This is a genomic window from Nocardia iowensis, assembly GCF_019222765.1.
Taxonomy (GTDB): Bacteria; Actinomycetota; Actinomycetes; order Mycobacteriales; family Mycobacteriaceae; genus Nocardia; species Nocardia iowensis.
This window is the reverse complement of record NZ_CP078145.1, coordinates 7512219-7568977: the sequence shown is the minus strand read 5'-3', so window position 1 is coordinate 7568977 and position 56759 is coordinate 7512219. Positions and strand designations below refer to the sequence as shown.

Here is a 56759-nt window from a genome sequence, read left to right as displayed (position 1 = left end):
CATTCACCTGTGATCGGTCGAGGCGCCCGGGGCGGGGCGAAGTAGTTTGGGCGCATGTCGTTCGGTCCGCCGCTGCTGCTCAGTTCCCTGAACCCGCTCGCCGTCGCAGGCGGCGCGGATATTCCGAATGCCGTCACCATCGACGGGGTGACGCTCTCGCGCAGTGATCTGCTCGGTGCCGCGACATCGGTGGCCGAACGCGTTGCCCGCGCCGATCGGGTCGCGGTGCTGGCCGAGCCGACCGTCACCACGGTGCTCGCGATCGTCGGCTGCCTGATCGCGGGCGTGACCGTCGTTCCGGTGCCGCCGGATTCGGGCACCGCGGAACTCGCGCACATCCTGGCCGATTCCGGGGCGCAAGCGTGGCTCGGGAAAGCGCAGGAGGGGAGCGAGCTGCCCGTGATTCCGGTGCGGGTGCACGCCAGGTCGTGGCACACCTACCCTGAACCCGACTCCGCCACAACAGCTTTCGTGCTGTACACCTCCGGGACGACCGGATTGCCGAAAGGCGTTGTGCTCAGCCGCGGTGCGATCGCGGCCGGATTGGACGCACTGGCCGATGCGTGGGCGTGGACCGCGAACGACGTGCTGGTACACGGACTTCCGTTGTTCCACGTGCACGGCCTGATCCTCGGCGTGCTCGGCCCGCTGCGGGTCGGCAGCCCGCTGGTGCATACCGGCAAGCCGACCCCCCAGGCGTATGCCGCCGCGTCGGGCACGCTGTACTTCGGGGTGCCGACCGTGTGGTCGCGCATCGTCGAAGATCCAGCTGCCGCAAAGCGATTGGCGGACGCTCGACTGCTCGTGTCCGGTAGTGCACCGCTGCCCGTTCCGGTCTTCGAGCGGTTGCGTGAACTCACCGGCCACGCGCCCATCGAGCGCTACGGCATGAGCGAAACCATGATCACCTTGTCCACCCGCGCCGACGGTGAGCGCCGCCCCGGGTGGGTCGGCACCCCGGTGCGAGGCGTGCGGACCCGGTTGCGCGACGAATCCGGCGCCGATGTCGCGCATGACGGTGAAAGCATCGGCGGCCTCCAGGTTTCCGGCCCGATGCTCTTCGACGGCTACCTCAACCGACCCGAAGCCACTGCCGAAAGCTGGACCGACGACGGCTGGTTCAAGACCGGCGACGTCGCCGCCATCGACGCCGACGGCTTCCACCGCATCGTCGGTCGCGAATCGGTGGACCTCATCAAATCCGGTGGCTACCGCATCGGCGCAGGCGAAGTCGAAACCGTCCTCCTCGGTCACCCGGACGTCGCCGAGGCCGCCGTCGTCGGCCTCCCCGACCCCGACCTCGGCCAGCGCATAGTCGCCTTCGTCGTCCTACGCCCCACCGCGCCTGCGTCGATCGAACAAGACCTGATCACCTATGTGGCCGAACAACTCTCCGTCCACAAACGCCCCCGCGAAATCCGCGTAGTCGATTCCTTGCCCCGCAACGCCATGGGCAAAGTCCAAAAGAAGCGCCTCACCTGAGCTCGCCGACCGCGACGGAACTCGCCGCGCGTGAGTTCGTCTGCCGCGCCGGAATACGCCAGCGATTTCGTGCGCGGCAGGTCAATGAGCGCGCTGCTCGTGGCTTGCCACGGGGCGTCGAGTCAGTCGTTGGCGTGCAGGGCGGCGTTGAGTTCGATGCCGGTTCCCTTGCGGGGGACCACTTCTACCGCGCCGGTGACGGAGTTGCGGCGGAAGAGGAGGTTGTTCTGGCCGCTGAATTCGGCGGCCTTGGTGACGGTGCCGTCGGGGGCGGTGACCTTGGTGCCCGCGGTCAGGTAGAGGCCCGCTTCCAGGACGCAGTCGTCGCCGAGCGGGATGCCGAGGCCGGAGTTGGCGCCGAGCAGGGAACGTTCGCCGATGGAGATGATGGTGGTGCCGCCGCCGGAGAGGGTGCCCATGGTGGACGCGCCGCCGCCGATATCGGAGCCGTCGCCGACCACCACACCCGCGGAAATGCGCCCCTCGACCATGGAGTTGCCGAGGGTGCCCGCGTTGAAGTTCACGAAGCCCTCGTGCATGACGGTGGTGCCGGAGGCGAGGTGCGCGCCGAGCCGGACCCGGTCCGCGTCGCCGATGCGCACGCCGGACGGAACGACGTAGTCGACCATGCGCGGGAACTTGTCGACGCTGTACACGGTCACCGGGCCGCGGGCGCGCAGCTTGGCGCGGGTGGTCTCGAAGCCGTCGACCGCCGCCGGACCGTGGTTGGTCCACACCACATTGCTCAGCAGCCCGAACTGGCCGTCGAGGCTCACCCCGTGCGGCCGGACCAGCCGGTGCGAGAGCAGGTGCAGGCGCAGGTAGACGTCGTGCGCGTCGACGGGGGCGACGGACAGATCGGCGATCGTCGTGCGCACCGCGACCACATCGACACCGCGCGCCTCGTCGAAGCCGAGCAGCGCCGCGTACTCGGCGGGCGCGTCGTCCAGCCGCTTGGTCCCGGTCTCGGCGAACTCGCCGAGTTCCGGGCTCGGGTACCAGGTGTCGAGGACGGTCCCGTCCGCGGTCACATTGGCGATACCGACTGCTGCTGCTCCCTGAGTACTCACGTCCACAGAGGTTACCGACCCGCCGTCACCCGTGGTGAGCCTGCTCCGCGCCGGTGCCGTTCGACACGGTCGTAGGGTGGGTACGTGACCATCGACCTGCGTGCCGACCCGATTACGCTGACCGCCGCTCTTGTCGACATTCCGAGCGTTTCTCGGGACGAACTGGCGATCACCGATCTCGTCGAACAGGCGCTGCGGGAGCAGACCAGCGGATTCGAGGTGCTACGGCACGGGAATGTGGTGCTGGCGCGGACGAATCGCGGGCTGCCGACCCGGGTGGTGCTGGCCGGTCACTTGGATACCGTGCCGATCGCCGACAACGTGCCGGGCCACTTCGCGGTGAACGCGGCGGGTGAGCGGGTGCTGTACGGCTGCGGATCGGTCGATATGAAGTCCGGCGACGCGGTGTTCCTGCATCTGGCCGCGACGGTCGCCGAGCCGGTGCACGATCTGACGCTGATCTTCTACGACTGCGAGGAAATCGCTTCGGAATTCAATGGACTCGGGCACATCGAACGCGACCTGCCGGAGTGGCTTGCCGGTGACCTGGCGGTGCTCGGCGAACCGTCCGGCGGCTGGATCGAGGCGGGTTGCCAAGGGACGCTGCGGGTTCGGCTGTCCACCGCCGGGGTGCGCGCGCATTCGGCACGAGCCTGGTTGGGCGACAACGCGATTCACCGCCTGGCACCGATCCTGCAACGGCTGGCCGACTACCGCGCCCGCGAGGTCGACATCGACGGGTGCGTCTACCGCGAAGGGCTGTCCGCGGTACGGGTTTTCGGCGGAGTGGCGGGCAATGTGGTCCCCGACGCGGCCGAGGTGGACGTGAACTTCCGCTTCGCGCCCGACCGCACCGTGACCCAAGCCGTCGAGCATGTCCGCGAGGTGTTCGACGGCCTCGAGCTGACCTTCGAGGTGACCGATTCCGCCCCGGGCGCGCTGCCAGGGCTGACCGCCCCCGCCGCCAAGGACCTGGTCGCCTCGGTGAACAGCCACGGTGGCGGCGGAGTGCGCGCCAAGTACGGCTGGACCGACGTCTCCCGGTTCGCCGCCCGCGGCATCCCCGCCGTCAACTTCGGCCCCGGCGACCCCAACCTCGCCCACAAGCGCGACGAGCACGTCCCGGTCGACCAGATCACCGCCGTCACCGCCATGCTGCGCACCTACCTGACCGGCTCGACGGACTGACCACGAAACCCGAGGAACATCCGTGACCGACACCGCTCCCACCTTCGCCCTGGTCCCCGATCACGTGTCCGACGCCGGTCGCTACGTGCAGCTGACCGCCCAAAACCTCATCAACGGCCTGCGCTCGGGATCGGCCGATGTCGAAGGGCTCATGTCGAGCTGGCGCGGCACCGCGGCTACCGCCTACGCCCAGGCCTGGGACGAAACCCACACTGCCGCCATGGCCGTTTTCGAAGCGCTGGCCGACATGGCCGATCTACTCGGCGTAGTGGTCGATCGCACGGCCGCGACCGACTCCAGCACCGCGAGCGCCGTCAGCTCGCTGGACTTGCCCTAGCTCCACCTCGAGCGAAACATCCGATCCGCGGCCTGTGGGGGACAACGACATTGACCGAGCAGTATCGCGTAGACCTCGCACAGCTGGAAGCGGTGACAGCCAAGGTGGCCAGCTTGGCGGGGTTCGTGAACGAGTCCTTGCGTGAGGTGGACGAGCGCATGGCCGCTGTGCAGGCAACCTGGACCGGTGCCGCGGCAGACGCGCACGCTACCGCGCATACCGAATGGACCACCGCCGCCGCGAAGATCGCTGACGGCCTGGCGAAGATGCAGGCTGCCGCAACAGCGGCCCGCCGGTCCTACGAGCAAGGCTCGGCAGCGAATATCGCGATGCTCGGGCGCGGTGGTGGATCCGCGCGGTGACCGGCACTGTTCTCGACGTCGACGTCACCACCTACTACGACACCGCCGCGAAGGTGGCCGCGGGCGCGTCGGCCTGGTGGGCTGCCGTCGACGCCCAATGGCCCGAACTCGCCAAGGCGACCGATATGGCGGGCAGCTACAGCGACGCCAAGGAGTGGGCGCGGACCTACGACGCTCGCGCGACCGAGATCCTGCGCATGGTCACCCGAGTCGCCACCGCCGCCCACAGCTACGCCATCATCCTCAACGAGCTCGGCTACCAGCGCGCCCTCGATGAGCACGGGGCCACGATGAACGCCGGACCCGCACCGGTAAAACCACCGGCACCGATGTACCCGGCACTCAATTGCCGGGTGCCGCTACCGAGTGCGGGCGGCCCCGGCAGCGGGCTGAAGGATGAAGGGCTCGGACTCGTCGAGAAGATCGGCATCACCGTGCCCGACGGCAACGCCGCCACCATCTCGAACGCCGCCGACACGTGGGACCGTGCCCGCACCGCCGAAGGGGCCGCCGCGTTCCCGGCCGTCCTCGAAGCCGCCGCCGTCGCGTTCGATGCCGTCATCGCACCGGAAATCGCGTTCATCGATGAAGACCTGCGCGCGCTGAAGTCGGCCGCCGAAGCGGTGCTCGCCGCCATGGGCGAACTGGCCGAGTCCTGTCGCGCGCACCGGCAAGCACTGGATGAACTGCGCGACACCCTGCGCCAACAGCTCGAGATGGTGCGCGATGCGCTGATCCAGGAACTGGCCATCAACGCCGCCATCGCGATCGCGTCGTCCTGGATCACCTTCGGCGCCGGTGCCGCGGTCGGCCTGGCCGGAGCCGCCGCCATCTGCGCCCGCTACGCCCGCCCAATGCGGACCCTGATCGAGCAATGGCAGAACAACCGCCGGATCCGCGCCGGAGTGAAGCTCGACCAGGACCTTGCCCGGCATGTGCGGGAAATGGAACGTCTCGAGGACCTGGCACCTGGTGGTCGGCTCAAGCCCAAGGCAGATCCACCGCCGAAAAACGAACCGATCGAGGTGCCGACGACCAAGCATCCGCCGGGTACGGCCAAAGTCGATTTGACTCCGGAAGAACAGGCGGCGATCAATCGTTACGTCAGTGACGGATCGGTGCTCAACAAAGCTGTCCGTGAAGGGCGAGAACTCACCCCCGATGAAAAGGCATGGCTCGACCAGGTCAATAAGGCACTGGACAAGATGCCGCCGCATGAGGGCATGGTTACCCGCCGAGTCGAGCTGACTCCAGACGAGATCGCGAAGTACAAACCGGGGCATGAGATCACAGAGCAGCCGCTCACGTCGTCCTCCGCCACACCAGAGGCTGCGAAAGACCGCAACGTAGAATTCCAAATCGTTTCGAAGAACGGAAAATACCTCGGCCACAACGGAGGTATTCCCGAAGAAATGGAAGTGCTGTTCAGATCGCCCACCACGTTCGAAGTGGTCTCGAAAACTGAGGTCAACGGACGCACTATAATTCTCATGGGCGAGAAATAGGCAAAGGGAGTTAGTGATGCCAGAAGAAATCGACGGCAAGATCTTCAGGGAATCTCACGAGGTGGAGAACCCGCTGAGCGAAGAAGAAAAGGCGAGGATCATCGAAATGGCCGCCGAATTCAACCGCATTCGCGATGCCATACCCCCCGATCAGCTGAGACACCTCCCCGACAAGTACGGAGACGAAGACAGACTCGGCACCCCGAAGGAAGCCGAGTACCTGGCCGAGGTCGAGGAACGGAAGAAGCGCGGCGAGTACTGGGGCTGAACGTAGGACGACTTCTCCTGTCCGACCCGTTGCCCTGGTCCACCGCCCGGTAGCGTGGATCGCATGTCCACCGACGCCGCTGACCGTGAGGTTGCCAACAAGCCGAAGTCGACAGCCAAGTTCCGCGGGCCGGTCATGTTCCGCCGCGACCGCAAGGACGGGATCGGCACTGCCGACCGGAATTTGCTGGACCGGCGCGGCGACACCGATTGGGTGCATACCGACCCGTGGCGCGTGCTGCGCATCCAAGCCGAGTTCGTCGAGGGTTTCGGCGCGCTCGCCGAGGTGCCGCGTGCGGTGACCGTTTTCGGATCGGCGCGCACCGGGCCGGATCATCCGGAGTACGAGGCGGGCCGGGCCATCGGCGCGGCACTGGCCAAGGCCGGTTTCGCGGTGATCACCGGCGGCGGGCCCGGCGCGATGGAGGCGGCGAACCGGGGCGCGTGTGAGGCGGGCGGTTATTCGATCGGCCTCGGCATCGAGCTGCCGTTCGAGCAGAGCCTCAACGACTGGGTCGATCTGGGCATCAACTTCCGCTACTTCTTCGTCCGCAAGACGATGTTCGTGAAGTACTCGGAGGCCTTTATCTGCCTGCCCGGCGGCTTCGGCACCCTGGACGAACTGTTCGAGGCGCTCACCCTGGTGCAGACCCGCAAGATCACCCGCTTCCCGATCATCCTGTTCGGCACCAGGTACTGGTCCGGACTGGTCGATTGGCTCCGTGACTCACTCGGCGGCTCCGGCAAGATCTCGCCCGGTGATCTCGGGCTGATCCATGTGACCGACAGCGTGGAGGAGGTTGTGCAGATCATCCTCGCCAACGCCGAGGCGAATGGCGCGCAGGACGCGATCGGTACGGAGGACCAGTGGTGAACGAGCAGCCCTACGCCATCTGTGTCTACTGCTCCGCCAGCACCATCGATCCCGCCTATCTTTCCCTGGCGGCCCAGGTTGGCGCCGAGATCGCCCGGCGCGGTTGGCAATTGGTGTCCGGTGGCGGCAATGTCTCGATGATGGGCGAGGTGGCGAACGCGGCGCGGGCGGGCGGCGCGAACACCATCGGGGTGATCCCGAAACATCTGGTGCACCGCGAAGTCGCCGACGTCGACGCCGACGAGCTGGTCGTCACCGACACCATGCGGCAGCGCAAGCAGATCATGGAGGACCGCGCCGACGCCTTCCTCACCCTGCCCGGCGGCATCGGCACGCTGGAGGAGTTCTTCGAAACCTGGACCGGAGGCTATCTGGGACAGCACAATAAGCCCGTGGTGCTGTTGGATTCGGATGGCTTCTACCGAGGTCTTTTCCGATGGCTCGACGAACTCTACGACCGTAAGTTCGTGCCGCAACGCGCCATGGACCGCGTCACCGTGGTCACCGATCTTTCGTCTGCCTTCGCGGCACTGGAGGCGGCCGCGGCGCCCTGATGAGGAGAACTGAAAAGTGAGTTCAGACGGTCGCTCCACGGTGAGCCTGTTAGACCTGGCCAGAAGCCTCCCGGCGATGGCGCTCGACGCGCCGGGCATGCTGCGCAACGCGGTCGGCATGCTGGTCAAGCCGGACGACAAATCTTCTGTCGGGCTGTACTTTCAGCGCACCGCCCATCGTCATCCGGACCGCCTGTTCCTGCGTTTCGAGGGTGCCGCCTACAGCTATGGCGAGGCCAATGCCGAGGTGAACCGCTACGCGTCGGTGCTCGCCGAGCGTGGTGTGCGGCGCGGCGACGTGGTCGGTGTCCTGATGACCAACCGGCCCGAAACCCTTTTCGTGGTCCTGGCTTCGGCGAAACTCGGCGTCACGGTCGGCCTGCTCAACCACCATCAGCGCGACCAGGTGCTCGCGCACAGTTTCGGCCTGCTGAACAGCGTGCTCAATGTGGTCGGCGAGGAATGCAAGGAGGCATTGGACTCGCTGTCCGAGCCGCCCGCGAATGTGTTGTCCGCCAAGGATCTACACGCCGCCGCCCAGGGTGAGGCCGCCACCGATCCGCCGGTCTGCGCCGAGATCACCGCCAAGGAGCGCGCCTTCCTGATCTTCACCTCCGGCACCACCGGTCTGCCGAAGGCCAGCGTGATGACGCACCTGCGCTGGACCAAAAGCATGGTCGGCCTCGGGGGCCTCGGTATTCGCTTGCGCGGCAACGACACTCTGTACTGCTGCCTGCCGCTGTACCACAACAACGCGCTGACCGTCGCGCTGTCGACCGTGCTGTGCTCCGGTGCCACCTTGGCGCTGGGACGGCATTTCTCGGTGTCCCGCTTCTGGGGCGAGGTGATCCGCGAGCAGGCAACGGCTTTCATCTATATCGGTGAACTGTGCCGTTACCTGCTCAACCAGCCCGAGAAGCCCACCGACCGGCAGCACAGGGTTCGCCTGGCGGTCGGCAACGGGCTGCGCCCGGAACTGTGGGACGAGTTCAAGCAGCGTTTCGGCATCAACCGGATCGTTGAGTTCTACGCTGCCAGCGAGGCCAATATCGCCTTCGTCAACGCGTTCAGCGTCGACCGCACCGCGGGGTTCGGGCCGCTGCCGTACGCGGTGGTGGAATATGACGACGAAACCGGAAAAGCCAAGCGGGACAACAACGGCCGGTTGCGCCGGGTCGGTACCGGCGGTGTCGGACTGCTGCTGGCCAAGGTGACCAGCCGCTCGCCGTTCGACGGCTACACCGACAAAGAGGCCTCCGAGGCGAAGCTGGTGCGCGACGGTTTCAAGAAGGGCGACGTCTGGTTCGACACCGGCGACCTGGTCCGCAACCAGGGCTGGCATCACATCGCGTTCGTGGACCGGCTCGGCGACACCTTCCGCTGGAAGGGCGAGAACGTGGCGACCACCGAGGTCGAAGGCGCGCTCACCCAGTCCGATGCCATTTCCCACGCGGTCGTCTACGGCGTAGCCATTCCCGGCACCGACGGCAAAGCGGGCATGGCCGCCGTGACGCTGAGTCCCGACGCCGAGTTCGACGGCAAGGCCGTCGCCGAGCTGACCTACGACCGGCTACCCGGCTACGCCGTCCCATTGTTCATCCGGGTCGTCGAGGAACTGGAGCAGACCTCCACCTTCAAGAGCCGCAAGGTCGAGCTGCGCAAGCAGGGCTACGCCCCGGACGGCGACGGCACCCTGTACGTTCTCGCGGGCCGTTCCGACGGCTACGTCCCGGCCTACGACGACTACCCCTCCGACGTGGCCGCGGGCCGGGCGCCGAAGAACTGACACCGAACGCACCCCGCACGGCATCGTCACTCCTTCACCAGGAGCCAAAAGGGGTGCACACCCCCAGGACGGATGCGGCTCTCGAGATCGGGTGCGCGGGTCCCGCACCTGGGGGTGGAGATACATGAGTCGGTACAGTCGGGGAGTGCCCAGCCCGACCGTAACGCCCCTGCCAAGCCTGTGTGGCAAGTCGGTGGCGACGGATCGGGCGCTGGTCATGGCGATCGTCAATCGGACTCCCGATTCGTTCTACGACAAGGGTGCGACCTTCACCGACGCCGCCGCCATGGACGCGGTCGCGCGTGCGGTGGACGAGGGAGCCGATCTCGTCGATATCGGCGGGGTCAAGGCGGGCCCGGGCTCGGTGGTCGACGCGGCCGAGGAATCACGACGGGTAATCCCGTTCGTCGCGGCAATTCGCGAAAAGTACCCGGAGCTATTGATCAGCATCGACACCTGGCGGGCCGATGTGGCGCTGGCCGCCGTGCGGGCGGGTGCGGATCTGATCAACGACACCTGGTCGGGCGCCGACCCCGATCTGGTGCGGGTGGCCGCCGAACACGGCGTCGGAATCGTGTGCAGTCACACCGGCGGAGCGGTGCCGCGCACCCGTCCACATCGGGTCCGCTACGCCGACGTGCTGGCCGAAGTGACCGATACCGTGGTGCGCGCGGCCGAGAACGCGGTCGCGGCGGGGGTGCGCAAGGATTCGATTTTGATCGATCCGACCCATGATTTCGGCAAGAACACTTATCACGGGCTGGAGTTGTTGCGCGGAGTGGACGTTCTTGTAAATACCGGGTGGCCAGTCCTGATGGCACTCAGCAACAAGGATTTCATCGGGGAGACTCTAGGTGTCGATCTTTCCGAGCGGTTGGAGGGCACATTGGCAGCAACAGCATGGTCGGCCGCCGCCGGCGCCCGCGTCTTCCGCGTCCACGAAGTCGCCGCGACCCGGCGGGTGGTGGACATGATCGCCGCGATCCAAGGCATCCGGCCCCCAGCACGCACCCTGCGAGGTTTGGTATGAAATTCCACCACCCCCACAGCCGCGAATACAGCCCCGCGTGGGCGACGACAAACACCTGGGACACCCCCGACTGGTCCGTCGACGAACTCGTCGCCGCCAAAGCGGGCCGCACCGTTTCGGTGGTGCTGCCCGCGCTCAACGAGGAAAACACCGTCGCCGACGTGGTCGCCAGCATCCGCCCACTGCTCGGCACCCTGGTCGACGAACTGCTCGTGCTCGATTCCGGCTCGACCGACGCCACCGCCGAGCGGGCCCGTGCCGCGGGCGCCGAGGTGATCAGCCGGGAACAGGCGGTGCCGGAGTTGGACCCGGTGCCGGGCAAGGGTGAGGTGCTGTGGCGCTCGCTGGCCGTCACCAGCGGTGATCTGATCGCCTTCGTCGACTCCGATCTCATCGATCCCGATCCCGCCTTCGTCCCGAAGCTGCTCGGCCCGCTGCTCACCGTCGATGACATGCACCTGGTCAAGGCCTACTACCGCAGGCCGCTGCGGCAGGGCGGTGCGGTGGACGCGCACGGCGGCGGGCGGGTCACCGAGCTCGTCGCCCGGCCGCTGCTCGCCGCGCTGCGCCCCGACCTCTCGGACGTGCTGCAGCCGCTGGGCGGCGAATACGCCGGCACCCGCGAGTTGCTCACTTCGGTACCGTTCGCGCCCGGCTACGGGGTGGAGATCGGGTTGCTGCTCGATACCTACGACCAGCTCGGCCTGTCCGCGATCGGCCAGGTGAACCTGGGGGTGCGCACCCACCGGAACCGCCCGCTGGCGGATCTGGGGGTGATGAGCAGGCAGATTCTCGGCACCGTGCTCGGTCGCAGCGGCGTGCAGGATTCCGGGGCAGCGCTCACCCAGTTCCCGCTGATCGGGGACGCCTTCACCGCGCAGAGCACCGAGGTGTCGCTGGCCGACCGGCCGCCGATGAATACGCTGCGCCCGGCATGGGCGGCTGCCTGATCACAGTCTGACGTGCGAACCCGGGTGCCGCTGGTGCCCGGGTTCGTTGCTGTTCGTCGAAAGCCATGGGCCGACAACGGATGCGATTCGCATATTCGCCAGATAGTGAGCGAGTTTGCTGTCTGGACGCTAGGGTGGAGCTCGGGTCTTACGTTCGCATTCTGTATTCCGAGACGTGCAGCCATTGCGCACTCATGAGCAGGAGATACGTCTATGACTATTGGTGAGCTACCCAAGCAGGACACTCGGCAGCCGGAGTTTGCCGGTCCCGATTACACGCTGGCGACATTGCGCGTCAACGGCCACGTTTTCCCGGTGGCCCTGGAACCACGGGTCAGCCTGCTCGATGCCCTTCGCGAATACCTGCGTCTCACCGGCACCAAGAAGGGGTGTGACCAGGGCGCGTGCGGTGCGTGCACGGTGTGGGTCGACGGCAAGCGCGAATTGTCCTGCCTCACCTTGGCATTGAGCGTGGAGGGACGCGAGGTCACCACCATCGAAGGGGTCGCGGCCGGGGAGGAACTGCACCCGGTGCAGCGCGCCTTCATCAGTTGCGACGGCTTCCAGTGTGGGTATTGCACACCGGGCCAGATCATGTCGGCGATCAAATGCATCGAAGAGGGTCACACCGGCAGCGATGCGGAGATCGCCGAATGGATGAGCGGCAATATCTGCCGCTGCGCCGCCTATCAGAACATCAGGGACGCGATAAAGACCGCGCGCGACGAGATGGGTGAGACCCGATGAAGCCCATCGCCTTTGCCCGCGCCGAGACGGTGGACCAGGCACTAGCCGCGGTGACCGCCCGACCGAATACCGTATTCCTGGCCGGTGGCACCACTTTGGTGGACATGCTGCGGATCGGCGCGATGGAGCCGGACAATGTCGTCGACATCAACCGGCTGCCGCTCACCGACCTGGAGCATCGCCCGGACGGCGGCCTGCGTATCGGCGCGATGGCTCGGATGGGCGACGTGGCCGCCGATCCCGGTGTCGTCGAACGCTTTCCGTTTCTGTCCATCGCCCTGTGGAAGGGCGCGTCCGCGCAGATCCGCAACATGGCCTCGATGGGCGGCAACCTGATGCAGCGGGTGCGGTGTCCACAGTTCCGCGATATCGCGTTCGCCTGCAACAAGCGCGAGCCGGGGAGTGGCTGCGGCGCGCACGAGGGACTGCATCGCGGCAATGCCGTATTGGGTACCAGCGAGCACTGTTTCGCCATGCATCCGTCCGATATGGCGATCCCACTGACCGCACTCGACGCCGTGGTGCACGTGCAGGGCCCGCGCGGTAGCAGGGCCATCGCCTTCGACGACTTCTTCCTCTTGCCCGGTGACACACCGCATCTCGAACATCCGATCACCGCCGACGAACTCATTGTCGGAATCGACGTGCCGCCGTTGCCGTTCGCGGTGAACTCGCACTACCTGAAGGTGCGCGACCGCGAATCCTATGAATTCGCCGCAGCTTCCGCGGCAGTGGCGCTCGATCTGATGGACGGGCAGGTGCGTGATGTCCGCATCGGTCTCGGCGGCGTGGCGACCAAACCGTGGCGCGCCAGAATGGCCGAGGCGTTGCTGATCGGCAAGCCCGCGACGAAGGAGAATTTCGCGGCCGCCGCCGCCACCGAACTCGCGGGCGCCGACGGCAGCCATGCCATGAATCGGTTCAAAATCGAACTGGCGCAACGGACCATGGTGCGCACGCTGGAAATAGTCGCCGACGGGATCGCGCAGCGAGGAGGTCGGAAATGAGCGCTCCAGCCGCTGCCAAGCTCGTCGGTCAGGGACTCGACCGCATCGACGGGCACGCCAAGGTCACCGGTGCCGCCAGGTACACCGCCGAGATCCCGATGCCGAACGCCGCCTACGGCGTCATCGTCGGAGCCGAGATCGGCAACGGCACAGTGACATCCATCGACACCAGTCGCGCATTGCGTGCCGGTGCGGTCGCTGTGCTCACCCACGAAAACTTGCCGCGGGTCCCGTCGGTGCCGCTGATGCCATCCCTGTTCGGCCAACCAGCACCGGGCCAGACCTTCTTTCCCATGCAGGACAACACGATCCACTACTTCGGCCAGCCGATCGCCGTGGTCGTCGCGGACACCTTCGAGGTTGCCCAGCACGCCGCCCGGCTGGTCGAGGCCACCTACGACGCACAGCCCGCGCTGGTGCGGCTGGACGACGGACGCGACGAGCAGTACCTGCCGGACAACATTTTCGCGGGCCAGATCCCCGCGTCCCAATCGCGTGGCGACTTCGCGTCCGCCGCGGCATCAGCCGCGCACACCGTCGATGCGACGTTCCGCTTCGCCGCCAATCACCACAATCCGATCGAATGCTCGGTCACCGCCGCCATGTGGAACGGGGATTCGGTCACCGTCTACGACGCCACCCAGGGCATCGTGGCGAGTCAGCTGACCATCGCGGCGCACCTGGGCATCTCGCCGAGCAAGGTGCGGGTGGTCACCGACTACGTCGGCGGCGGTTTCGGCGCCAAAGCCATGATGTGGCCGCACGTTACGCTCGCCCCGCTGATCGCGCGGGAGCTGGGCAGGCCGGTTCGGGTGATCTTGAATCGCGAGCAGATGTTCTACGGCACCGGATTACGGGAAGAGCAGGAGCAGCGCGTCACCCTGGTCAGTGACGCGGACGGCCGGTTCACCGGCTTGCGGCACCACAAGCTCTCCGTCACTTCGCATTTCGACGACTGGGCGGAACCGTCACTGGAGGTGGCGAGCAAGGCGTACGGAATCCCGCACTGGGACGGGCAGTATCGGCTGATCAAGGGCAACACCATGACGCCGACGTTCATGCGCGGGCCTGGTGAGGCTTCCGGCATGATCGCGCTGGAGTGCGCCATAGACGAACTCGCCGAACAACTCGGCGCGGACCCGGTGGAACTGCGGCTGCGCAATCACTCCGCCGTCGACCCGGAGAGCGGAAACCCGTGGAGCTCCGACGGTTATCTCGAATGCCTCCGGCTGTCCGCGCAGCGTTTCGGCTGGGACCGCCGTAACCAGACCCCCGGATCGCACACCGACGGGAACTGGCTCATCGGCTGGGGCGTCGGCACCGCGGGCTACCCGGTGTACGAACCCGGCCAACCGCAACGGGCACACGCTCGGTTGCGTGCGGACGGCTCACTCGTTGTCCAGACGGGTACCCAGGAATTCGGCACCGGGGTGGCCACGGCTATGTCGCAGGTCGCCTGCGATGCCATGGGCATGCCGTTCGACCGCATCCGGTTCGAGATCGGCAACACCGACTACCCGAACATCGCCGCCACCGTCGGATCGATCGGCGCGAGTGCGGTCAGCTCCGCCGTGCACACCACCTGCACCCAGTTGCTCGCCCAGCTCATCGAGATCGCGGTCGCCGACATCGACTCACCGCTGCGCGGCCGCACGCCCGATGAGATCGAGGGAGTGGACGGCCGACTCCGGCTGATCGAGGACCCTTCGGTCAGCGAGGCCTACGCGGAGGTGCTGGAGCGGAATCATCTCTCGGATATCGAGACGACCGGCAGTTGGCGGCCCGCCACGACGGCGGCGCCGTACGCGAAGATGAGCTTCGGCGCGCAGTTCGCCGAAGTCGCCGTGGACCCGGAGTTGGGCATCATCCGTGTTCGCCGCATGGTCGGCGCCTTCGCACCCGGCCGGGTGCTCAATGCGAAGTTGGCGCGCAGCCAAGTGCTCGGCGGCATGAATTGGGGCCTGTCCCAAGCACTCATGGAGGCCACCCTGCCCGATATCCGCGATGGCCGCTGGGCCAACGCGTCGCTGCTGGAATACCTGTTGCCGGTGAACGCGGACGCTCCCGAGGTCGACATCTCGTTCGTGGAAGTCGATGACACGGTTGTGAACCCGTTGGGCGTCAAGGGCATCGGCGAACTCGGCATGATCGGTGCCGCCGCCGCCATTGTGAACGCCGTCCACCACGCCACCGGCCGCCGCTGCCGCGACATTCCGCTACGGCTCGAACATCTGCTCTGATTCGCCGCGGCGGGCTCAGCGGTGGATGGGCCCGTCGAGCCGATCGAGCGGTCGCGCCGATGCCGAGCCGCGCTCGGCGAGGATCTGCGCGGCGATGGAGATCGCGGTCTCGTCGGGTGTGCGTGCGTTGAGGTCCAGGCCCAGTGGGCTTTTCAGGCGCGCCAGCCGACTCTCGGTGACGCCAGCGGCGCGCAGGCGGTCGGTGCGTTCGGCGTGGGTGCGGCGGGAACCAAGGGCGCCGACGAAGGCGATATCGTCGATGCGCAAGGCCGCCGCGATCGTCGGCACGTCGAACTTGGGGTCGTGGGTGAGCACGCAGACCACGGTGCGGCCGTCGATCCGGCCCGCCTCGTGTTCGGTGCGCAGGTACCGGTGCGGCCAGTCGACCACGACCTCGTGCGCGGACGGGAATCGGGCTGCTGTGGCGAAGGTTTCGCGGGCATCGACGACGGTGACCCGGTAGCCGAGCTGGCGGCCGGTGCGGCTCAGCGCCCGCACGAAATCGTTCGCACCCGCCAGGATCATCCGCGCGGGAGCCGCGAAGACCTGCACGAAAACGCGGGGGCGCGGGGAGGCGTCGGCCTCGCACTCGTCGGCGCCGACCACTCCGCTGTGTCCCGTGGCGAGCAGTGCGCGCGCGTCGCGGTCGACGCCGTGCCACGCGTCGGTATCGCCGTCGCGCACCAGTTTCCATTCCGCGGTCGTGTCCAGTCTGGTGGCCAGCGCGACCGGGGTGCCTGCCTCGATCCGCCGACGCAAGTCCGAAAGGATCGCGAGGTGCTCCGGCCCCACCCGTTCGACGAAGACCTCGATCTCGCCGCCACAGGTCAGCCCGACCGCGATACCGTCGCCGTCGGCGTAGCCGAACCGGTCGGTCACCGCGTGCCCGGTGCTCAGCACCTGCCGCGCCGATTCGACGACCGCGGCCTCCACACAACCGCCCGACAGCGACCCGACGACCTCGCCCGATTCGGTGACGAGCATGGCCGCACCCGGCTCACGCGGTCCGGGGCCGGTGGTATCCACAACTCGCGCCAAGGCCACGGGGCCCTGGTTCGCCAGCGTTGTCAATTGCTCGAGCATGGCGCGCATCAGCACGGTTCCTCTCTCGAGCGGGCTCACCGGGGTACACCGGCTCATATCCAGCCTACCGGGCAACAGTCCGGCAAAGCCCGTAGGCGGACCGGGCCGGAGCGAACGGCTATTCGGCCTGCCTGTCGGTCAGGACTCCTTGGGTGGCTGGGCCGACGCGTGTTCCATTACCGGGTCTATCAGGCGTTCCTCCGATTCGGGGGCCACCGGGGTGTTCTCCTCGGCGAGTCGTGCCTGTAGCGCGGCGACGGTCAGGTGCCGGTGCGAAGCAGTGGGTCTGCGCAGCACGGTGACGATCAGAACCACCAGGCCGACCGCCAATACGGCGCCGCCGACGATGACGAGCGGGTTCATCACTGCCTCCTCGGGAAACGCATCAGTCGATCGTTTCGCGGAGCTCGAAGCCGGGTGGGACCGTGCCGGTGTGGAAGTAGGCGGCGAAGATCTCGGCCGCGGTTTCGGCGGTGAATACCTCGTTCGGATAGATCCAGGGCGTCGGCATGTTCTCCGGAACCTGGACGCAGATGGCGGGCTCGCCGTCCCAGCTGCCCGCACGACCGACGGTGTGCAGGCGGGTGCTGCCGTCGACGGTGGTGCGGAGTTCGAGGACCAACGCGTCCGCCGATCCGGTGCACCGCAGATAGTTCTGTCCGGGGGCGGAACTGACCGCGGGGGTGATGTCGGCGGGGCGCATGGGCGCGGGCAGCCGGGTCAGTTGGATCGAGTAGCGGTGGTGGCCGTCCAGCCTGCGTAGCGGTCGCAGGAAGTTATCGATGGTCTCGCCTGCGCCGATGAACAGCTTCAGCCGGTCGCTGTAGGTGACCCGATGGGTCGTGATGATCGGATCGGCCGCGTCGATCACGGCGGCCTGTCCTGGCTCGAGCGGCTTCGGCCGCACCGTACGGACCGTGGGCGCGGAACTCGCCGCCATCGAACGTGGAACACTCATCTGAGCTCACCTATCAACGCTTAGTTATCTTCTAGCTATCCAAGCATCGCATCGGGATTTCCCGAAGGGAAGGGCAGAGTGACCTGCGCCACATTACTCGTGTGGCGATCATTGTCGGCACCAGGTCGCGCGGTGGCTGCCAGCGGAATTCAGCGACGCGAACCCGGTGCGGGCACCCGCATTTCGGGGTCGTGCCGATAGACCGGCGTGAGCAACTCGGCTTCCAGCGGCTCACCGGTCGCGCGGTCGAATCGGCAGGCGACCAGCACCGAGAACAGGTGCGTGCCCGCCCGTTCGTGCAGGGTGGCCAGCCGGGTGGCGAGCAACCGGATAGCACCGAGCGAGCCGGGCGGGTGCATGCCGTCGATCATCAGCACCGTGCCGCGCCCGTCCGGACGCGGTAGTCGCGCCAGATAGGCGATGTCGTGCGGATCGGGTCCGCCCGGGCGATAGACCCGGCGCGCGGCCCGATCCTCGATGCCACGCCTGGCGTCACCCGCCCTGGCCACCGCGCGCCGCAGCCGCGGATCGGCGGCGAGCAGCTGACGCAGGCTCGGCGAGAGTTCCGGGCCGCCGAGCACGATCACGCCGTCCCGGTTCAGGTCGACCGGCCGTCCCGGCAGGAAGTGCTCGATCGAGGCGGTGAAGCCGAGTTCGCGCAGCAACTCGACGAGGCGATGCGGCGCCGCCGGATCCGGCGCGCCGATCACCCGGCCCGCCCGCACCTCCGGCACCAGCACGGTGAGCGTCCCGTGCCCGAAGAACAAGCCCTCCGGTGCGGGGCCCTGGGTGCTCACCTGATGGATCCGAGCGCGGGAAAGCCCGGCTGCCGCACCGATTCTGGCGAAGGTCCAGCCTTCGGCGTGTAGCTCGCGGATCACCGCGCGACGGATCCTGGTGAGTTCGTTGATGGTCTGCTGGGCCGCCGCCACCCCATCGGTGGCCGCCTTCAGTCGCTCGACCTTGTCTTCGATCGCGAAAACTCGCGCCACGTCATCGGCCGACATGTGCGAAGTCTAGACAGCTGGACAGGCCATGGTGTCTAGTTCGCTTGACACCGAGCCCTTCTCGTGACTCGTTCGCGCCAGCTCACGTAGCGTCGGTGTCGATCGGTGGACGTTCGTTGCGCTCCAGCGGTTTTTCCAATTTGGGCATCGGATAGTCCGGCATTCCGCTGTTCGTGCCGTAGAGATCCTTCTTGTCCGGCAGCGCGTCCTCCATGTTGCGGAAGATCGAATCGTCGCCGTTGAGAAGGTGTTTGGTCACCATCGAGCGCGGGGTCATGCCGCGCAGCTCGTTCAGGTCGGCCAGCGGCTTGCGGAAATCCTCGAACTCCGGGCCGAGCTCGTCCTTCAGCTGTGCGGTCGCGCCGCTGGCGTAGTCGCGCACCTGACGCAGGCTGCGCGTGGTCCAGCGAACCGCGCCGGGCAGTCGCTCCGGTCCGAGGATCACGAGGGCGGCGACGAGCAAGATCATCATCTCGCTCCAGCCGATGTTGCTGAACACGGATCCAGGCTACCCGGCCATTCGACCAGCGGCTCAGTCGGATTCCAGCGTGACGGACACGTCCACCTGCCTGCCGTCGCGGATCAATACCACGTTCACCGTCTCGCCGATCCGGCGTGACTGCACCGCGACCACGAGTTCGTCCGGACCGGTCACCTCGCGATCGCCCACCTTCACGATCACGTCCTTCTCGACGATCCCGGCCCTGGCAGCGGGCCCGCCCGGCGCGACGTCGGCCACCTCGGCGCCACTCATCTGCTCGTTCGCGACCACCTTGCTGCGCAGGCTGACGCCGAGTGTCGGGTGGTGGATCTTGCCGTCGCGGATCAGCGTCTGCGCCACCTCGGTGGCCCGGTCCACCGGGATGGCGAAGCCGAGGCCGACCGAGCCGCCGGTCTCGCTGCGGATCGCGGTGTTGATGCCGATGAGCCTGCCCTCCATGTCCACCAGCGCGCCACCGGAGTTACCCGGGTTGATCGAGGCGTCGGTCTGCACCGCGTCGATCACCGCGTTGGTATCGCTGCCTTCGCCCTGCAGTTTCACCGGGCGGTGCAGCGCGCTGACGATGCCGGAGGTCACCGTCTTGCTCAGGCCGAGCGGGGAGCCGATGGCCAGCACTTCGTCGCCGACCTGGACGTCGTTGGACTTACCGAGCTTGGCGACGGTGAGGTTCTTCACGTCGACCTTGAGCACGGCTAGATCGGACTTCGGATCGCGCCCGACGATATTGGCGGGCACGCGGGTGCCGTCGGAGAACTGGACCTGGATGGCGGCCTTGTTGGTCTTGTCCTGCGCGGCCATCGAGACCACGTGGTTGTTGGTCGCGATGTAGCCAGCGCCGTCGATCACCACGCCGGAGCCGGTGGCGCCGTTCTCGCCGACGGTGACCCGGATGGACACGACGGCGGGCAGCACCGCGTTGGCGACCTTGGCGATCTGGCTGTGCGGCTGTTCGGGGTCGGCGGCCTGCTCCAGCGTGACTTTGCGGGAGGTGAGCGTGGAGGCCTGCTCGGCGGTCAGTCGGCCGACCAGGCCGCCGAGCACGCCGATGGCGAGGGCGACGACCGCGAGCAGGGCAAGGGCCTTGGGGGCGACGCGGGAACCGAACAGGACCTCGCGGGCGCTCAGGCGCTGCGCCTGCGGCAGCGGCTCGGATTTCGGCGTCGGTACCGCGGGCGCGCCGAGCCGTGCGGCGGAGGTCGGGTCGCGCCACGGGTCGACGGGGCCTGCCGCGGGCGCGGTGTCGTCGGCGGCGTCCGGGTCGCGCTGCAAGAGTTCGGTGGAACCTGCCGGGCGTCCGAACGCCTCGGCGAGCACCGCGTCCGGCGGGCGGTTCTGCACGTCCTGGCTCGCGGCCTGCGCGGAGCTACGGGGGAGCGGCTCGGCGAACGATCCGGACAGACCGGTGGGCCTGCGGAAGGCACGGGCGGTGTGGGTGTCGACATGGGGTCGGTAGACCGGGCGCGGCCCCAGGACGGGCGCGTCCGGCGGCCGCAGGTTCCCCCTGTCGGCCGCTGTGCCTTTGGATCCCTCGCTACGCTCAGTCACGCGGGAAACTCTACTTGCGCCACCACGTAGTCCACCGAGTCGCGGCGAACGAATCGGTCAGAAAGCCGAAAACCGCCTCGTTGCGCGGAGTCCCGGTGGATCCGGACGTCTGGCTCGACGCGCCGCCGGGGAGATCGGCGAGCGGAATTCGGGTCAGGCTGTCGTGCAGACCCGTGGGAATGGAGATCGGGCCCGATTGGCGCAGCGCGACGCGCGCCTGCTGTTGCGCGTCGACCTCGGCCGCGCATTCCGGGCACTCAGAAAGATGTTGGGCGGCACGCAGATAGGCGTTCATCCGCAACTCGCCGTCCACATAGGCCGCGACCGCTTCGCTGGCCAGATGCTCGGTGGGACGGAATCGAGGCGGACGACGACCGGACGTGCTGGAGTCGCCACTCATTCGGTGCTCACCCTTCCAACCGACATCATCCGATCCGTAGGGCGATGCCTTCGTCCGGCTCACCCGATGTTTGCTTCAGCGGCGAACCGCTGCTCACTTCCATTATGCGCAAGGTAGTCGCGCAGTGCCTGTCGCCCGCGATGAATGCGGCTGCGCACCGTACCGAGCTTCACGCCGAGCGTAGCGCCGATTTCCTCGTAGGAGAGTCCTTCGATGTCACACAGCACGACAGCGGCGCGGAATTCCGGCGCGAGCGAATCCAGCGCACGTTGCAGATCCGGGTCGAGGCGGGCGTCGTGATAGGCCTGCTCCGGGTCGGGACCTTCGGATGGGACCCGGTCGTAGTCCTCCGGCAGCGCTTCCATCCGAATGCGGTTGCGGCGGCGAACCATGTCGAGGAACAGGTTCGTGGTGATGCGGTGCAACCAGCCCTCGAAGGTGCCCGGCTGGTAATTGGACAGCGAGCGGAACACGCGGATGAAGGTCTCCTGGGTGAGATCCTCGGCGTCTTGCGCATCGCCGGACAGGCGGTAGGCCAGCCGGTAGACGCGGTCGGCGTGTTCGCGGACCAGGTCGTCCCAGGACGGCATGGCCGCCCGGTCACCGGTGGCATCGAAGGCAGCGGTACCGGTGAGATCCACGGCCTCGTCGGCCTCGGACTCGATCGGCAGAATCTGCTCTGGCAGGGTGGCGTGCTCACGCGCCGCATCGACCATGTGGATGGGGCTACCTCCTACTAGGGACCGTAAACTCGGAACTGGGCTCCGATCCGAATCTGTTTCGGACCTGGAACCGTTACGTTGGATACAACCGACAATCGGTATGTCGTTGTTCCCGCGTCCCGTGTCGAGCGGTCGGCTGGTCTTGCGTTGCCCCTACTCTTTCCTGTCCTGATATGGCCTGGATATGGAGACCCTGAGGGACACCTGAGAAAACTTCCGGGAGATTCGCGCGCAACGCGTCATGCGTGGCACCCACTAGTACGACCTGAATACGCGCAGAGGCGGGATAGCCTCATACGGTGGCATCGAATTTGGAGCGAAATCTCGCCTACGTGGAGGAATCCGTCGTGGAGGACGAGATCCTCGTCAGCGCGCGCGAACGGGCCACCGAACTCGGTGCGGTGCCCGTGCCGCCGTCGGTCGGGGCGCTGCTGAGTATGTACGCACAGTTGCTTGGCGCCAAGGCTGTGGTCGAGGTCGGTACCGGCGCGGGCATCAGCGGGCTGTGGCTGCTCGACGGCATGCGCGAGGACGGAACGCTGACCACCATCGATTCCGAGCCGGAGCATCAGCGCGCCGCCAAGGAGGCGTTTCGTACCGCCGAGATTCCGCCCGCGCGCACCCGTCTGATCAACGGCCGCGCGCTCGATGTGCTGCCCCGCCTCGCGGACGGCGCCTACGATTTGGTCTTCATCGACGCCGCACCGCTCGAGCATCCGCAATACGTCACCCAAGCGGTGCGGTTGTTGCGCGCGGGCGGCGCCATTCTGCTGCACAACGCGCTGCTCGGCGGGCGGGTACCCGATGCGGCGCAACGTGATCCGGCCACGCAGGCGGTGCGGGCGGCCACCCGCGCGATCGCCGAGGACCCGGAGCTCACCAGTGTGCTGATTCCGGTCGGCGACGGATTGCTCTGCGCTTCACGCGGCTGACTGGTAAAGAAACGCGGTTTCCCCGCCCCACGCCGGGTACCCGGTAGGTAGCCAGTTGGCGGAGGTATAGCAATGCGTGGGTACGAACTCTTCGAAATCGGCCATGTCGGCCACGTCGTCGTAGAACATCGAACGAGTTGGTTGCGGCCCACCCTAGTTCTTTTCGGTCTCGTCATTCTCGCCGCGGTGATCCTGATGGTGCTGGTGAGTAACGCCGACTTCGATACCGGCCCAGCGAAAGTCACCCCGACGCAGGGGTCCTGCGAACCGTTCTGCACGGCGCCGCCCGCACCACCTGCCCCCGGCCAGTAGCCCATCAGTACGTCCGACGCACGCTCCACCGAGCGGTGGAGCGTGGTTCCGCGCTGTTCACCGTTCGTGAATCTGGTTGTCGCGCTGGGCATTGCGCCAGCCGATCGGTGACAGATCATGGAATGCGAAGCCTCGCAACGGATGTAGGATGGCCGGTTCGCCTTCGTCAGGTCACGTTCGAGGAGAGAAGACCGTTCTCGGACGTGTTCGGAGGCTGGACCGCTGGTGACCGACCCCGGAGGGGTGGGCCGGTCGCCGGCGTCGGTCGCGGCCGGGTCGGCGAATACCGCAACGGTGTGGCGATTCGAGGCGCATGCTGCTCAGAGCACATCCGAACCGGTACCAGAGAGGTGATGCTCCCGATCGGGGCATGCGGAAGAGGTGCGACCCGAGTGATCTACTACATCTTGAACAGCAACGACGAAAACGGACGTCGCCCGATCCACTGGGGCGGGACGATGATCGCCTTCGCCCTGGTCCTGCTGGTCGCGGTGCTGATGGTCTATCTGGTCAGCACCGCTGATTTCGGCGGTCCGACCAAGTCGACGGTGCCCCGCACGCCCGGCCCCTGCGCGCCGTTCTGCACCGCTACGCCCGTGCCGCCGCCCTGATCGGCTCTTCCGGCAACGTCGCGACGTGATCGCCGAGCTTCCCCAGACGCCAGACGTCCCCAGACGGCGCGGCCATCCCAGCGCCGCCGCAGCTACACCCAGACGCCCTTGCCGACGGTAACCACGCCGCCGTTGCTGATGGCGAAACGCTCGCGATCACGCTCCAGGTCGACACCGATGATCTCGCCCTCGGCGACGACCACGTTCTTGTCCAAGATGGCCCGGCGCACCACCGCGCCGCGGCCGATGCGGACGCCGGGCATGAGCACGCTGCCCTCGACGGTGGCACCGTCGTCGATCACCACATTGGAGCTGAGCACCGAATTGCGGACCGTCGCGGCCGACAGGATGCTGCCAGCGCCGACGATGCACTCCTGGGCCAGCCCGCCCTGGGCGAACTTGGCGGGCGGCAGGTTCTCGGCGGCACCGCGAATCGGCCAGTGCCGGTTGTAGAGGTTGAAAACGGGGTGCACCGAGACCAAGTCCATGTGCGCGTCGTAGAAGGCGTCGATGGTCCCGACGTCGCGCCAGTAGCCGCGGTCGCGTTCGGTCGCGCCGGGGACGTCGTTGTCGGCGAAGTCGTAGACACCGGCCTGGCCCGACGCGACCAGCGACGGGATGATGTCGCCGCCCATGTCGTGATCGGAGTCGGAGTTGTCCGCGTCGGCCTTGATCGAATCCACCAGCACCTTGGTGGTGAAGACATAGTTGCCCATTGACGCAAAAGTGACATTGGGATCATCGGGCGTGCCGGGCGGATGCGCGGGCTTCTCCAGGAACTGGGTGATCCGGCCGGACTCGTCGGAGTCGATGCAGCCGAACGCGCTGGCCTCGCTGCGCGGCACCCTGATGCCCGCCACCGTGACACCGGCGCCGGACTCGATGTGATGGTTGACCATCTGCTCCGGATCCATCCGGTACACGTGGTCGGCGCCGAAAACCACGATGTAGTCGGGGTCCTCGTCGTAGATCAGGTTCAACGACTGCATGATCGCGTCGGCGCTGCCGGTATACCAGCGCGGACCGAGCCGCTGCTGGGCGGGCACCGGCGTGATGTATTCGCCCCCGAAACCGGACAGCCGCCAAGTCTGCGAGATGTGCCGGTCCAGCGAGTGCGACTTGTACTGGGTGAGCACACACAGCCGCAGAAAACCCGCGTTGACCAGGTTGCTGAGGACAAAATCGATCAGTCGATACGCGCCGCCGAACGGCACCGCTGGTTTGGCGCGGTCCGCCGTGAGTGGAAAGAGTCGCTTGCCCTCGCCACCGGCGAGCACGATCCCGAGTACGTGCGGCTGGCTCCTCACACCTGCCAAACTACCGGGTAACCGGCGCGCGAGTGGCCCCAGCCGAGGCGAAGGTCTACTTTGAAGCGGGTGAGTTTCGGCACGGACACCGGGCGCTCGACGGCGGATTCCGGCGCGCAGGACCGGCTTCGGGTCGCCATGCTGACCCGCGAGTACCCACCCGAGGTCTACGGCGGGGCCGGGGTACATGTGACGCAGTTGACTGCGCAGTTGCGGCAGCTGTGTGAAGTCACCGTGCACTGCATGGGTGTCGCGCGCTCCGATGCCGTAGTGCACCAACCCGATCCGCAGCTCTACGCCGCCAACGCCGCGGTACAGATGATGTCGGCACAGCTGCGCATGGCCGACGCCGCCGGGCAGGTGGACGTCGTGCACTCGCACACCTGGTACACCGGCCTGGCCGGGCACCTGGCGGGCACGCTCTATGGCATCCCACACGTGCTCACCGCGCATTCGCTGGAGCCACGACGGCCGTGGAAGGCCGAACAGCTCGGCGGTGGCTACCGGCTCTCGTCCTGGTCGGAACGCAACGCGGTTGAGCACGCGGACGCGATCATCGCGGTGAGCGAGGGCATGCGCCACGACGTGCTCGACGCCTATCCCGCGGTCGACCCGGATCGGGTGCACGTCGTGCACAACGGCATCGACGCGGGCATCTGGCATCCGGGACCGGTGGCGGCGGGCGCGCGGCCGGTGCTCGCCGTGCTCGGTGTGCGGCCCGAGCAGCCGATCGTGGCGTTCGTCGGCCGGATCACCCGGCAGAAGGGCGTCGGGCATCTGCTCGCCGCGGCCCGCGACTTCGACAAGGACATCCAGCTGGTGCTGTGCGCGGGCGCGCCGGACACCAAGGAGTTGGAGGCGGAGACGGCCGCCGCGGTCGAGGAGTTGCAGCGCAGCCGGGGCAATGTGTTCTGGGTGCGCGAGATGCTGCCCACCGAGCAGATCCGGCAGATCTTGGCCGCGACGACGGTGTTCGTGTGTCCGTCGGTCTACGAGCCGCTCGGCATCGTCAACTTGGAGGCGATGGCGTGTGCGACCGCGGTGGTCGCCTCGGATGTCGGCGGCATTCCGGAGGTCGTCGCCGACGGCCGGACCGGACGGCTGGTGCACTACGACCCGGCCGCGCCCGAGGAGTACGAGCAGGCGTTGGCCACGGCCATCAATGAGGTGGCCGGTGATCCCGCATTGGCCGCCGAGTTCGGTGCGGCAGGGCGGGCGCGGGCGATTGCCGAATTCGATTGGTCCCAGATCGCGGCGCAGACCGTCCAGGTGTACGAACAGGTCCGAAAAATCTGATCTCCGCCGCTATGCCGGTCGGTAGCTGGAGACCACGACGGAGGCAGTGACTTCGGTCGCGTCCGCGAAGGCGGCGATGCGCGAGTCCTCGGTGCCGACGTGGTGGGCGGACGGACCCATGCCCACAACATTCGCCACGTCGCCCTTGGTGAGTTTCATCGGGTACTCCACCAGGACACGATCGACCGCCACGAAGTGACCGGACATGGCGGTGTCGAGCCTGCGGTCCTTGTCCGGGTCGACCGTCACCATGCCGAGCGGGCCGACCAGTTCGGCGAGGTGGCGTTCGGTGGGTGTGGCGACGACGAACCGGCCGTTCTCGGCGAGCACGCGGGCGACCTCGGCCGGATTGCGTGGTGCGAACACCGACAGCACCGCGCGCAGGGTGCCGTCGCGGACGGGCAAGCCGCTCCAGGCGTCGGCGAGGACCGATGCCGCCCGTGGATGGGCGCGGGCGCAGCGCCGGGCGGCCGGTTTGGCCACGTCCAGCGCGATCCCCAGGGTCGAAGGCGCGGCGTCGAGCGCACCGGCCAGGTAGTAGCCGGTGCCCGCGCCCACCTCCAGCACGGTGTCGGACGCATGCGCGTCCGACCCGACCGCCTCTGCTACCGCGGCGGCGATCGGCGCGAAATGTCCCCCACCTTGAAAGGCGGCACGCGCGTCCAGCATGGCCGCGGTGTCGCCGGTCATCTTGGTCGACGCGCCGGTCAGCAGGCTGACATAGCCCTGCTTGGCTATGTCGAAACTGTGTCCGTGTCCACACCGCAATACCCGAGCATGCGGCTCGAGTCCGAGTGCGCATTCCGGGCAGGCCAGTAGACCGGCCAGCGCTGTCAGCGCCGAGGTATCAGCTGGTGACACTCTTCAGTTCGTCGCCGAGCGCCGCGGCCTCGTCCGGCGTGAGTTCGACGACCAAACGCCCGCCACCCTCGAGTGGAACCCGCATGACGATTCCACGCCCTTCCTTGGTTGCCTCGAGGGGACCGTCCCCGGTACGGGGCTTCATGGCCGCCATCCTCTGCTCCCTCCAGATCTGCGCGATATGCTGCGCACTTTCTTGGAACTCCAGTTGTCACCAACCAGCGAGCTCGCCGGCATTTGGCGAGCTACACCCGTCCCATTCTTCCCTATCGCGGATGTGGACGGATACCTGAGTTCAAAAAGTGACCGGTCGGACTGTGTCGGACACGTCACTACCGACCCAGCAATCGGCCAGGTGATCGTCTACCATCCCGGTCGCCTGCATCAGTGCGTAGGCCGTTGTCGGCCCGACGAAGCGGAACCCGCGCCGCTTCAATTCTTTTGCCAGAGCTACGGATTCGGGTGTGCTGGCGGGCACATCGGCGCTGGTTGCCGGGCGCGGCCGGCGCGCAGGTGCGAACGACCAGAGCAGTTCGTCCAGTCCGATATCGAGGTCACGGGCAACTCGGGCGTTGCCGATCGCGGCCTCGATTTTCAGCCGGTTCCGCACGATGCCGGTGTCGGCGAGCAGGCGCGCCACATCGGCCTCGTCGAACTCGGCGACGCGTTCGATCGAGAACCCGGCAAACGCTTCCCGGAAGGCCGGTCGCTTGCGCAGGATGGTGATCCACGCCAGTCCCGATTGGAAAGCTTCCAGGCATAGTCGCTCGAAGAGCGCGTCGTCGCCGTGCAGCGGCTTTCCCCACTCGTAGTCGTGGTAATCGCGGTACAGCCGGGTTTGCAGCGGCCAGGCACAGCGGATTCGGCCGTCGCCCTCGACTGCGGCGAGGTCGGCCGCGCTCACTTGGGCTCGGGCGCGACCGGTGTCTGCCACCGCGCGGCCTGCGCCTCGGCCAGTTGGTGTTGTAGCTCGTCGATCCTGGCGGCCAGCCGGGCCAGCGTCCAGTCCACCTCGGACGCCTTGTAGCCGCGCACCACCTGCTGGAATCGCAGCGCCCGCACATCGGCCCCGGAGATCCCCTCGGCGGGTAGCACGGTAGCCGTGGTCCCCTCCGGCAGCGGCCCCAGTTCCTCGGCCCGCCCGAACACCGCACTGGCGAGCAAGAACAGCACCGCGGCCACCAGACCAACGATCAGCACGTACAACAGCAACGTGAGCATGCCCAAGAGCTTATTGGCACCCACCGACACTGAGCACATGCTGCCACGCGGAAATCGGACCCGGAGATCGCCGGGACAACCCGTGGCACCGAGTCTGGCCTGAATAACGCGGAGAGGCGGGCTAGCGGCGGGTGGTGTCGATGTTGAGGGACATGCCCGCCAGGCCGCGGCGGCGGACGGCGAGTTTGTCGGCGACGTCGAGCAGTGCCTTGGCGGCGGGGGAGTCGGGGTCGCGCAGCACGATCGGGGTGCCCTCGTCGCCCGCTTCGCGAACCGCCTGCTCGATCGGGATCTGGCCGAGCAGCGGCACGTCGGCGCCGACGGCGCGGGTCAGCCGGTCGGCGACCACTTGACCGCCGCCGGAACCATAAAGCTCCATCCGGCTGCCGTCGGGCAGGTCGAGCCAGGACATGTTCTCCACCACGCCCGCGATCCGTTGCCGGGTCTGCAGCGCGATGGCGCCCGCCCGCTCGGCCACCTCGGCGGCCGCGATCTGCGGGGTGGTGACGACCAGGATCTCGGCGCCGGGGATCAGCTGGGCGATCGAGATGGCGATGTCGCCGGTGCCCGGCGGCAAATCCAGCAGCAGCACGTCCAGATCGCCCCAGAACACGTCGGCGAGGAACTGTTGCAGCGCGCGGTGCAGCATCGGGCCGCGCCACACCACCGGGGTGTTGCCCTGGGTGAACTGCGCGATGGAGATCATCTTCACGCCGTGCGCCTGCGGCGGCATGATCATCTTCTCGACCTGGGTCGGTCGAGCGTCGGTGCCGAGCATGCGGGGGATCGAGTGGCCGTAGATGTCGGCGTCCAGCACGCCGACCGAGAGGCCGCGGGCGGCCATGGCCGCCGCGAGATTGACTGTGACGCTGGATTTCCCGACCCCACCCTTGCCGGACGCGACCGCGTACACCCGGGTCAGCGAGCCGGGCTGGGCGAACGGAATGACCGGGTCCGCCGAGTCGCCACGCAGCTGTTTACGCAGGTTGGTGCGTTGCTCGTCGTTCATCACGTCGAGATCGACGGTGACCGCGCCGACGCCGGAGACGTCGGCGACAGCCTTGGTGACCCGCTGGATGATTTCGGTGCGCAGCGGGCAACCCGCGGTGGTCAGGTAGATCTCGATGTGGACATTGCTGTCGGGGCTGATCGCGACGCTTTTCACCATGCCCAGTTCGGTGATCGGCTTGCGGATCTCCGGATCGTCGACCTTTGCGAGAGCGCCCCGCACATCCGATTCCGTAACTACTGGCATGGCAGGAATTTTAGGCGTGTCAAATTTTGGGCAGGTCCCCGGCCCGTGGTGCGACTCCGCTGCTGTAGGAGGTTTCCCAGGCCATGACGTTCGCGACGTAGGCCATCGAGTTGTTGTAGCGCAGGATCGCCTTGGACTGCTGGGCGAAGTCGCGCATGTTCAAACCGCCGTCGCACAGGTACTTTCCGGCGGTCAGCGCCGCGTCGAAGAGGTTCTGTGGATCGGCGATGCCGTCGCCGTTGCCGTCGGCGGCGTAGCGCTTCCAGGTCTGCGGCAGGAACTGCATCGGCCCGATGGCGCGGTCGTAACCGGCCAAGCCGTCCAGCTCGCCGTCGTCGGAATCGCGAATGACGTTGTTGCCTGCCAGGCTTCCATCGAGCACCGGGCCGTAGACCGGGCTGATCGGATTGCCGTCGGCGTCGGCTTTGCCGCCGTACGCGTGCGTGGATTCGACGCGGCCGATTCCGGCGAGCATCGACCACGGCATGGCACAGCCCGCGTTCTCCGCGGCGAGGATGCGTTCGGCGTTCTCATAGGCCGCGACCGCGATGCCGGGAATGCCCATCGGCCCGGCGGGCATTGCCGCGAGCTGCCGACCATCTTTGAGCGCAACGGTTTTCACCACCGGCGGACCGCCCGGCTTTGCCATCTTGTTGGTTACGAATTCGGCCGTGGCGATCGGTTCCACCAAGGCCTGCGGTTTGGCCCCGACTGCTTCCTGATCGTCCCCCGGGACGTGCTGCTCGACCGCTGCCGCGGCCTGACTGCCATTTCCCACATCGGACGCGGCAGTGACTGCCACGAGTCCAGCGGGGACCAAACCGGTCAATGCGATTACGGAACTGCGCCTGACGGTGACAGCCGGCTTTTTTCGGTGACGCCCCACTGTGCGGTGACCCTCCAATGGCTCGATGTGAGCCCTTCGTGATCGGACGAAGGGAAGGCTACCGCATTCGAGACCTTTTTGTTACTGCTTCGTGACCTCGTTTGAGTGTGGCGTCAGCCCTGGGGGGCGGGCGGCAGCGGAATCACGATGCCGAACGGCAACGTGATGCCGGGCGGCTGGGTGGGTTGCGGCACGGCCGTCTGGGTGGGCTCGACCGCGACGGTTGGGGCCGATTCGGGGACGGTCGGGGCCGATTCGGGCGTCTGCGCGGTCTGCTGCTCGGGTGCCTGCTGTGGTGGCGGTGCCACCTGCACTTGCGGCGGCGCGGGCGGCTGGGCCGCCTCCGGCGGTGCGACGCACACCGGCGCGATGGGCTGCTCCGGGTGCGCGGGATCCTTCGGTGCGGCGGTTCCGGCACCGAAGGTCTGTCCGGGTGCGACGGGGGCGACCGCGGGCTCGCCCGGCTGTGGCATCGGCGCCGGAATCACGGCGGGCTCACACGGATTCAGCGGCTTCGGCGGCGGCGGGCAGAAGATGCCGCACGGGATCGGGGGCAGGCCGGGGATGGTGATCATCACCTCGGTCGGCGTCGGTGTCGTCGTTGTGGTGCTCGGCGGCGCGGTGGTGGTGGTCGTGGTGGACGGCGCGGTGGTGTTCACCGCCGTCATGCCCGCCGCCTGCACCTGTGCGCTGCCCGGCGGGATCAGGTCGGGGGAGATGGACACCTGGGTCGGCGAACCGCCGGTGCGGTAGGCCGCCGCCCAGCTGAGCACGTTGGCGGCGTAGGCGGTGGAGTTGTTGTAGCGCAACACCGCGCGGAGTTCCTGGGCCTGGTCGCGCAGGTTCAGCCCGCCCGAACACAGGTACTTGCCCGCGGCGAGCGCGGCGTCGAAGACGTTGTTCGGGTCGGCGACACCGTCGCCGTTTCCGTCGGCGGAGTACAGGCTCCAGGTGCCGGGTAGGAATTGCATCGGCCCGATCGCGCGCACATAGCCGCCGCTGGCCGCCTTGATGATCTCGTTGCCTGGCAACGTGCCGTCCAGCGCGGGGCCGTAGATCGGGGTGACCGTGGTGCCCGCGGCGTCGGTGCGCCCGCCGCCCGCGTGGCCCGATTCGATCCGGCCGATGCCTGCCAGCAGGCTCCAGGACAGGCCGCAGTTGGGCGAGGAGGACTCCATGGCGAGTTCGGCATTGCGGTACGCGGCGAGCACCACTTCGGGGATGCCGAGCGCGCCGCCGACCTGGGGCAGCGAGATCTCTTGCAGCGGTACCCGTCCCGCGAACGGAGCCGACCCTTCGCCGAGCGGAGACATTGCCCGAAGTTTGCGAGGAGCTTCCTGGGTCACCGGGAGCAGACCGACTGTCTTAGACAATCCGCTCGCACCGGTGTTGTCCGAGTTGTCTTTCGATCCGGCTGTATTCGTCGACGCGGCCAGCAAGGCTTCGGGAGCCTCGGGCGCGCCGGTGGAGGTGGTGGGGAGAGCGGCTGAGCCTGAGGCGACGAGACCGGCTACAACCAGGGCCGAGACGGTTATCGGAGTAGATATACGCATTCAGCCACACCAATCCTCTACGTCGTGTGAGCGGCTGTCTGGGCATCCCCCGCCCCGGGCCGCTCGGGACAACGCTGTCCAGGTTACCCATCAGTCAGGTAGTTGTTTGGTATTTCCGGTCAATCATCAGCTACGGGCGGTGAAACCGGGGCTGACGCCTGCTTTCTGGCGGAACTTTTCTTGCGCTGCGGCTTGTCGTCGCCCGCACCCTCGATTCGATCGAGTATCTCCTTCATCTCCTCCAACTCCCTGCGCAAGTAGTCGCGAGTCGCGACTTCGCCCACCGCGATCCGCAACGCTGCGAGTTCGCGGGCCAGAAACTCGGTGTCCGCCTTGGTCTGCGCGGCCCGCATCCGGTCTTCCTCCAGCGCGACCCGGTCGCGGTTGTCCTGCCGGTTCTGCGCCAGCAGGATCAGCGGCGCGGCATAGGCGGCCTGGGTGGAGAACGCCAGATTCAACAGAATGAAGGGGTACGGGTCCCAGCGCAATGCGATGACGAAGACATTCAACAAAATCCAAACGATCACGATGATCGTCTGGATGGCCAGGTAGCGACCGGTGCCGAGGAACCGGGCCACCCGCTCGCTGCTGTTCGCGAGCGCCTCGGCGTCCCAATCGATGCGGAACCGGGACTCGACCGGCGTTTCGAGCCGCATCCGCGCACCGCCGACCTTGTCATTCATGTCCGGAAATCCCCTCGTGCAGCTCTGCCTGGTCGCGCCAGTTGTCGGGCAGCAAATGGTCGAGTACATCGTCCACGCTGACCGCGCCGAGCAGGTGGTTCTCGTCGTCCACCACCGGCCCGCAGACCAGGTTGTAGGTCGCGAAGTAGCGGGTCACCGCGGCCAGCGGGACCTCGGGGCGCAGCGGGGCCAAGTCGGCGTCGAGGATGCCGCCGACCAGGTGGGCCGGTGGTTCCCGCAGCAGTTGCTGGATGTGGACCGAGCCCAGGTAACGCCCGGTCGGCGTCGCGGTCGGCGGCCGCACCACGAACACCATCGAGGCCAGCGCGGGTGTCAGGTCGGGGTTGCGCACCCTCGCCAGCGCCTCGGCCACCGTGGTGGACGGCGTCAGGATGACCGGCTTCGGCGTCATCAAACCGCCCGCGCTGTACGGGGAATGTTCCAGCAGCCTCCGGACCGGTTCGGACTCCTCCGGGTCCATCAGCGCGAGCAGCGATTCGGCCTCGCCGACCGGCAATTCGCCGAGCAGGTCGGCGGCGTCGTCGGGATCCATCGCCTCGAGCACGTCGGCGGCGCGGCGCACCTCCAGATGACCGAGCAGATCGACCTGCTCGTCGTCGGGCAGCTCCTGCACCACATCGGCCAGGCGCTCGTCATCGAGCGCGATGGCCACCTCGATGCGCCGCTTCTCCGGCAATTCGCGCAGTAGATGCGCGACGTCGGCAGGGCGCAGGCCCTCGAATTGCTCGAGCAGCTGGGTGACGTCCTGGCCGGGCCTGCCGATCTCGTACGGGGTCAAGCCGGAGACGTGGATCCAATCCACCACGTGCACGGTGCGGCGGCGCCCGAGCCGGCGATGCCCGCGCACGGCGACCCTGGTCACCCGCCAGTCCCTGGTCCGCGCCTGTTCCATGCCGAGATCGACCACGTGCACGTCCACGCCGGCGAGGTCCGGCAGATCCGGATCCTCCACCCGCACCGTGGAATCCACGATCTGTGCGAGTGCGAGCATTTCGCCGGGCCGCTGGGTGAAGCGCCGCAGACTCACCGTCCCGGTATTCAGCGTCACCACGCCGGGCTCGATCGCGGTGACCCGCAGAATCGGCACGAAAATGCGCCGCCGGGTGGGCAATTCGACGACGAGACCGTGCACCCGGGGCTGCTGGCGGTCGTACCGGATGGCCACGACGACGTCGCGGACCCGGCCGATAGACTCGCCGTCCGGCCCCAACACCACCAGGCCGGCCAGCCTGGCGACGTACACCCTGGTAGCTGCCATGCTTGCCAGGCTAGAGGGTTCGGCGACCGGGAGAAGTACCGCGCCACGATCGACGGGAGTGATCTTGAAGCCGCGCCGTTCGGTGCTCGCCTGTCCAGGCAGCAACAAGAAGATGATCCAGAAGGCGAAGGGCCTGCCGGTCGACGAGGTGTTCCTCGACCTGGAGGACGCGGTCGCGCCTGCCGCCAAGGCGGAGGCGCGGGCGAATATCGTGGCGGCGCTCAACGATTCCGACTGGGGATCGCAGCTGCGGGTGGTCCGGGTCAACGACTGGACCACCGAGTGGACCTACGCGGACGTGATCACCGTCGTCGAAGGCGCGAGTACCGCACTGGACGCCATCCTGCTGCCGAAGGTGACCGACGGCGGCCAGGTGCGCGCGCTGGACCTGCTGCTCACCCAGCTGGAGAAGGCAACCGGACTCGAGGTCGGCCGCATCGGCATCGAACCGCAGCTGGAAAACGCGTTGGGGCTGCGCAATATCGATGAGATCGCCACCGCGAGCCCGCGCGTGCAGGCGCTGGTGTTCGGCCCGGCCGACTTCATGGCGAGCATCAACATGCGCACCCTGGTGGTCGGTGAACAGCCGGAGGGCTACGACACCGGCGATGCCTACCACCACATCCTGATGACGATCCTGCTCACCGCCCGTGCCCACGGCTTGCAGGCGATCGACGGCCCGTACCTGCAGATTCGGGATGTGGACGGCTTCCGGCGGGCCGCCGCGCGCACCGCTGCCCTCGGTTTCGACGGTAAGTGGGTGCTGCATCCGGGCCAGATCGAGGCCGCGAACGAGATCTTCAGCCCGCGCCAGTCCGACTACGACCGGGCCGAATTGATTCTGGACGCATACGCCTTCCACACCTCGGTCGAGGGCGGTGCCCGCGGAGCGGTCATGCTCGGCGACGAAATGATCGATGAGGCGAGTGCGAAAATGGCTCAGGTGATCGCGGAAAAGGGCCGGGCCGCGGCAATGACGCGGACCACGCGTTTCACGCCCCCGGGAAACCGGCCGGAATAGCAGAATAGAGACATGACGAATCCCATGGGGAACTCGAATCGCGCACGGCAGGGCCTGCCGACGCCGCCGTCCGGCTGGCCTGTCGGCTCCTATCCCACCTACGCCGAGGCGCAGAAGGCCGTCGACTATCTGGCCGACGGGCAATTCCCGGTGCAGGACGTGACCATCGTCGGCGTCGACTTGATGCAGGTCGAACGCGTCCTCTACCGGCTGACGTGGGGCAAGGTCATCGGCGGCGGCGTGGTGAGCGGTGCCTGGCTCGGCCTGTTCCTCGGTCTGCTGCTGAGTCTGTTCACCACGAGCGGCGCGCTCGGCCCGCTGCTGGTCGGCCTGGTCGGCGGCATCATCTTCGGCGTGATCTCCACCTCGATCCCGTACGCGGCGACCAAGGGGCAGCGCGATTTCGCCTCCACCATGCAGTTGGTGGCCGGGCGCTATGACGTGCTGTGCGACCCGAAGTCCGCGGAACAGGCGCGGGACATGCTTGCGCGGCTGGCTATCTGACGCATGGAGGTGGTGCAGACGGTCCGCACGGGTGTGCTCGACCATTTCGGCGTGCCGGTGACCGGGGTCGATTCGGCGTCGGTGACCTTTCTCGGCTTGGAACCGATCGAGATCCTGCGGATCGTCGACGGCGATTTGGTGCACTACGCCACGGTGGGCGGATCACGTCATCCGATGGGCGATCCCACTGCGCTGGTTGCCGATCCGGTGCGCGGGCCGCGGGCCGAGCTGGTGCTCACGCTGCGTGCCGCGGCGGGTGCGCACTCGGGGCTGGCCAAGGCGCTCGGCGTGCTTGCCGCCGCGCCCGCGGTGGAAGGCGTTGTGCTGCAAGCGGATGCGCTGATGGACCTGGGCGAGCCGATGTGGCAGAACGCGCCGTTCACCGCGGTGTTGTTGGGGGACAGCGGGATTCCCGAAGTGGTGCTGCCCGACCCGGCCGAGCCGGTTCGCTACTTCGCGGTGACGCCGGTGACCGCGACCGAGGCGGCGTGGGTCCGGGTGCGCGGGGCGCAGGCGTTGCGGGACGCGTGGGCCGAGGCGGGTATCGACGTGCGCGATCCCGAACGTGGCGCGGCCAGAATGTAATCGGCGCTACAACCAGTTGTTGCGGTGGAAGTTGACGTACAACCCGATGCAGATGCCCAGGGTGACCAGGACGACCGAGAAAAAGCCCCATGGTTCCTCGGAGCCGGGGATATGGCTGAAGTTCATGCCGTAGAGGCCCGCGATCATCGTCGGCACCGCGGCGATCGCGACCCAGGCCGAGATGGTGCGCATGTCGGTGTTCTGCTGCACGCCGACCTTGGCCAGCACGGCGCTGATCAGCGCGCTGAGCGCCTCGTCGAAGTCGGTGATCCGTTCGGCGACACCGGCGTGGTGGTCGGCCACATCCCGTAGGTAACGCCGAATCTCTTTGGGCAGTGGCACATCCGGCTTGTGCCCGAGCACCTGCAGCGGAACCGCGAGCGGATTCACCGCCCGGCGTAGCTCGACCACTTCCCGCTTGAGCTGGTAGATCGACTCGATCGTGATCTTGTTGCGGGGGGTGAAGACCTCTTCCTCCATCGCATCGATATCGAGCTCGATCGATTGCGTCACTTCGATATACGAATCCACCACATGGTCGGCGATCGCGTGCAGCACCGCACCGGTGCCCAGCATCAGCTGGGCCGGGTCGGCCTCCAGTTCCTTGCGGAGCGAGGCCAGTTCGGAATGCTCGCCGTGCCGCACCGACACCACGAAGTCCGGTGCCGTGAAGACCATGATCTCGCCGGTCTCCACGATCTCACTGACGCTGTGCATTTCGTGCTCGACATAGGCGACCGTGCGCATCGCCAGCACGAGTGTGTCGTCGTAGCGTTCCAGTTTCGGTCGCTGATGCGCCTTGACCGCGTCTTCGGCCGCGAGCGCGTGCAGCCCGAACGTCTCGGCGATATCGGCCATCTGCGCCTCGTCCGGGTCGTGCAGGCCCACCCAGACGAAGCCCGCACCCCGGTTACGCACCTCGGCGAGCGCGTCGCGATGGGTGAATCTGCCGGGCAGCCGGTGTCCTTCGACGTAGACGCCGCAGTCGACGATGGCCCGCGCGGTCGGGATCGGGATGCGCGGCAGTTGGCGCGGCTCACGGCCTGACCCACGGAACGACGGTAGCTGCGGTATTGATGGCACACCGCGATGCTACGTCGCCTGCGCGTGCGGTCCCCGGCTCCAGCACTGTAAGACTGGAGGGCGTGCGCATCGACCTGCATACCCATTCGACCGCCTCCGACGGCACCGACACACCCGCCGAACTGGTCCGGAACGCGGCCGCCGCCGGCTTGGACGTGGTCGCGATCACCGACCACGACACCACGGCGGGCTGGACCGAGGCGGTCGACGCGCTGCCGAAGGGGCTCACGCTGGTCCGCGGTATGGAGATGTCGTGCGTCGGCCTCGGTGAGGACGGCTGGCCTGTGCCGGTGCATCTGCTCGCCTACCTCTTCGATCCGACCGATCGCGGGTTCGCCGATGAGCGCGAGCGGCTGCGTGGCGAACGGATCGAACGGGTGCGCGCGATGGCCGAGCGCATGGTGGCCGACGGGTTGCCGATTGATCCCGATGCCGTGCTCGCTTCGGCAGGGCCAGCCGCGGGGCGTCCGCACTTGGCCATGGCGCTGGTGGCGGCCGGTGTGGTGCCGAGTGTGGACGCGGCGTTCGAGGAATTGCTCGCGCCGCACGGGCCGTATTACGCGGAAAAAGCCGACACGCCGTTGCGCCGGGCGGTCGAGATGATCGCCACCGCGGGCGGGGTGAGCGTGCTCGCGCATGCCAGAGCGCGTAAACGGGGCAGGCTGCTCGCCCTCGGCGACATCAGGGAACTGGCCACGCTCGGACTCGGCGGACTGGAGATCGACCATCCGGACCACTCCGCGCAGGACCGCACGGTGCTCGCCGAACTGGCCGCCGAACTGGGCCTGCTCACCACCGGCTCGTCCGACTACCACGGCACCAACAAGACCATCCGCCTCGGTGAATACACCACCGACCCAACACAATTCGAGGTGCTCGCGGGCAAGGCGACCGGCGTACCGGTGATCGTCTCGTGAAGGTGCTTCGCGGCCTCAGCGGCACCGTCGCCGCGGGCATCTGCGCGCTGATGCTGGTCGTCATCGGCACCGCGTTCATGGCGGGGCGGCGCGACTTTCCCGGCCCGGGCAGCGAATCGGTGGCATGGCATGTGGTGTCGGCCGGGATAGCCGTTGCGGCGCAGATTTATTCAGATAAGCATCGGGGTTTTGTGGCTTTTTCCGGATCTGCGGTTGTTTTCTTGATCGCCGGATTATTGCTGTGGACCCAGTGGTGGAGTTGATCAGAGGCATTCGGCTGACAACGGATCGAATACGGCCGCGCTAAAAATTGCGGTAATGGTTGCGGCTCGGTGAATTGTGGCCGAATATTTCTCTTTGTGACGGAACTCGAGACGGACGTACTGGTTCTCGGTGGTGGCCCCGCTGGAACCTGGGCCGCCGTCTCCGCCGCCGGCGCCGGCGCCCGTGTCGTGCTCGCCGACAAGGCCAGATGCGGCACCAGCGGGCCGACCGCGCACGGCACCACCGCCTTGTGGAACATCCCGCCCGGACCGGCCAGGGATGAGGCAGTACACCGCGGCTACGCGCACGGCGGCGGACTCGGCGACCAGGAGTGGATGCACCGGGTGCTGGAGGAGACGCACCGGCGCGTCGAGCAGCTGGCCCGCTGGGGCTATCGGTTCCCCGGCGCGGGCCCGGGCGGGCGCGGGTCGTCGTTGCGGGTGTATCTCGACGGTGCCAGCTATTTGCGCCGGATGCGGCGCAGCGTGCTCGACGCCGGTGTGCGGATTCTCGATCACCATCCGGCGCTGCAACTGCTCGTCGGCCGAGATGGTCAGGTCGCGGGCGCGACGGGGGTGCAGCAGCACAATCGGTTCGAGCCGTGGACCGTCCGGGCCGGTGCCGTGGTGGTGGCCACCGGCGGTTGTGCGTTCCTCTCCGGCGGGGCCGGTACCGACGTGGACACCGGCGACGGCCTGCTGTTCGCCGCCGAGGCGGGCGCCCAGCTGTCGGGCATGGAGTTCTCCAGCGCGTACGGATTGACCCCGGCCACCAACGTGTCTGCTCCGGCCGCGCATTCGAGTTCCGCGTCCGGACTCGGGCTGCACTTCGCCACCCTCTACGACGAGTCGGGGACGGTCTTGGAAGGTCACCGCGCGGCGGCTTTCGCCGCGATCGCCGATGGCCGCAGGGTGTTCGCCGCACTCGATGACGTGCCCATCGCGCTGCGTGGCTGGCTGACCGAACAGGGCCTGGTCGACCACACCAGGCGGGTGCCGCTGCGAGCGGTGCTGGAGGGCACCGTGCGCGGCACCGGCGGGCTGCGGCTCGCCCGAGCGGACTGCGCGACCACGGTCGACGGGCTGTTCGGTGCGGGCGACGTGACCACCAGGGAGCCGATCACCGGTGCGGTGAGCGGATTCGGCGGGCAGGGTGGCGCCTGGGCCATCGCCTCCGGGGTGTGGGCGGGCGCGGGCGCGGCGAGATACGCGCGCACCGCCGACCGGCGCAGTCCGGTGTGTGAGGTGCCGGGTGCGGGGCTCAACGCGGTGGCGCGGATCGATCCGCGGGCCGTAGTCGGCCTCGTGCAGGAACACACGCTGCCGCTGCGGCGCAGCTACTGGCGCAGTGCGGGCAGCCTGGTCGACAGCATCGGCGAACTCGACTCGATGTGGCCGGGTGCCGAATTCGACCTCGGCGGCACCGGTCTGGACCGGTTGCGGGCCAGGCAGGCGGCGGCATTGCTCGCGGTGGCGCGGTGGACCAAATACAGCGCGCTGGCGCGAACCGAAACGCGCGGCATGCATCGGCGCACCGATCACCCCGGGGCAGCCGACGACTGGCGGGTGCGGTTGATGTCCGGCGGCTTGGACAACGTGTGGGTGCGGCCGGACGCGCGGGAGATCGCGATGCTCGACGCGGGGGAGGTGGGCGCCAAGGAGATCGCCGTGACGCCCCCGCGCGGGCCCGCTGTGCCGGGTCGGCGCGAATCCCTGGTGTTCGACCTGCGCGGACCGGTTCCACACGCGCGGGAAGCGGGCGTGCTCAGTGCGCGATCGGCTGCGGTGCCGGACGCGCCGGAGATCGTGTCCGAGGCCGAAGCGGGGCCCGCGCCCGCCGAGCAGCTCACACCCGCCGACCCGATCCCGTTGTGACAACTCACCGCCCGGCGCCGGTGGCGTGCGAGTTTTCGCTTACGGCCCGGTAATTCCCGCGGCCTACGCTGGATACAGGCGCGCGACACGGCGGAGACCCGATCGGTTTGGCAAGTCGCGGACCATGCTGGCAGAATGTGTCGGATTCCGTACCTAAGCCACCGCCGGGTACCGGAGTTACGGAGATCTCCGCCTCACGACGCACCGTCGCGACCCGAGGATCACGCCGCATGTTCTGTCCGGACCCACCCGTCCGGCTCCCGCTCCGCGGATCAGTGCCGCGCCACGTCAGCGAAATCGGCTCTGTTGATGCGGCGTCCGCCGGGCACTGCGTGGTTACGCAAGCCGCCGCCTTCGTGCCCGGCTTCCGCCGACGGGTTTTCGCGACCCGCCGTCGGACGCGAAACGTACCGGTCAGCGCACTCGATGAGCGTAAAGAATCCACAGGAGCGGAGCCTGCGGAGCGACCATAGACACTTATACCTATATACCCGGCGGTAACCGTCCCCCGGTTTGTCCGGCCCGAGCAGGAGTGAAATCGTGTCACCTGTGACTGACGCACCGAATGCCACTGCAAGTCTTTCCGAAATCACCCATGACGAGATTTTCGCGGGACATCTCGGAGGCAAGCTGTCGGTAGAACTCAGCTCGCCGCTGGAAACCCAGCGCGACCTGTCGATCGCCTACACCCCGGGCGTCGCTCAGGTGAGCCGGGCGATCGCACAGGACGTCGAGCTCTGCAAGCGCTACACCTGGACCGACCGCCTCGTCGTCGTGGTCAGCGACGGCACCGCGGTGCTCGGCCTCGGTGACATCGGCCCGCGCGCCTCGCTGCCGGTGATGGAGGGCAAGGCCGCGCTGTTCAAGAAGTTCGCCGGACTGAACTCGATCCCGATCGTGTTGGACACCAAGGACGTCGACGAGATCGTCGAGACGGTCATCCGGTTGCGCCCCAGCTTCGGCGCGGTGAACCTCGAGGACATCTCGGCGCCGCGCTGCTTCGAGGTCGAGAAGCGGCTCATCGAGGCGCTCGACTGCCCGGTCATGCACGACGACCAGCACGGCACCGCCATCGTGGTGCTCGCCGCCCTCAACGGCGCGGCCAAGGTGCAGGGTCGCGGCATCGACGGCATGAAGGTGGTGGTGTCCGGTGCGGGCGCGGCCGGTGTCGCGTGCACGAATATCCTGCTGGCCGCGGGCGTTCGGGACGTCACCGTGCTCGACTCGAAGGGCATCATCAGCCGCGAGCGCAGCGACCTCAACGATGTGAAGGCCGAACTGGCCACCCGGACCAACCCCCGCGGGCTGACCGGTGGCGCCGCCGAGGCACTCACCGGTGCCGACGTGTTCCTCGGTCTGTCCGCCGGTCTGATCGCCGAGGAGCTCATCGCCTCGATGGCGCCGGAGTCGATCGTGTTCGCCATGTCCAACCCGGACCCGGAGATCCACCCCGACGTCGCGCGCAAGTACGCCTCGATCGTCGCCACCGGCCGTAGCGACTTCCCGAACCAGATCAACAACGTGCTCGCCTTCCCCGGCGTGTTCAAGGGCGCGCTCGACGCGGGCGCCCGCCGCATCACCGAGGGCATGAAGATCGCCGCCGCCGACGCCATCCTCAGCGTCGTCGCCGACGAACTGGGCCCGGAGAAGATCGTGCCGAGCCCGCTGGACCCGCGGGTCGCCCCGGCTGTCGCCGAGGCCGTCGCGGCCGCCGCGCGTGCCGAAGGCGTTGCCTGACAGGTTCGCTCACTCGCCGGAAGGCGCCTTGTTCCGATCGGGACGAGGCGCCTTTCGCGTGGTGCGAGCCGATGCCCTGATCCAGAGGTTCAGGGCGACCATCGCGCCAAGCGCGACGACGAGGGAGATCGCGAACACGGGATTCTTGTCCGAGTAGCTCGCCCAGACGAACAACAGGATCGCCACGAGGGCCACGTAGCCGCCGATGAACCGGATACTCACGCCTGGAGACGTTAGCCACCTCGGGTGCCCACCGTGCGGATTTACAACGAGTGGTCGTCCAGCCAGGTGCGCGCCACCTCGGCGGGCTCGGCCCGGTCGTCCCTGATCCGGCGGATCATGGTGGCGAGATCGTCGGTGCTGAGCTCGCCCGCAACGTAATTCAGTTTCTCGATCCGGCGCTCGTCCAGCGCGCCCTTGCGCAGCAGCGGCAGCACGTTCTCGGCGCGCACGGCATAGGTGTCGTCGGACAGGATCGTCAGCCCGTCGGTCGAGCCGGGGACCACGGCGGGCGGGCCGGTCAGCAGTCCGGCTTGAATCCGCCCGTCCAGCAGGGCCTTTCGCAGTGCTTCGGCATCGGGAAACGGCAGCGTCGCGGCGAAGGCGCAGTCCGCCACCTGTTCCAGCGCGGGCGGCAGCGTGATCAGGTCCGGTACCGGGGCAACGCCGACCGTGAGCTGGTCGCATCGCGGCGCGAGATCGGCGATGGTGCGCACGTTGTCGTGCGTGGCGGTCTCCGTGCTGAGCACGACTCGCGGCCGCAGGTCGGTGCCGTCGGCGGCATCGGTGACCACCAGCCCCTCGGGCAGCGACTTGCTCAGCGCGCGACCAACGTGCTCCGGTGTGCGATCGCGGGCGGTGGTGTCGAGGAAGGCCAGCAGTGCGCCGCTGTGCTCGCCGATCAGGTCGATCCGGCCCGCGTCGAGTGCCGAAAGATAGTCGGCACGGCTGCCGAGATGCGGTTCGACCGAGGTGCGGGCCCCGGTTCTCGCCAGCGCGCCCGCGTAGATCTCGGCGAGCAGGATGGACTCGACCGAATCACCGGCACCGACCGTGATCCGCGCGCCCTGTTCGCCGTTCCCGCAGGATACGACCAGTGCGGCGGTCGCGACGACCAGTAAACGAGCCAGTATCCGCAGCGACGCGGGCAACACCATTCGGCGACACCAACTCTCCGAGAGACCGACAGAGCTAACAGGAACACCCTGAAGCGGGCAGTATGGACACCCAGAATGTACCGGTGGCTGTGCTGCCCCGGGACCTCGCACTGCCCGCCATGCCGGAAGGACTTCAGTGAAAACCTCGATCAATCCCGATGCCGCGCGGCACGGCCGATCGGCGCTGCGGCTGGCGCTGCGCGCCGCCCGGTTCATCGTCGCCGCCACCGCACTGGCCGCCGCCATGATCCTGTCCGCGTGTGGCAACTCCGACCCGCTCGCCAGCAAGGGCAGCTGCGAAGGCGACGGGCTCATCGTCGGCTCGGCGAACTTCCCGGAGTCGGAGACCGTCGCGGAAATATACGCGGAGGTATTGCGTATCAACGGCTTCAAGGTCGACACCAAGCTGAACATCGGCAGTCGCGAGGCCTACGTCCCTGCCGTGCGCCAGTGCGCGATCTCGGTCATCCCCGAATACACCGGCAACCTGCTCCAGTACCTGGACAAGGACGCGACCGCGACCAGCGCCGCCGAGGTCGAGAGCGCGCTGACCAAGGCACTCGGCTCGGAGCTCACCATCGGCACCCCGGCCCCCGGGGAGGATTCCGACGCGGTAGTGGTCACCCGTGCCACCGCCGAACGCTGGAACCTGCGCACCATCGCCGACCTGGCCGCGCACTCGGCCGAGGTGAAATTCGGTGCGCCGGCGGAATTTCAGGAGCGCGCGGGCGGACTGCCCGGCCTGAAGAAGAACTACAACCTCGACATCGCCGCGAACAACTTCGTGCCGATCGCCGACGGCGGCGGGCCAGCCACCGTGCGCGCGCTGGTCGAGGGGCAGGTGACCGCGGCCGACATCTTCACCACCTCGCCGGCCATCGTGCAGAACGACCTGGTGGTGCTGGAAGATCCGAAGCGCAACTTCGCCGCGCAGAACGTGGTCCCGCTGCTGAATTCGGCCAAGAAGACCGACAAGGCGCTGGCCGCGTTGAACGCCGCCTCGGCGAAGCTGACCACCGCGGAGCTGATCAAACTGAACGAAGCCGTGTCCGGTAGCAGCAAGACCGAGCCCAAGGCCGCGGCCGTCGCCTGGGTAGCCGCGCAAGGGCTGAACACGCCGACCGGTTAGGGGAAACCGTTGTCCGATATCGAATTCAACGGCATCAGCAAGACCTACCCGGACGGCACGCACGCCGTCACCGATCTCGATCTGCGTATTGATTCCGGCTCGTTCACCGTGTTCGTCGGCCCGTCCGGCTGCGGCAAGACCACGTCGATGCGGATGATCAACCGGATGATCACGCCCAGCGCTGGCACGATCACCATTGCCGGACAGGACATTTCGAAGGTCGACCCGGTCAAGCTGCGGCTCGGTATCGGCTACGTGATCCAGAGCGGCGGACTGCTGCCGCACCGCACGGTCGTCGACAATGTGGCGACCGTGCCGGTGCTGCGCGGCGATTCGCGCAAGGTGGCCCGTGCGGCGGCGCTGGAGGTGCTCGATCGGGTGGGGCTGGACCGGTCGCTGGCTGGCCGGTATCCGGCACAGCTCTCCGGCGGGCAGCAGCAACGCGTCGGGGTGGCGCGGGCGCTGGCCGCCGACCCGCCGGTGCTGCTGATGGATGAGCCGTTCAGCGCCGTCGACCCGGTGGTCCGAGCCGAGTTGCAGATCGAAATGCAAAGGCTGCAAGCCGAATTGCAGAAGACCATCGTGTTCGTCACGCACGACATCGACGAGGCGATCACCCTCGGCGACCGGGTCGCGGTGTTCGGCCGCGGCGGAGTGCTGCAGCAGTACGACCCGCCTGATCATGTGCTCGCCCAGCCCGCCACCGATTTCGTCGCCGATTTCGTCGGGCGCGACCGCGGCTATCGCGGCCTGTCCTTCCGGTCAGCGAAAGATGTTCCGCTGCACGAGATCCGGACCGCCACTGCGGCCGAAGTGGCCGCCCTGCGGTTGGATCGCGGCGACTGGGTGCTGGTCGTCGACGCGGAAGGCAGGCCGAGCGGCTGGGTGGACGTGACCGGCGTGGAGGCGGTTCGCGCCGGACGTTCGCTGGCGGAGAGCACGTCCGCGGGTGGTTCGCTGTTCACGCCGACCGGCGACCTGCGGCAGGCGCTGGACGCCGCGATCTCCTCGCCGTCCGGTGTCGGTGTCGCCGTGGATGATTCGGGCGCGGTGCGGGGTGGCGTACTGGCCACCGAGGTGCTGCAACAGTTGGCCGGTCAGCGGGCCACCGAGGACGCCGACCGCAATCGGCACTTCTTCGAGCGGGAAGTGAGCGGCGGGGGGTCGACGTGAGGTACTTGATCGACAACTTCGCCGAAATCATGGGGTTCACCAAAACCCATCTGTACCTGGCGCTGGTGCCGCTGATGCTCGGGTTGGTGATCGCGATTCCGGTGGGTGCGCTGGTTCGCCGCGTCGCTTGGCTGCGTCGGGTGACGGTGACCGTGGCGAGCCTGTCGTACACCATTCCGTCGCTGGCATTGTTCGTGATCATCCCGCCGCTGGCCGGGATCTCCACCATCGATCCGCTGAACGTGATCATCGCGTTGACGGTGTATTCGACCGCGCTGCTGGTGATCGCGGTGCCCGCGGCGCTGGATTCGGTGTCCGCCGAGGTGATCGATGCCGCCGACGCGGTCGGGTTCAGCTCGCTGCGCCGCACGCTCACCGTCGACATGCCCTTGGCCATCCCGGTTTTCGTGTCCAGCCTGCGGGTGGTGGTGGTGACCAATATCGCCATGGTGTCGGTCGGCGCGCTGATCGGCGTCGGCGGCGTCGGCAAGCTGTTCACCCAGGGCTATCAGCGTGACTATCCGGACGAGATCGTCGCGGGCATCATCGTTATCTTGGCGCTGGCCTTGATCTTCGACCGTCTCGTCTACGCGCTGGGCCGCTGGTCGACGCCGTGGGTGCGGGCCGACGCCAGGTCCGCGAAAGCGAAAGGCGGTGCGTTGTGAACCTTTTCATCGACGCCTGGCACTACTTCACCGACGGCGCGAACTGGAACGGGCCCGCGGGCATCGAAACCCGGATCGCCCAACATCTTTGGTACAGCTTTCTCACCATCGTGATTTCCGCCGCGATCGCGGTGCCGCTCGGTCTGGTGATCGGCCACACCAAGCGTGGCGCCGCGGTGCTCGTCGGTTTCGCCAACGCCATGCGTGCCCTGCCGACGCTCGGCCTGCTCACCTTCCTGGTGCTGCTGCTCGGTCTCGGCTTGATTCCGCCGCTGCTCGCCCTGGTAACCGTCGGCATTCCGCCGCTGCTCGCCGGTGCCTATGCCGGAATCGCCAATGTGCCTGCCGATGTCGTCGACGCCTCGCGGGCCATGGGGATGACCGAACGGCAGATCCTGTTCCGCGTCGAGGTGCCAAATGCGATGCCCATCCTGCTCACCGGGCTGCGCGGGGCCACCCTCCAGGTGGTCGCCACCGCGACGATCGCGGCCTACGTCAACCTCGGCGGGCTCGGTCGCTACATCTTCGACGGCATCAGCCTGTACCGGTACGACCGGGTCCTGGTCGGCGCGCTGCTGGTCGCCGTCTTGGCCATGGTGCTCGATGGCCTGCTCGCCATTACCGTCTGGGCGAGCACGCCCGGCACCGGCCGGATGCGGCGCACGTATGCCTTGCCCGCAGCCCCTGACCTGAGCGTACGGTCCGCCGACTGAGCTCGGTCCATCGCGCGCGAGCCCTGGCCGCCGGGCGGGTGCCCGGTGCTCACGATCACTTTTCGCACCGAGCGATCTGCCTTGCGACGGCATTGTTCCGCGCCGTATATTCCGTGTGGAGTATTTGGTGTGGGGCATGTCCGAGGGTGCGGCTAGCGTTCGCCCCGAGTCGACGGCTCCGGCTCGCGTGACGAGCGATCTACGGGAGGTAATGGCATGGCGCAGCAGGCGCGTCCGGCGGTGACGCCACTGGCGATCGCCGTGCTCGCGCTGCTCGAGGAGCGGCCGATGCATCCGTACGAGATGTTTCAGCTGCTGATCGCGCGCCGGGAGGATCTGCTGGTCAAGGTGCGGCCCGGCTCGCTGTATCACACGGTGACACGGCTGGCCGAGCAGGACTTCGTCCGGTCCGAAGGCGTCGACCGGGAAGGAAACCGGCCCGAACGCACCACCTATCGGATCACCGAGCGTGGCAGGGCGGCGCTACGTGCCCGGATCACCGAGATTTTGCGGTATCCCGCGCCGGAATATCCGGTGTTCCCGATCGCGCTGGGTGAGGCGCACAACCTGCCCAAGGACGATGTGCTCGCCCTGCTGCGCGAGCGCGTCGGACATTTGGCAGCCGAGCTGGCCGAGGTCGACTCGATGATCGACTGGGCGCGTGGGCGCGGGGTTCCGCGCCGCTACACCATCGTTCTCCCTTATCAGCGCGCCAGGCTCGGCGCGGAGATCGCCTGGATCCAGAGCTTCCTCGCCGAATTGGACAGCGGGACACTGGAATGGGACGACTTCGATCCGGCCACCGGTGAGCGGACGGTCGAGTCGCACTGCGACCGGCCGAATGCCGATCATGCCGAGCCGCCGAGTCCTGGCGCCGGTCTGCCGCCACCCTCGGCCGACGTCGCCGCGCCATCCGTCGTTCTGCCCCCGTCATCGGTATCAGCCGAGATAGGAACTCCGAATCCATGACCACTCAACGCAATCCGTGGCTGGCGCTCACCGCGCTGGTTGTCGGCTTCTTCATGATCCTGCTGGACATGACCATCGTCGCGGTCGCCAACCCGGCGATCATGACGGACCTGCACGCCGACATCTCCCAGGTGATCTGGGTGACCAGCGCCTACCTGCTCAGTTATGCGGTGCCGCTGCTGGTCACCGGTCGGCTCGGTGATCGCTTCGGCCCCAAGAACATCTATCTGGTCGGGCTCGCCGTGTTCACCGCCGCGTCGCTGTGGTGCGGGCTGTCCGGCAGCATCGCCATGCTGATCGCCGCGCGTGCCGTGCAGGGCATCGGCGCCGCGCTGATGACGCCGCAGACCATGGCGGTGATCACCCGCACCTTCCCGCCGGACAAGCGCGGCGCGGCCATGGGGCTGTGGGGCGGCGTGGCGGGTCTGGCCACGCTGATCGGGCCGATCCTCGGCGGAGTGCTGGTCGACGGCCTCGGCTGGGAATGGATCTTCATCGTCAATGTCCCGCTCGGCATTATCGCGTTCGCGCTGGCGGTGTGGCTGGTGCCCGCGCTGCCGACGAACCAGCACAAGTTCGACATCCCCGGCGTGCTGCTCAGTGGTGTCGGCATGTTTCTGGTGGTGTTCGGCATCCAGGAGGGCAACAGCTACGACTGGTCGCTGCGCATCTGGGTGATGATCGGCCTCGGTCTGGTGGTGCTCGGTGCCTTCGCGGTGAACCAGGCACGCAACAGCGGCGAACCACTGTTGCCGCTGAGCCTGTTCAAGGACCGCAACTTCGCCTTGTCCAACACCGCGATCGCCGCGATGGGTGCGGCAGTCACCGCGTTCATGGTGCCGTCCTACTTCTACCTGCAGGCGGTGCGCGAGCTGTCGCCGACCGAGTCGGCGCTGGTGTTCGCGCCGATGGCGATCGTCACCGGCATCTTCGCGCCGTTCATCGGCAAGTTCGCCGACCGGGTGCAGCCACGGATCGTGCCGACCATCGGCTTCGGGCTGTTCGCGGTGTCGATCTTCTGGTTCTCCGCACTGATGACGCCGGACTCTTCGATCGTCTGGTTCCTGGTGTCGGCCGCGCTGGCCGGTTTCGCGAACGCCTGCATTTGGGGTCCGCTCGCGTCGACCGCCACCCACAACCTGCCGGTCCAACAGGCCGGCGCGGGTGCGGGCGTCTACAACACCACCCGCCAGGTCGGTTCGGTTCTCGGCAGTGCCGCGATCAGCGCCCTCATCGCCGCCCGCATGTCCGCCAACGGCCTCGGCGGCGGCAAGGTCGCCGAAGGCGGTGCGGGCCAAGGCCCCATCCCCGAATTCGTCGAGGACGCCTTCAGCACCGCCCTCAGCCAAGCCACCCTGCTCCCCGCCGCCATCCTCCTCATCGGCGTCATCGCCTCCGCCCTCTTCCTCCGCCACGGCCACTCCGCCCCCGCCCGCCCGAAGGACGAGCCCGCCAGGGCCGATTCACTGACCGGCTGAGTTCAGGAGTGCTGCACCCCACCGACATCCGTCGGTGGGGTGCAGCATTCGACTGGGCGATGGTCAGCGAACCAGCTCTGACAATCGAGTCCAGTCGATTCGTATCCGAATCGGCATGTCGATCACGGTCTCTGTGCTGGTCGGCTCGAGCACGGCGTGTAAGCGGTACTGATCATGGGCGTGATCAAGTACATGAATTGCTATGGACGCGACCTGGTTCTCGTCTGTCCAGACAATCCAATACCAAGGAATACCCGCAAGCGCATACTCAGCTTTCTTCTCGGCGATGTCGATTTTCTCAGACGTTGGTGAGACGACTTCGATGGCTAGCTTTACCATCGACGCGGGCAAAGGCCGAAGCTCCTCCGGAGCGCAGTCGAAAAGTGCCACGTCGGGCCGTCTGATCGTGGCGTTGGGAAACTCCCAAAGCACGACATCGAAGTCGGTGTCGACGTCCAAGCAGCCGTCCTGATGGCGATTCATGTGCGTTTCAGCTGCCACTTCGACCAGGTCGGCAATTCGTCGGGCGGCTTTCTGGTGCCGCCGGGTCGGCGATTCGGCCCGGACGGCTTCGCCGTTGACGACTTCGACGAGACGGCAGAAAGCTTCTGGAAGTTCTTTCCAGATCGCCACTGTGATCGGTTCTGGCTGAAGGTTCTCTTCTTTGGCCCAATCGAATACGGCAGACATGCAGCGCTCCTCTGGGCGGGCAACGGATTCCGTGTCGATCCTATCCCGGTGACGAGTGCGGACATCGGCATAGGTCGAGGGCGATATCAGCTGACCTGGACGGTGACGGAGGGGTGGCCGGTGGCGCCGTCGGGGACTACGTCGCGGCGTTCGGCGGTTTGTACCTCGCCGGTGGCGTCGGTGGAGCGGGCGCGCAGGGTGTGCGGGCCGGGGGTGGCATCCCAGTCGTAGACCCATTGGCGCCAGGTGTCGATGGATTGTTCGTCGGCCAGGCGGGCGGTTTGCCAGGGGCCGTTGTCGATCTGGACTTCGACGGCGCGGATGCCGCGGTGCTGGGCCCAGGCGACACCGGCAACGGTGGTGCGGCCCTGCTTGATTCGGCCGCGCGGGCGCGGGGTGTCGATGCGGGTGCCGGTTTTGATCGGGCCGAGGGCGGACCAGCCGCGACGGGTCCAGTAGGCGGTGGCGCGGTCGAAGCGGGTGATCTCCAGTTCGGTCACCCACTTGGTGGCGGAGACGTAGCCGTAGAGGCCGGGCACGACCAGGCGGGCGGGATAGCCGTGGACGACCGGGAGGGGTTCGCCGTTCATGCCGACCGCGAGCAGCGCGTCGCGGCCATCGGTGAGGACGGACAGCGGCGTGCCCGCGGTCCAGCCGTCGGTGCTGTGTGAGAGCACCATGTCGGCGTCGGGATGCGGGCCCGCCTCGGCGAGCAGTTCATCGAGCCGGTAGCCGAGCCAGCGGGCATTGCCGATCAGATCGCCACCGACCGGATTCGACACGCACGCCAACGTCACCAGCCGCTCCACCGCCGGTCGGTTCGCCAAATCCGCCCAGGTGAGCCGGATTTCGCGATCCACAAGGCCGTGAATGCGCAGCGACCAATCGTCCTTGGACACCTGCGGCACGACCAACGCGGTGTCGATCCGATAGAAGTCCTCGTTGGCTGTGAGATACGGCGTCAGTCCCGGCACCCGCAGATCGGCTCCCGGCGCGATCGGCGTCTCCGGCGCACTCGGCTGCGGCAATTCCACCGCCGCTCGCTCACCCGACACATCGTGTCGCCGTGCCCCGAGCAACCGCCCGCCAACACCGGTGACAACAGCCAGCCCGCCCACCACCAACAGACCCTGCAAGACCTGCCGCCGTTCGGGCTTCGCGGCGGCCCGCTCTGTTCTCGCGGGGTCGGCGGTGCAACCGGCGCGCGGCGACGCGGGTGTTGGCGCGGGCTTACCTGTCTTGTCGCCGAATCCTGTTGTGACACCCCGCGTTTCGGTAGCCGCCTGCTCGGTCGCCGCGTCCGCCGCATCGATCCGACGGGTCAGCACCCGCAACGCGTAGATGCCCACCGCAACGCCGATAATCGTCGGCAGCGCACCGGCGGCGCTGGTCCTGGCGGCAACCACGATGGCGGCGACCACCCCGAAAATCGCGAGCACCGCCGACCCGGCCGCCCGCGTGGTGCGTTCGATCGCCCCCGCCAACCCGGCAACCAGCACGGCAACCAGGCCCATGCAGATATACAGAACCGCCTTGTCGTTGGTGCCAAAAGTGCTGATGGCCCATTCGCGGACACCATCGGGCGTGTGGTCGATCACGGTCGCGCCGATGGCGTTCATTGGCGCCAGGTCGGCACCGAAGAACGCCGCCAGCAACTCCGCGACGCCGAGCGCCACGCCCGCCGAGACGATCCCAGCTACCACCCGCAGTCGCAGATCGGCCATGGTTTCGAGCGTACTGCCGGGCAGCCCCCACCAGTGCCCATTCGCCGACGGCCCCGCTCGCCGCGATGGACCGAGATGTCGCACCACTCGGACGTGAACCGCGGCCTGGTGCCTGCGAAAAAGCGAAAGGCGCTGTCCGCGAAAGAAACTCGCGAACAGCGCCGCGACGCCTCGACTCAGTTGTAGATCTGCGCCACGTCGTCGGCGTGCTGCTTCATCACGACCGCACGCTTGAGCGACAACTTCGGCGTGAGTTCGCCGCCCTCCTGGGTCCAGTCGACCGGCAGGATGCGGATCTTCTTGATTCCCTCGGCGTGCGAGACCTTCTTGTTGGTCTCGGCGACCGCGGCGTCGATCTCGGCGATCAGTTCCGGGTTCTCGATCAACTTCTCGATCGGGGTGTCGGCGGGCACGTTGTGGTTCTTCTGCCAGCCGGGCAGCGCCTCCGGGTCCAGGGTGATCAGCGCGCCGATGAACGGCTGGCCGTCGCCGACCACCATCACCTGACTGATCAGCGGGTTGGCCCGCAGCGAATCCTCGAGCAGCGCGGGGGAGACATTCTTGCCGCCCGCGGTGACGATGATTTCCTTCTTGCGGCCGGTGATGGTGACGTACCCGTCCGCGTCGATGGCACCGAGGTCGCCGGTCTTGAACCAGCCGTCCTGGAAAGCGTCCTCGGTGGCCTCGGCGTTACCCCAGTAGCCGTTGAACACCACCGAGCCGCGCAGCAGCAGCTCGCCATCCTCGGCGATCTTGGCGCCGTGGCCCTCGATGGGCTTGCCCACCGAGCCGACCCGGATGTTTTCCGGGGTGTTCACGGTGATGGCGGCGGTGGTCTCGGTGAGCCCGTAGCCCTCGTAGATGGTGACGCCGACGCCACGGAAGAAGTGGCCGAGGCGGGCGCCGAGCGGACCACCGCCGGAGACCGCGGCCTCGCACTGACCGCCGAGCGCGACCTGCAACTTGCTGTAGACCAGCTTGTTGAACAGCGCGTGCTTGAGCTTGAGCACCAGTCCCGGCCCGCCGTGGTCGAGCGACTCGCTCCACGCGATGGCGGTGTCGGCGGCCGCGTCGAAGATCTTGCCCTTGCCGCCGTCGTGCGCCTTCTGCTTGGCGCTGTTGAACACCTTTTCGAACACCCGCGGCACCGACAGGATGAAGTGCGGCTTGTACGTGCCGAACTGGTCGACCAGGGTGGCCCAGTCGGAGGTGTGCGCGACGATCACCTTGGCGTCGAACGCGGCCAGCGCGACGGCGCGGGCGAAGACGTGCGCCATCGGCAGGAACATCAGCGTCTTCTTGCCGGGCCTGATGAATTTGCCGAGCGCGATCCGGTCCGACTTGGACTCGGCGTAGAGGTTCGCGTGCGAGAGCATGACGCCCTTGGGGCGTCCGGTGGTGCCGGAGGTGTAGATCAGGGTCGCGGGCGACTCGGCGTTGACCTGCTTGCGCCGGTCGTGCACGGCCTGGTCGTCCAGGTCGGCGCCGCGCCTGGTCAGCTCGTCGACGGCGCCCTTGTCGATCTGCAGGGTCTCCCGCAGGTCCGCCAGCGAACCGGCCTCGATCTCATCGATGACCGCGCGGTGCCGGTCGCTGTCGACGATCAGCAGCTTGGTGGCGGAGTCCTGCAGGATCCACTTGGCCTGCTCGGCGGCGGAACTGTCGTAGATCGCGACGGTGCAGCCGCCGACCGCCCAGATGGCGAAGTCGAGCACGGCCCACTCGTAGCGGGTGGGGGCCATGATGGCGACCCGGTCGCCGAGTTCGATGCCCGAGGCGATCAGTCCCTTGGCGACACCGGTGACGGTCTTCGCGAACTCCGCGGCCGTCACGTCCTGCCAGCCACCGTCGCCGCTCGGAACGTTGAACAGCACCGCGCCGGGCGACTCCTCGGCGTGCCGGAAGACGTTGTCAGAATTGTTCGCGTCTTCCGGAATTGTGTAGGAAGCCGGGACTTCGAACTCTCGCATCAGTGCCCTTCCACGTGGGTTTACTGGTCAGTAATCTACGACACCTTGGTCAGGGCCGTGAGGTCGACCACCAGAAACGGATCCGTGCGTAACACCCGAGCTACGGATCCGCTTCGTAGCTATCCTAAGTCGCGCATGTGGGCCGGTTGAATCGCTTCCCGTAGGAACGCGGCCAGCTCGCTCACCGCCGCGGCGGCCGGGGCGACCAGCGCGGCTTGCAGCTGCGCGACGTGCCACAGGCCGGTGCTCTCGGTGAAACGGACGTGCACGCCCGCCGTCCGCAGCGCGGCGACCAGCTCCACGCATTGGCCGTGCAGCAACTCGCTGACGTCGACCTGAACATAGGTCGGCGGCAGCCCGACCAATTCGCCGGTGAGCGGCGCGTAACCAGGATCACTCGAATCCCCGCCACCGAGATAGGCGGCAGCGCAGGCCCGCGACCATCCCCGGGTGATCATCAGATCGCTGTCGCGTTCCGGCGGTTGGTTCGGGTCGGTCCATGGCGCGATCAGGCCGAGTGCGGCCGGGGTGTGCCCGTGCCGTGCGATCAGGCGCTGCGCGGTGGCCAGCGACAAACCGCCGCCCGCCGAATCACCGGAGAGGGCGATCTGGTTCGGCTGGTAGCCCGCGCTGTTCACCAGTTCCAGGAACGCCGCTTCGGCGTCGTCGAGCCCGGCGGGGAACGGGTGCTCCGGTGCCAGGCGGTAGTCGAGGGCATAGACGGCGGCGCCGGTTTCCTTGGCCAGCCGGGCGGTCAGCGACCGGTGGGTCACCGGTGAGCCGACCGCGTAGCCGCCGCCGTGCAGATAGAGCACCGCACCGGTCGGTGTCGCGGTGGCGGTGACCCGCTCGGCCGGTCTGCCGCCGAGCCGAAGCCGGTGCACGGTGGTGCCCGCGGGCACCAGTTGCGCTGCCGAGCCCACCTCGAGCAAGAGCCGCTGCATCCGCCACGGCGTCCGCTGGTTCAGCGTGACGCGGAAGATCGGACGCAGCAACGCTCGGGCGACGGGCAGCGGAAGATTGATGTCCCGCATGGGTTGGATCTCGAATCAGGGTAGGAACGGGCGGTTCACGACGGCGGCGATGCGCTGGTAGCCGGAGGCGGTGACGCGGACGAACACGTCGAGCAGCTTGGCCTCCCAGCCGATCAGCACTCGCCCGTGTCCCTTGCGCACGCCCTCGGTGATGGTTTGCGCGGCCATCTCCGGGGTGTGGATGGCCAGCTTCGCGTCGAACATCGCGGCGGCTTTCTTGCCGTCGATGCCCTCGGCGTAGGTGGAGTTGCGCGCGACGGCGGTCTTGATGCCGCCCGGGTGCACGCAGGTGACCTTGACCGGGTGCTTGCCGACCAGCATCTCCTGGCGCAGCGCCTCGGTGAACCCGCGCACCGCGAATTTGGCCGAGTTGTAAGCACTTTGGCCGGGGACCGCGATCAAGCCGAAGAGGCTGGACACGTTGACGACGTGCCCGGCGCCGGAGTCCATCAGGAACGGCAGGAACGCCTTGGTGCCGTTGACGACGCCCCAGAAGTCGACGTCCATGATCCGCTCGATGTCCTTGAACTCGGACTTGATCACGTCACCGTGGTAGGCGATGCCCGCATTGTTGTAGATCTGGTGCACGGCGCCGAAGTGCGCCTTGACCGCGTCGGCGTAGAGCAGCACCGCCTCGCGCTCGGCCACGTTGACCCGATCGGATTTCACCTGGGCGCCAAGCTTTTCGCAGCGGCGCACGGTCTCGGCCAAGCCCTCGGTGTCGATGTCGGACAGCGCGAGCTTGGCGCCACGCTTGGCCAGATTCTCGGCGAGTGCGCGACCTATGCCAGAGCCAGCTCCGGTGATCACACAGACTTTGTCGCGGAAGTAAGCATCTTTGCTCACAGTGCCCCCACTTTCAGGTCGGCTCGGGACGGTTCGGACGCGGGTGTCGTTTCATAGGCGTCCACGTCGAAAGACTTGGTGAGCCTACGGAATTCGAAAGTGAAGTCCGGCCACAACGTGGTGTTGTTGCCGTGCTTGTCCAGGTACCAGCTGGCGCAGCCGCCATTGATCCAGACGCTCTTGCCCAGTTTGCGCTGGAGGTCCGCGTTGAACTCGTCCTGCACGTCCTTGCGCACCTCCACGGTGCGCAGGCCGAGCCGGTCGACGGTGGCCAGTGCGTCGGCGACGTAGTTGATCTGCGATTCGATCATGTACACCATCGAGGTGTGGCCAAGGCCGACGTTCGGGCCGAGCAGGAAGAACATATTGGGGAAGTTCGCGATCGTCGAACCCTTGTAGCCCTGCTGTCCGATCTGATCGAACACCTCACTGAGGGTGCGTCCGTCGCGGCCCGCAATGGTCTCGTAGGTCGGCGAATCGGTGACGTGGAAGCCGGTCGCCACGATGAGGGCGTCGATCTCGCGCTCGGTGCCGTCCTTGGTGACGATCGAATTCGCGCGCACCTCGGCGATGCCGTCGGTAACCACGTCCACATTGTCGCGGCTCAGTGCCGGGTAGTAGTTGTTGGAGATCAGCATGCGCTTGCAGCCGATCCGGAAGTTCGGAGTCACCTTGGCGCGCAGTTCGGGGTCGCGGACCTCGTAGTGCAGCTTGGCCTTGGCGAGCAGCTCGAACGCCTGCATCAGCGCCGGAACCTTGGCCAGGCCGACGACCTGGGTCTCACGCGCGGCGTAGATGGCAGCGCGGGACAACCGCTGATAGCCCGGCAGGTACTTGAACGCGAGCCGCTCGGGCTTGGTGTACGGGCGGTCCAGGCGGGGGAGCAACCACGGGGCGGTGCGCTGGTAGACGTCGAGCTGTGCGACCTTGCCCGCGATGGCCGGGACGATCTGGATGGCGGAGGCGCCCGTGCCGATGATCGCGACGCGTTTGCCGGTCAGGTCCGCGTCGTGGTTCCAACGGGCAGAGTGGAAGATCTCGCCCTGGAAGTCGTTGATGCCCTTGATGTCCGGGAGGGCAGGCTCGCACAGCGCGCCGACCGCGGAGACCACGGTGTCGGCGGTGAAGCTGCCCTTGGTCGACTCGATCTCCCACTGCGTGGTGGCGTTGTTCCAGCGGGCGCCGGTCACATCGCAGTCGAAGAGGTGCTTGTCGCGCACGTTGTACTTGTCGGCGACACCCTGGATGTACTGCTGGATCTCGCCCTGCCGGGAGAACGAGCGCGACCAGTTCGGGTTCAGCGCGAAGGAGTACGAGTACAGGTGCGACGGCACGTCGCAGGCTGCGCCGGGATAGGTGTTGTCACGCCAAGTGCCGCCGACATCGCTGCCCCGTTCCAGCACGAGGTAGTCGG

The 56759-nt window shown here is 67.4% G+C and carries 59 protein-coding genes (1 of these 59 only partly in view); 31 read left to right on the top strand and 28 right to left on the bottom strand.

Annotated features, from left to right (window positions below; translation table 11 throughout):
* Window positions 1-54: 54 nt before the first annotated feature.
* Window positions 55-1482, top strand: a complete 1428-nt coding sequence (locus tag KV110_RS34890; RefSeq protein WP_218471395.1) for an acyl-CoA synthetase — start codon at window positions 55-57, stop codon at window positions 1480-1482.
* A 122-nt stretch (window positions 1483-1604) separates the two neighbouring features.
* Here KV110_RS34890 and dapD read toward each other — a convergent pair whose 3' ends face one another.
* Window positions 1605-2552, bottom strand: coding sequence for a 2,3,4,5-tetrahydropyridine-2,6-dicarboxylate N-succinyltransferase (dapD, locus tag KV110_RS34885; protein WP_218471394.1), 948 nt, complete (start codon window positions 2550-2552; stop codon window positions 1605-1607).
* 84 nt (window positions 2553-2636) lie between these two features.
* On the opposite strand from dapD, the gene dapE reads away from it, so the two are divergent.
* The 13 genes from dapE (at window position 2637) to KV110_RS34820 (ending at window position 15399) form a co-directional block, all read left to right on the top strand.
* Window positions 2637-3740 carry a succinyl-diaminopimelate desuccinylase gene (gene dapE, locus KV110_RS34880; RefSeq protein WP_218471393.1) on the top strand — a complete coding sequence of 368 codons (1104 nt, stop codon included), beginning with the start codon at window positions 2637-2639 and terminating at the stop codon, window positions 3738-3740.
* A 22-nt stretch (window positions 3741-3762) separates the two neighbouring features.
* Window positions 3763-4077, top strand: a complete 315-nt coding sequence (locus KV110_RS34875; protein ID WP_218471392.1) for a WXG100 family type VII secretion target — start codon at window positions 3763-3765, stop codon at window positions 4075-4077.
* A 50-nt stretch (window positions 4078-4127) separates the two neighbouring features.
* Window positions 4128-4439: a WXG100 family type VII secretion target gene (locus tag KV110_RS34870; RefSeq protein WP_218471391.1), complete on the top strand. Its 312-nt coding sequence runs from the start codon at window positions 4128-4130 to the stop codon at window positions 4437-4439.
* Entirely contained in the window at window positions 4436-5944 is a 1509-nt protein-coding gene (locus KV110_RS34865) for an ADP-ribosyltransferase (RefSeq protein WP_218471390.1), read from the top strand. Before KV110_RS34870 ends, KV110_RS34865 begins: the two co-directional genes overlap by 4 nt.
* Before the next feature lie 16 nt (window positions 5945-5960).
* Window positions 5961-6212, top strand: a complete 252-nt coding sequence (locus KV110_RS34860) for a hypothetical protein (protein ID WP_218471389.1) — start codon at window positions 5961-5963, stop codon at window positions 6210-6212.
* A 63-nt stretch (window positions 6213-6275) separates the two neighbouring features.
* A complete protein-coding gene (locus KV110_RS34855; RefSeq protein ID WP_218471388.1) occupies window positions 6276-7085 on the top strand; it encodes an LOG family protein in 810 nt (269 codons plus the stop codon).
* A complete protein-coding gene (locus KV110_RS34850) occupies window positions 7082-7639 on the top strand; it encodes an LOG family protein (protein WP_218471387.1) in 558 nt (185 codons plus the stop codon). The genes KV110_RS34855 and KV110_RS34850 overlap by 4 nt, the downstream gene beginning before the upstream one ends.
* A gap of 16 nt (window positions 7640-7655) precedes the next feature.
* A complete protein-coding gene (locus KV110_RS34845) occupies window positions 7656-9425 on the top strand; it encodes a long-chain-acyl-CoA synthetase (RefSeq protein ID WP_218471386.1) in 1770 nt (589 codons plus the stop codon).
* Between the two features lie 124 nt (window positions 9426-9549).
* On the top strand, window positions 9550-10455 hold the full coding sequence (gene folP, locus KV110_RS34840; protein ID WP_218471385.1) for a dihydropteroate synthase: 906 nt from the start codon (window positions 9550-9552) through the stop codon (window positions 10453-10455).
* Window positions 10452-11405: a glucosyl-3-phosphoglycerate synthase gene (locus KV110_RS34835; RefSeq protein ID WP_218471384.1), complete on the top strand. Its 954-nt coding sequence runs from the start codon at window positions 10452-10454 to the stop codon at window positions 11403-11405. Before folP ends, KV110_RS34835 begins: the two co-directional genes overlap by 4 nt.
* A 279-nt stretch (window positions 11406-11684) precedes the next feature.
* Window positions 11685-12152 (top strand): (2Fe-2S)-binding protein, encoded by a 468-nt coding sequence (locus tag KV110_RS34830; RefSeq protein WP_218479276.1) that lies wholly within the window; start codon window positions 11685-11687, stop codon window positions 12150-12152.
* Window positions 12149-13159, top strand: coding sequence for an FAD binding domain-containing protein (locus KV110_RS34825; protein WP_218471383.1), 1011 nt, complete (start codon window positions 12149-12151; stop codon window positions 13157-13159). Before KV110_RS34830 ends, KV110_RS34825 begins: the two co-directional genes overlap by 4 nt.
* Window positions 13156-15399 (top strand): xanthine dehydrogenase family protein molybdopterin-binding subunit, encoded by a 2244-nt coding sequence (locus tag KV110_RS34820; protein ID WP_218471382.1) that lies wholly within the window; start codon window positions 13156-13158, stop codon window positions 15397-15399. Before KV110_RS34825 ends, KV110_RS34820 begins: the two co-directional genes overlap by 4 nt.
* Window positions 15400-15414: 15 nt before the next feature.
* On the opposite strand, the gene KV110_RS34815 is transcribed toward KV110_RS34820, so the two are convergent.
* The 8 genes from KV110_RS34815 to sigE all read right to left on the bottom strand — a co-directional run bounded on the left by KV110_RS34815 (window position 15415) and on the right by sigE (window position 21610).
* On the bottom strand, window positions 15415-16491 hold the full coding sequence (locus KV110_RS34815) for an XdhC family protein (RefSeq protein ID WP_218479273.1): 1077 nt from the start codon (window positions 16489-16491) through the stop codon (window positions 15415-15417).
* A 129-nt stretch (window positions 16492-16620) separates the two neighbouring features.
* Window positions 16621-16845 (bottom strand): hypothetical protein, encoded by a 225-nt coding sequence (locus KV110_RS34810; protein WP_218471381.1) that lies wholly within the window; start codon window positions 16843-16845, stop codon window positions 16621-16623.
* A gap of 22 nt (window positions 16846-16867) precedes the next feature.
* Window positions 16868-17440 carry a hypothetical protein gene (locus KV110_RS34805; RefSeq protein ID WP_218471380.1) on the bottom strand — a complete coding sequence of 191 codons (573 nt, stop codon included), beginning with the start codon at window positions 17438-17440 and terminating at the stop codon, window positions 16868-16870.
* A 149-nt stretch (window positions 17441-17589) separates the two neighbouring features.
* Window positions 17590-18447 (bottom strand): hypothetical protein, encoded by an 858-nt coding sequence (locus KV110_RS34800; protein WP_218471379.1) that lies wholly within the window; start codon window positions 18445-18447, stop codon window positions 17590-17592.
* A gap of 82 nt (window positions 18448-18529) precedes the next feature.
* Window positions 18530-18946, bottom strand: a complete 417-nt coding sequence (gene tatB / locus KV110_RS34795) for a Sec-independent protein translocase protein TatB (RefSeq protein ID WP_218471378.1) — start codon at window positions 18944-18946, stop codon at window positions 18530-18532.
* A gap of 33 nt (window positions 18947-18979) precedes the next feature.
* Complete coding sequence (locus KV110_RS34790; protein WP_218471377.1) at window positions 18980-20494, bottom strand: S1C family serine protease; 1515 nt, start codon at window positions 20492-20494, stop codon at window positions 18980-18982.
* Window positions 20495-20504: 10 nt separating this feature from the next.
* Window positions 20505-20894 (bottom strand): zf-HC2 domain-containing protein, encoded by a 390-nt coding sequence (locus tag KV110_RS34785; RefSeq protein WP_218471376.1) that lies wholly within the window; start codon window positions 20892-20894, stop codon window positions 20505-20507.
* Between the two features lie 59 nt (window positions 20895-20953).
* The gene (sigE, locus tag KV110_RS34780) at window positions 20954-21610 is read right to left on the bottom strand and encodes an RNA polymerase sigma factor SigE (protein ID WP_218471375.1); all 657 of its coding nucleotides are present in this window, start codon (window positions 21608-21610) and stop codon (window positions 20954-20956) included.
* Window positions 21611-21915: 305 nt separating this feature from the next.
* Between sigE and KV110_RS34775 the strand changes: the two genes are divergently transcribed.
* From KV110_RS34775 to KV110_RS34765, 3 genes are all read left to right on the top strand, one after another.
* On the top strand, window positions 21916-22548 hold the full coding sequence (locus tag KV110_RS34775; protein WP_218471374.1) for an O-methyltransferase: 633 nt from the start codon (window positions 21916-21918) through the stop codon (window positions 22546-22548).
* Window positions 22549-22620: 72 nt separating this feature from the next.
* Window positions 22621-22860, top strand: a complete 240-nt coding sequence (locus KV110_RS34770; protein WP_218471373.1) for a hypothetical protein — start codon at window positions 22621-22623, stop codon at window positions 22858-22860.
* Window positions 22861-23252: 392 nt separating this feature from the next.
* A complete protein-coding gene (locus KV110_RS34765; protein WP_218479552.1) occupies window positions 23253-23471 on the top strand; it encodes a hypothetical protein in 219 nt (72 codons plus the stop codon).
* A 92-nt stretch (window positions 23472-23563) separates the two neighbouring features.
* Here the strand turns inward: KV110_RS34765 and glgC are convergent, their stop codons facing one another.
* Window positions 23564-24778: a glucose-1-phosphate adenylyltransferase gene (gene glgC, locus KV110_RS34760; protein WP_218471372.1), complete on the bottom strand. Its 1215-nt coding sequence runs from the start codon at window positions 24776-24778 to the stop codon at window positions 23564-23566.
* Between the two features lie 138 nt (window positions 24779-24916).
* Between glgC and glgA the strand changes: the two genes are divergently transcribed.
* Window positions 24917-26074, top strand: coding sequence for a glycogen synthase (gene glgA / locus KV110_RS34755; protein WP_218479270.1), 1158 nt, complete (start codon window positions 24917-24919; stop codon window positions 26072-26074).
* A gap of 9 nt (window positions 26075-26083) precedes the next feature.
* Here glgA and KV110_RS34750 read toward each other — a convergent pair whose 3' ends face one another.
* From KV110_RS34750 to KV110_RS34710, 9 genes are all read right to left on the bottom strand, one after another.
* Window positions 26084-26935, bottom strand: a complete 852-nt coding sequence (locus KV110_RS34750; RefSeq protein WP_246634163.1) for a putative RNA methyltransferase — start codon at window positions 26933-26935, stop codon at window positions 26084-26086.
* The gene (locus KV110_RS34745) at window positions 26922-27089 is read right to left on the bottom strand and encodes a DUF3117 domain-containing protein (protein WP_011211259.1); all 168 of its coding nucleotides are present in this window, start codon (window positions 27087-27089) and stop codon (window positions 26922-26924) included. The genes KV110_RS34750 and KV110_RS34745 overlap by 14 nt, the downstream gene beginning before the upstream one ends.
* A gap of 141 nt (window positions 27090-27230) precedes the next feature.
* On the bottom strand, window positions 27231-27839 hold the full coding sequence (locus KV110_RS34740) for a DNA-3-methyladenine glycosylase I (protein WP_281427836.1): 609 nt from the start codon (window positions 27837-27839) through the stop codon (window positions 27231-27233).
* Window positions 27836-28156, bottom strand: a complete 321-nt coding sequence (locus KV110_RS34735) for a DivIVA domain-containing protein (protein WP_218471371.1) — start codon at window positions 28154-28156, stop codon at window positions 27836-27838. Before KV110_RS34735 ends, KV110_RS34740 begins: the two co-directional genes overlap by 4 nt.
* A gap of 121 nt (window positions 28157-28277) precedes the next feature.
* Window positions 28278-29411: an Mrp/NBP35 family ATP-binding protein gene (locus tag KV110_RS34730; protein WP_218471370.1), complete on the bottom strand. Its 1134-nt coding sequence runs from the start codon at window positions 29409-29411 to the stop codon at window positions 28278-28280.
* A 19-nt stretch (window positions 29412-29430) separates the two neighbouring features.
* Window positions 29431-30297: a lytic transglycosylase domain-containing protein gene (locus tag KV110_RS34725; RefSeq protein ID WP_218471369.1), complete on the bottom strand. Its 867-nt coding sequence runs from the start codon at window positions 30295-30297 to the stop codon at window positions 29431-29433.
* A gap of 113 nt (window positions 30298-30410) precedes the next feature.
* The gene (locus tag KV110_RS34720) at window positions 30411-31610 is read right to left on the bottom strand and encodes a lytic transglycosylase domain-containing protein (protein WP_343224143.1); all 1200 of its coding nucleotides are present in this window, start codon (window positions 31608-31610) and stop codon (window positions 30411-30413) included.
* Between the two features lie 359 nt (window positions 31611-31969).
* Window positions 31970-32533, bottom strand: coding sequence for a DUF1003 domain-containing protein (locus KV110_RS34715; protein WP_218471367.1), 564 nt, complete (start codon window positions 32531-32533; stop codon window positions 31970-31972).
* Window positions 32526-33812: a magnesium transporter MgtE N-terminal domain-containing protein gene (locus KV110_RS34710; RefSeq protein ID WP_218471366.1), complete on the bottom strand. Its 1287-nt coding sequence runs from the start codon at window positions 33810-33812 to the stop codon at window positions 32526-32528. The genes KV110_RS34715 and KV110_RS34710 overlap by 8 nt, the downstream gene beginning before the upstream one ends.
* A 58-nt stretch (window positions 33813-33870) precedes the next feature.
* Between KV110_RS34710 and KV110_RS34705 the strand changes: the two genes are divergently transcribed.
* The 3 genes from KV110_RS34705 to KV110_RS34695 are packed head-to-tail and all read left to right on the top strand — an operon-like array spanning window position 33871 to window position 35922.
* Window positions 33871-34833, top strand: coding sequence for an HpcH/HpaI aldolase/citrate lyase family protein (locus KV110_RS34705; protein WP_423709433.1), 963 nt, complete (start codon window positions 33871-33873; stop codon window positions 34831-34833).
* 12 nt (window positions 34834-34845) lie between these two features.
* Window positions 34846-35337 carry a YflT domain-containing protein gene (locus KV110_RS34700; RefSeq protein WP_218471365.1) on the top strand — a complete coding sequence of 164 codons (492 nt, stop codon included), beginning with the start codon at window positions 34846-34848 and terminating at the stop codon, window positions 35335-35337.
* Window positions 35338-35340: 3 nt separating this feature from the next.
* Window positions 35341-35922: a suppressor of fused domain protein gene (locus KV110_RS34695; RefSeq protein WP_218471364.1), complete on the top strand. Its 582-nt coding sequence runs from the start codon at window positions 35341-35343 to the stop codon at window positions 35920-35922.
* A 6-nt stretch (window positions 35923-35928) separates the two neighbouring features.
* Here KV110_RS34695 and KV110_RS34690 read toward each other — a convergent pair whose 3' ends face one another.
* Window positions 35929-37005, bottom strand: a complete 1077-nt coding sequence (locus KV110_RS34690) for a magnesium and cobalt transport protein CorA (protein ID WP_218471363.1) — start codon at window positions 37003-37005, stop codon at window positions 35929-35931.
* 62 nt (window positions 37006-37067) lie between these two features.
* Here KV110_RS34690 and KV110_RS34685 point away from each other — a divergent pair, with 62 nt between their 5' ends.
* The 4 genes from KV110_RS34685 to KV110_RS34670 all read left to right on the top strand — a co-directional run bounded on the left by KV110_RS34685 (window position 37068) and on the right by KV110_RS34670 (window position 41797).
* Complete coding sequence (locus KV110_RS34685) at window positions 37068-37922, top strand: PHP domain-containing protein (RefSeq protein WP_218471362.1); 855 nt, start codon at window positions 37068-37070, stop codon at window positions 37920-37922.
* Entirely contained in the window at window positions 37919-38185 is a 267-nt protein-coding gene (locus KV110_RS34680) for a hypothetical protein (protein WP_218471361.1), read from the top strand. Before KV110_RS34685 ends, KV110_RS34680 begins: the two co-directional genes overlap by 4 nt.
* A 96-nt stretch (window positions 38186-38281) precedes the next feature.
* Complete coding sequence (locus tag KV110_RS34675) at window positions 38282-40060, top strand: FAD-dependent oxidoreductase (protein ID WP_218471360.1); 1779 nt, start codon at window positions 38282-38284, stop codon at window positions 40058-40060.
* 540 nt (window positions 40061-40600) lie between these two features.
* A complete protein-coding gene (locus KV110_RS34670; protein ID WP_218471359.1) occupies window positions 40601-41797 on the top strand; it encodes an NAD(P)-dependent malic enzyme in 1197 nt (398 codons plus the stop codon).
* A 9-nt stretch (window positions 41798-41806) separates the two neighbouring features.
* Here the strand turns inward: KV110_RS34670 and KV110_RS34665 are convergent, their stop codons facing one another.
* Both KV110_RS34665 and KV110_RS34660 read right to left on the bottom strand, forming a co-directional pair.
* Window positions 41807-42019, bottom strand: coding sequence for a hypothetical protein (locus tag KV110_RS34665; RefSeq protein WP_218471358.1), 213 nt, complete (start codon window positions 42017-42019; stop codon window positions 41807-41809).
* A 41-nt stretch (window positions 42020-42060) separates the two neighbouring features.
* Window positions 42061-42954 (bottom strand): ABC transporter substrate-binding protein, encoded by an 894-nt coding sequence (locus KV110_RS34660; protein WP_218471357.1) that lies wholly within the window; start codon window positions 42952-42954, stop codon window positions 42061-42063.
* Window positions 42955-43198: 244 nt separating this feature from the next.
* Between KV110_RS34660 and KV110_RS34655 the strand changes: the two genes are divergently transcribed.
* The 6 genes from KV110_RS34655 to KV110_RS34630 all read left to right on the top strand — a co-directional run bounded on the left by KV110_RS34655 (window position 43199) and on the right by KV110_RS34630 (window position 49081).
* On the top strand, window positions 43199-44083 hold the full coding sequence (locus KV110_RS34655; protein WP_246634820.1) for an ABC transporter substrate-binding protein: 885 nt from the start codon (window positions 43199-43201) through the stop codon (window positions 44081-44083).
* A 9-nt stretch (window positions 44084-44092) separates the two neighbouring features.
* Window positions 44093-45256, top strand: coding sequence for an ABC transporter ATP-binding protein (locus KV110_RS34650; RefSeq protein WP_218471356.1), 1164 nt, complete (start codon window positions 44093-44095; stop codon window positions 45254-45256).
* A complete protein-coding gene (locus tag KV110_RS34645; RefSeq protein ID WP_281427703.1) occupies window positions 45253-45921 on the top strand; it encodes an ABC transporter permease in 669 nt (222 codons plus the stop codon). The genes KV110_RS34650 and KV110_RS34645 overlap by 4 nt, the downstream gene beginning before the upstream one ends.
* Window positions 45918-46634 (top strand): ABC transporter permease, encoded by a 717-nt coding sequence (locus tag KV110_RS34640; RefSeq protein WP_218471355.1) that lies wholly within the window; start codon window positions 45918-45920, stop codon window positions 46632-46634. Before KV110_RS34645 ends, KV110_RS34640 begins: the two co-directional genes overlap by 4 nt.
* Window positions 46635-46850: 216 nt before the next feature.
* Entirely contained in the window at window positions 46851-47603 is a 753-nt protein-coding gene (locus KV110_RS34635) for a PadR family transcriptional regulator (protein WP_218471354.1), read from the top strand.
* Complete coding sequence (locus KV110_RS34630) at window positions 47600-49081, top strand: DHA2 family efflux MFS transporter permease subunit (RefSeq protein WP_218471353.1); 1482 nt, start codon at window positions 47600-47602, stop codon at window positions 49079-49081. The genes KV110_RS34635 and KV110_RS34630 overlap by 4 nt, the downstream gene beginning before the upstream one ends.
* Before the next feature lie 63 nt (window positions 49082-49144).
* Here the strand turns inward: KV110_RS34630 and KV110_RS34625 are convergent, their stop codons facing one another.
* From KV110_RS34625 to KV110_RS34600, 6 genes are all read right to left on the bottom strand, one after another.
* Complete coding sequence (locus tag KV110_RS34625; protein WP_218471352.1) at window positions 49145-49771, bottom strand: Uma2 family endonuclease; 627 nt, start codon at window positions 49769-49771, stop codon at window positions 49145-49147.
* An 86-nt stretch (window positions 49772-49857) separates the two neighbouring features.
* Window positions 49858-51495: a molybdopterin-dependent oxidoreductase gene (locus KV110_RS34620; protein ID WP_218471351.1), complete on the bottom strand. Its 1638-nt coding sequence runs from the start codon at window positions 51493-51495 to the stop codon at window positions 49858-49860.
* A gap of 176 nt (window positions 51496-51671) precedes the next feature.
* Window positions 51672-53465, bottom strand: coding sequence for an AMP-dependent synthetase/ligase (locus KV110_RS34615; protein WP_218471350.1), 1794 nt, complete (start codon window positions 53463-53465; stop codon window positions 51672-51674).
* Window positions 53466-53584: 119 nt separating this feature from the next.
* Window positions 53585-54499, bottom strand: coding sequence for an alpha/beta hydrolase (locus KV110_RS34610; RefSeq protein WP_218471349.1), 915 nt, complete (start codon window positions 54497-54499; stop codon window positions 53585-53587).
* A gap of 15 nt (window positions 54500-54514) precedes the next feature.
* The gene (locus KV110_RS34605) at window positions 54515-55345 is read right to left on the bottom strand and encodes an SDR family NAD(P)-dependent oxidoreductase (protein WP_218471348.1); all 831 of its coding nucleotides are present in this window, start codon (window positions 55343-55345) and stop codon (window positions 54515-54517) included.
* Window positions 55342-56759, bottom strand: partial view of a flavin-containing monooxygenase gene (locus tag KV110_RS34600; protein WP_218471347.1) — the 3' portion only. It continues 124 nt past the right edge of the window; the window shows 1418 of its 1542 coding nt (coding positions 125-1542); its start codon lies beyond the right edge, outside the window — the gene reads right to left on this strand; its stop codon occupies window positions 55342-55344. The genes KV110_RS34605 and KV110_RS34600 overlap by 4 nt, the downstream gene beginning before the upstream one ends.

What these genes read in the sequence shown, in the direction of transcription:
- KV110_RS34815 (WP_218479273.1), bottom strand. Translation starts at nt 16,491, where the DNA reads ATGCGCGCCATGCTCGAGCAATTGACAACGCTGGCGAACCAGGGCCCC.
- KV110_RS34700 (WP_218471365.1), top strand. Translation starts at nt 34,846, where the DNA reads ATGACGAATCCCATGGGGAACTCGAATCGCGCACGGCAGGGCCTGCCG.
- KV110_RS34630 (WP_218471353.1), top strand. Translation starts at nt 47,600, where the DNA reads ATGACCACTCAACGCAATCCGTGGCTGGCGCTCACCGCGCTGGTTGTC.
- KV110_RS34615 (WP_218471350.1), bottom strand. Translation starts at nt 53,465, where the DNA reads ATGCGAGAGTTCGAAGTCCCGGCTTCCTACACAATTCCGGAAGACGCG.
- KV110_RS34835 (WP_218471384.1), top strand. Translation starts at nt 10,452, where the DNA reads ATGAAATTCCACCACCCCCACAGCCGCGAATACAGCCCCGCGTGGGCG.
- KV110_RS34860 (WP_218471389.1), top strand. Translation starts at nt 5,961, where the DNA reads ATGCCAGAAGAAATCGACGGCAAGATCTTCAGGGAATCTCACGAGGTG.
- KV110_RS34805 (WP_218471380.1), bottom strand. Translation starts at nt 17,440, where the DNA reads ATGAGTGTTCCACGTTCGATGGCGGCGAGTTCCGCGCCCACGGTCCGT.
- KV110_RS34785 (WP_218471376.1), bottom strand. Translation starts at nt 20,894, where the DNA reads ATGAGTGGCGACTCCAGCACGTCCGGTCGTCGTCCGCCTCGATTCCGT.
- KV110_RS34655 (WP_246634820.1), top strand. Translation starts at nt 43,199, where the DNA reads ATGATCCTGTCCGCGTGTGGCAACTCCGACCCGCTCGCCAGCAAGGGC.
- KV110_RS34620 (WP_218471351.1), bottom strand. Translation starts at nt 51,495, where the DNA reads ATGGCCGATCTGCGACTGCGGGTGGTAGCTGGGATCGTCTCGGCGGGC.
- KV110_RS34610 (WP_218471349.1), bottom strand. Translation starts at nt 54,499, where the DNA reads ATGCGGGACATCAATCTTCCGCTGCCCGTCGCCCGAGCGTTGCTGCGT.
- KV110_RS34855 (WP_218471388.1), top strand. Translation starts at nt 6,276, where the DNA reads ATGTCCACCGACGCCGCTGACCGTGAGGTTGCCAACAAGCCGAAGTCG.
- KV110_RS34820 (WP_218471382.1), top strand. Translation starts at nt 13,156, where the DNA reads ATGAGCGCTCCAGCCGCTGCCAAGCTCGTCGGTCAGGGACTCGACCGC.
- KV110_RS34720 (WP_343224143.1), bottom strand. Translation starts at nt 31,610, where the DNA reads ATGTCTCCGCTCGGCGAAGGGTCGGCTCCGTTCGCGGGACGGGTACCG.
- KV110_RS34745 (WP_011211259.1), bottom strand. Translation starts at nt 27,089, where the DNA reads ATGGCGGCCATGAAGCCCCGTACCGGGGACGGTCCCCTCGAGGCAACC.
- KV110_RS34730 (WP_218471370.1), bottom strand. Translation starts at nt 29,411, where the DNA reads ATGCCAGTAGTTACGGAATCGGATGTGCGGGGCGCTCTCGCAAAGGTC.
- KV110_RS34695 (WP_218471364.1), top strand. Translation starts at nt 35,341, where the DNA reads ATGGAGGTGGTGCAGACGGTCCGCACGGGTGTGCTCGACCATTTCGGC.
- KV110_RS34635 (WP_218471354.1), top strand. Translation starts at nt 46,851, where the DNA reads ATGGCGCAGCAGGCGCGTCCGGCGGTGACGCCACTGGCGATCGCCGTG.
- KV110_RS34810 (WP_218471381.1), bottom strand. Translation starts at nt 16,845, where the DNA reads ATGAACCCGCTCGTCATCGTCGGCGGCGCCGTATTGGCGGTCGGCCTG.
- KV110_RS34715 (WP_218471367.1), bottom strand. Translation starts at nt 32,533, where the DNA reads ATGAATGACAAGGTCGGCGGTGCGCGGATGCGGCTCGAAACGCCGGTC.
- KV110_RS34710 (WP_218471366.1), bottom strand. Translation starts at nt 33,812, where the DNA reads ATGGCAGCTACCAGGGTGTACGTCGCCAGGCTGGCCGGCCTGGTGGTG.
- KV110_RS34735 (WP_218471371.1), bottom strand. Translation starts at nt 28,156, where the DNA reads ATGCTCACGTTGCTGTTGTACGTGCTGATCGTTGGTCTGGTGGCCGCG.
- KV110_RS34800 (WP_218471379.1), bottom strand. Translation starts at nt 18,447, where the DNA reads ATGTCGGCCGATGACGTGGCGCGAGTTTTCGCGATCGAAGACAAGGTC.
- KV110_RS34890 (WP_218471395.1), top strand. Translation starts at nt 55, where the DNA reads ATGTCGTTCGGTCCGCCGCTGCTGCTCAGTTCCCTGAACCCGCTCGCC.
- folP (WP_218471385.1), top strand. Translation starts at nt 9,550, where the DNA reads ATGAGTCGGTACAGTCGGGGAGTGCCCAGCCCGACCGTAACGCCCCTG.
- glgA (WP_218479270.1), top strand. Translation starts at nt 24,917, where the DNA reads ATGCTGACCCGCGAGTACCCACCCGAGGTCTACGGCGGGGCCGGGGTA.
- KV110_RS34770 (WP_218471373.1), top strand. Translation starts at nt 22,621, where the DNA reads ATGCGTGGGTACGAACTCTTCGAAATCGGCCATGTCGGCCACGTCGTC.
- KV110_RS34625 (WP_218471352.1), bottom strand. Translation starts at nt 49,771, where the DNA reads ATGTCTGCCGTATTCGATTGGGCCAAAGAAGAGAACCTTCAGCCAGAA.
- KV110_RS34825 (WP_218471383.1), top strand. Translation starts at nt 12,149, where the DNA reads ATGAAGCCCATCGCCTTTGCCCGCGCCGAGACGGTGGACCAGGCACTA.
- sigE (WP_218471375.1), bottom strand. Translation starts at nt 21,610, where the DNA reads ATGGTCGATGCGGCGCGTGAGCACGCCACCCTGCCAGAGCAGATTCTG.
- KV110_RS34660 (WP_218471357.1), bottom strand. Translation starts at nt 42,954, where the DNA reads ATGGTGTTGCCCGCGTCGCTGCGGATACTGGCTCGTTTACTGGTCGTC.